Origin of the sequence: Propionigenium maris DSM 9537 (assembly GCF_027925155.1) — a bacterium.
Lineage (GTDB): Bacteria > Fusobacteriota > Fusobacteriia > Fusobacteriales > Fusobacteriaceae > Propionigenium > Propionigenium maris.
In genome coordinates this window covers 114,732-172,402 of sequence record NZ_BSDY01000001.1, presented here as the reverse complement: position 1 = coordinate 172,402, position 57,671 = coordinate 114,732, and the positions used below count along the sequence as shown (strand labels likewise).

Annotated in this window: 48 protein-coding genes and 3 riboswitches (1 of these 51 only partly in view); of the genes, 10 read left to right on the top strand and 38 right to left on the bottom strand. The window is 42.9% G+C overall.

What is annotated here, in order from left to right; genetic code table 11:
* The first annotated feature begins 53 nt into the window (after positions 1-53).
* Complete coding sequence (locus QMG11_RS00845; RefSeq protein ID WP_281832465.1) at positions 54-1,643, top strand: sensor domain-containing diguanylate cyclase; 1,590 nt, start codon at positions 54-56, stop codon at positions 1,641-1,643.
* 27 nt (positions 1,644-1,670) lie between these two features.
* Here QMG11_RS00845 and QMG11_RS00840 read toward each other — a convergent pair whose 3' ends face one another.
* From QMG11_RS00840 to QMG11_RS00735, 22 genes are all read right to left on the bottom strand, one after another.
* The gene (locus QMG11_RS00840) at positions 1,671-2,219 is read right to left on the bottom strand and encodes a hypothetical protein (RefSeq protein WP_281832462.1); all 549 of its coding nucleotides are present in this window, start codon (positions 2,217-2,219) and stop codon (positions 1,671-1,673) included.
* A 100-nt stretch (positions 2,220-2,319) separates the two neighbouring features.
* Positions 2,320-3,495, bottom strand: coding sequence for an iron-containing alcohol dehydrogenase (locus QMG11_RS00835; protein ID WP_281832460.1), 1,176 nt, complete (start codon positions 3,493-3,495; stop codon positions 2,320-2,322).
* A gap of 17 nt (positions 3,496-3,512) precedes the next feature.
* Positions 3,513-4,154, bottom strand: a complete 642-nt coding sequence (locus QMG11_RS00830) for a SanA/YdcF family protein (protein WP_281832458.1) — start codon at positions 4,152-4,154, stop codon at positions 3,513-3,515.
* Between the two features lie 101 nt (positions 4,155-4,255).
* A complete protein-coding gene (gene moaC, locus QMG11_RS00825; protein WP_281832456.1) occupies positions 4,256-4,717 on the bottom strand; it encodes a cyclic pyranopterin monophosphate synthase MoaC in 462 nt (153 codons plus the stop codon).
* 35 nt (positions 4,718-4,752) lie between these two features.
* Complete coding sequence (locus QMG11_RS00820; RefSeq protein WP_281832454.1) at positions 4,753-5,769, bottom strand: molybdopterin-binding protein; 1,017 nt, start codon at positions 5,767-5,769, stop codon at positions 4,753-4,755.
* 24 nt (positions 5,770-5,793) lie between these two features.
* The gene (locus QMG11_RS00815; RefSeq protein WP_281832452.1) at positions 5,794-6,603 is read right to left on the bottom strand and encodes an XdhC family protein; all 810 of its coding nucleotides are present in this window, start codon (positions 6,601-6,603) and stop codon (positions 5,794-5,796) included.
* A gap of 4 nt (positions 6,604-6,607) precedes the next feature.
* Positions 6,608-7,879, bottom strand: a complete 1,272-nt coding sequence (gene rpoN / locus QMG11_RS00810; RefSeq protein ID WP_281832449.1) for an RNA polymerase factor sigma-54 — start codon at positions 7,877-7,879, stop codon at positions 6,608-6,610.
* Positions 7,880-8,113: 234 nt separating this feature from the next.
* Entirely contained in the window at positions 8,114-8,497 is a 384-nt protein-coding gene (locus tag QMG11_RS00805) for a RidA family protein (RefSeq protein WP_281832447.1), read from the bottom strand.
* A gap of 22 nt (positions 8,498-8,519) precedes the next feature.
* Positions 8,520-11,075: a selenium-dependent xanthine dehydrogenase gene (gene xdh, locus QMG11_RS00800; protein ID WP_281832445.1), complete on the bottom strand. Its 2,556-nt coding sequence runs from the start codon at positions 11,073-11,075 to the stop codon at positions 8,520-8,522.
* 1 nt (position 11,076) lies between these two features.
* Positions 11,077-12,471, bottom strand: a complete 1,395-nt coding sequence (hydA, locus tag QMG11_RS00795) for a dihydropyrimidinase (protein WP_281832443.1) — start codon at positions 12,469-12,471, stop codon at positions 11,077-11,079.
* Between the two features lie 10 nt (positions 12,472-12,481).
* A complete protein-coding gene (locus QMG11_RS00790) occupies positions 12,482-13,582 on the bottom strand; it encodes a 4Fe-4S binding protein (RefSeq protein ID WP_281832441.1) in 1,101 nt (366 codons plus the stop codon).
* A gap of 52 nt (positions 13,583-13,634) precedes the next feature.
* Positions 13,635-14,969, bottom strand: a complete 1,335-nt coding sequence (locus QMG11_RS00785) for a uracil-xanthine permease family protein (RefSeq protein ID WP_281832439.1) — start codon at positions 14,967-14,969, stop codon at positions 13,635-13,637.
* Positions 14,970-15,046: 77 nt separating this feature from the next.
* Positions 15,047-16,381, bottom strand: coding sequence for a putative aminohydrolase SsnA (ssnA, locus tag QMG11_RS00780; RefSeq protein ID WP_281832437.1), 1,335 nt, complete (start codon positions 16,379-16,381; stop codon positions 15,047-15,049).
* Between the two features lie 9 nt (positions 16,382-16,390).
* On the bottom strand, positions 16,391-17,980 hold the full coding sequence (locus QMG11_RS00775; RefSeq protein WP_281832435.1) for an N-acyl-D-amino-acid deacylase family protein: 1,590 nt from the start codon (positions 17,978-17,980) through the stop codon (positions 16,391-16,393).
* A gap of 32 nt (positions 17,981-18,012) precedes the next feature.
* On the bottom strand, positions 18,013-19,203 hold the full coding sequence (locus tag QMG11_RS00770; RefSeq protein WP_281832434.1) for a YgeY family selenium metabolism-linked hydrolase: 1,191 nt from the start codon (positions 19,201-19,203) through the stop codon (positions 18,013-18,015).
* Between the two features lie 108 nt (positions 19,204-19,311).
* Positions 19,312-20,550: a diaminopropionate ammonia-lyase gene (dpaL, locus tag QMG11_RS00765; protein WP_281832431.1), complete on the bottom strand. Its 1,239-nt coding sequence runs from the start codon at positions 20,548-20,550 to the stop codon at positions 19,312-19,314.
* Positions 20,551-21,168: 618 nt separating this feature from the next.
* Positions 21,169-22,935 (bottom strand): sigma-54 interaction domain-containing protein, encoded by a 1,767-nt coding sequence (locus tag QMG11_RS00760; RefSeq protein WP_281832430.1) that lies wholly within the window; start codon positions 22,933-22,935, stop codon positions 21,169-21,171.
* Positions 22,936-22,988: 53 nt separating this feature from the next.
* Positions 22,989-23,672 (bottom strand): molybdate ABC transporter permease subunit, encoded by a 684-nt coding sequence (modB, locus tag QMG11_RS00755; protein ID WP_281832428.1) that lies wholly within the window; start codon positions 23,670-23,672, stop codon positions 22,989-22,991.
* Positions 23,662-24,381, bottom strand: coding sequence for a molybdate ABC transporter substrate-binding protein (gene modA / locus QMG11_RS00750; protein ID WP_281832426.1), 720 nt, complete (start codon positions 24,379-24,381; stop codon positions 23,662-23,664). Before modA ends, modB begins: the two co-directional genes overlap by 11 nt.
* The gene (gene yqeB, locus QMG11_RS00745; protein ID WP_281832424.1) at positions 24,381-25,178 is read right to left on the bottom strand and encodes a selenium-dependent molybdenum cofactor biosynthesis protein YqeB; all 798 of its coding nucleotides are present in this window, start codon (positions 25,176-25,178) and stop codon (positions 24,381-24,383) included. Before yqeB ends, modA begins: the two co-directional genes overlap by 1 nt.
* 29 nt (positions 25,179-25,207) lie before the next feature.
* Complete coding sequence (gene yqeC / locus QMG11_RS00740) at positions 25,208-26,509, bottom strand: selenium cofactor biosynthesis protein YqeC (RefSeq protein WP_281832422.1); 1,302 nt, start codon at positions 26,507-26,509, stop codon at positions 25,208-25,210.
* 149 nt (positions 26,510-26,658) lie between these two features.
* Positions 26,659-27,207, bottom strand: coding sequence for a molybdenum cofactor guanylyltransferase (locus QMG11_RS00735; protein WP_281832420.1), 549 nt, complete (start codon positions 27,205-27,207; stop codon positions 26,659-26,661).
* 419 nt (positions 27,208-27,626) lie between these two features.
* On the opposite strand from QMG11_RS00735, the gene QMG11_RS00730 reads away from it, so the two are divergent.
* Genes QMG11_RS00730 through QMG11_RS00720 form a run of 3 tightly spaced genes read left to right on the top strand, consistent with a single transcriptional unit; the run spans position 27,627 to position 31,679 of the window.
* Complete coding sequence (locus QMG11_RS00730) at positions 27,627-28,106, top strand: NADH-quinone oxidoreductase subunit NuoE family protein (RefSeq protein WP_281832418.1); 480 nt, start codon at positions 27,627-27,629, stop codon at positions 28,104-28,106.
* An 11-nt stretch (positions 28,107-28,117) separates the two neighbouring features.
* Complete coding sequence (locus QMG11_RS00725; protein WP_281832416.1) at positions 28,118-29,911, top strand: NADH-ubiquinone oxidoreductase-F iron-sulfur binding region domain-containing protein; 1,794 nt, start codon at positions 28,118-28,120, stop codon at positions 29,909-29,911.
* 10 nt (positions 29,912-29,921) lie between these two features.
* Complete coding sequence (locus QMG11_RS00720; RefSeq protein WP_281832414.1) at positions 29,922-31,679, top strand: NADH-dependent [FeFe] hydrogenase, group A6; 1,758 nt, start codon at positions 29,922-29,924, stop codon at positions 31,677-31,679.
* Between the two features lie 85 nt (positions 31,680-31,764).
* Here QMG11_RS00720 and QMG11_RS00715 read toward each other — a convergent pair whose 3' ends face one another.
* The 5 genes from QMG11_RS00715 to abc-f all read right to left on the bottom strand — a co-directional run bounded on the left by QMG11_RS00715 (position 31,765) and on the right by abc-f (position 38,708).
* Entirely contained in the window at positions 31,765-32,688 is a 924-nt protein-coding gene (locus QMG11_RS00715) for a sensor domain-containing diguanylate cyclase (RefSeq protein ID WP_281832413.1), read from the bottom strand.
* Between the two features lie 373 nt (positions 32,689-33,061).
* On the bottom strand, positions 33,062-35,317 hold the full coding sequence (locus tag QMG11_RS00710) for a xanthine dehydrogenase family protein molybdopterin-binding subunit (RefSeq protein WP_281832412.1): 2,256 nt from the start codon (positions 35,315-35,317) through the stop codon (positions 33,062-33,064).
* Position 35,318: 1 nt separating this feature from the next.
* The gene (locus tag QMG11_RS00705; protein WP_281832410.1) at positions 35,319-35,771 is read right to left on the bottom strand and encodes a (2Fe-2S)-binding protein; all 453 of its coding nucleotides are present in this window, start codon (positions 35,769-35,771) and stop codon (positions 35,319-35,321) included.
* On the bottom strand, positions 35,772-36,560 hold the full coding sequence (locus QMG11_RS00700; RefSeq protein WP_281832408.1) for an FAD binding domain-containing protein: 789 nt from the start codon (positions 36,558-36,560) through the stop codon (positions 35,772-35,774).
* Positions 36,561-36,640: 80 nt separating this feature from the next.
* A riboswitch (purine riboswitch) is annotated at positions 36,641-36,738 on the bottom strand.
* Between the two features lie 101 nt (positions 36,739-36,839).
* Positions 36,840-38,708, bottom strand: a complete 1,869-nt coding sequence (abc-f, locus tag QMG11_RS00695; protein WP_281832407.1) for a ribosomal protection-like ABC-F family protein — start codon at positions 38,706-38,708, stop codon at positions 36,840-36,842.
* Positions 38,709-39,002: 294 nt separating this feature from the next.
* Between abc-f and QMG11_RS00690 the strand changes: the two genes are divergently transcribed.
* A complete protein-coding gene (locus QMG11_RS00690) occupies positions 39,003-39,341 on the top strand; it encodes a zinc ribbon domain-containing protein YjdM (RefSeq protein WP_281832405.1) in 339 nt (112 codons plus the stop codon).
* A gap of 184 nt (positions 39,342-39,525) precedes the next feature.
* On the opposite strand, the gene QMG11_RS00685 is transcribed toward QMG11_RS00690, so the two are convergent.
* From QMG11_RS00685 to QMG11_RS00665, 5 genes are all read right to left on the bottom strand, one after another.
* Entirely contained in the window at positions 39,526-41,202 is a 1,677-nt protein-coding gene (locus QMG11_RS00685; RefSeq protein WP_281832404.1) for a SulP family inorganic anion transporter, read from the bottom strand.
* A gap of 179 nt (positions 41,203-41,381) precedes the next feature.
* A complete protein-coding gene (locus QMG11_RS00680; RefSeq protein ID WP_281832403.1) occupies positions 41,382-42,695 on the bottom strand; it encodes a Na+/H+ antiporter NhaC family protein in 1,314 nt (437 codons plus the stop codon).
* A 49-nt stretch (positions 42,696-42,744) separates the two neighbouring features.
* Positions 42,745-43,557 (bottom strand): MetQ/NlpA family ABC transporter substrate-binding protein, encoded by an 813-nt coding sequence (locus tag QMG11_RS00675; protein WP_281832401.1) that lies wholly within the window; start codon positions 43,555-43,557, stop codon positions 42,745-42,747.
* Between the two features lie 16 nt (positions 43,558-43,573).
* Positions 43,574-44,230 carry a methionine ABC transporter permease gene (locus tag QMG11_RS00670; RefSeq protein WP_281832399.1) on the bottom strand — a complete coding sequence of 219 codons (657 nt, stop codon included), beginning with the start codon at positions 44,228-44,230 and terminating at the stop codon, positions 43,574-43,576.
* Positions 44,223-45,230 carry a methionine ABC transporter ATP-binding protein gene (locus tag QMG11_RS00665; RefSeq protein WP_281832398.1) on the bottom strand — a complete coding sequence of 336 codons (1,008 nt, stop codon included), beginning with the start codon at positions 45,228-45,230 and terminating at the stop codon, positions 44,223-44,225. Before QMG11_RS00665 ends, QMG11_RS00670 begins: the two co-directional genes overlap by 8 nt.
* 72 nt (positions 45,231-45,302) lie before the next feature.
* Positions 45,303-45,389, bottom strand: a riboswitch (SAM riboswitch).
* Between the two features lie 73 nt (positions 45,390-45,462).
* A riboswitch (SAM riboswitch) is annotated at positions 45,463-45,562 on the bottom strand.
* 260 nt (positions 45,563-45,822) lie between these two features.
* On the opposite strand from QMG11_RS00665, the gene QMG11_RS00660 reads away from it, so the two are divergent.
* Together QMG11_RS00660 and QMG11_RS00655 are read left to right on the top strand one after the other, a co-directional pair.
* The gene (locus QMG11_RS00660; protein WP_281832396.1) at positions 45,823-47,613 is read left to right on the top strand and encodes a bifunctional glycosyltransferase family 4 protein/polysaccharide deacetylase; all 1,791 of its coding nucleotides are present in this window, start codon (positions 45,823-45,825) and stop codon (positions 47,611-47,613) included.
* 402 nt (positions 47,614-48,015) lie between these two features.
* Positions 48,016-48,615: a TetR/AcrR family transcriptional regulator gene (locus QMG11_RS00655; protein WP_281832393.1), complete on the top strand. Its 600-nt coding sequence runs from the start codon at positions 48,016-48,018 to the stop codon at positions 48,613-48,615.
* A 29-nt stretch (positions 48,616-48,644) separates the two neighbouring features.
* Here the strand turns inward: QMG11_RS00655 and QMG11_RS00650 are convergent, their stop codons facing one another.
* The 6 genes from QMG11_RS00650 to QMG11_RS00625 all read right to left on the bottom strand — a co-directional run bounded on the left by QMG11_RS00650 (position 48,645) and on the right by QMG11_RS00625 (position 54,111).
* Complete coding sequence (locus QMG11_RS00650; RefSeq protein WP_281832390.1) at positions 48,645-48,914, bottom strand: hypothetical protein; 270 nt, start codon at positions 48,912-48,914, stop codon at positions 48,645-48,647.
* Between the two features lie 11 nt (positions 48,915-48,925).
* Positions 48,926-49,888 (bottom strand): iron-containing alcohol dehydrogenase, encoded by a 963-nt coding sequence (locus tag QMG11_RS00645; RefSeq protein WP_281832386.1) that lies wholly within the window; start codon positions 49,886-49,888, stop codon positions 48,926-48,928.
* Positions 49,889-49,911: 23 nt separating this feature from the next.
* Entirely contained in the window at positions 49,912-50,181 is a 270-nt protein-coding gene (locus tag QMG11_RS00640) for an acylphosphatase (protein WP_281832380.1), read from the bottom strand.
* Between the two features lie 5 nt (positions 50,182-50,186).
* Positions 50,187-52,169, bottom strand: a complete 1,983-nt coding sequence (gene aroB / locus QMG11_RS00635; RefSeq protein WP_281832376.1) for a 3-dehydroquinate synthase — start codon at positions 52,167-52,169, stop codon at positions 50,187-50,189.
* A gap of 173 nt (positions 52,170-52,342) precedes the next feature.
* On the bottom strand, positions 52,343-53,272 hold the full coding sequence (locus tag QMG11_RS00630; RefSeq protein ID WP_281832373.1) for a transketolase family protein: 930 nt from the start codon (positions 53,270-53,272) through the stop codon (positions 52,343-52,345).
* Positions 53,273-53,307: 35 nt separating this feature from the next.
* Positions 53,308-54,111 (bottom strand): transketolase, encoded by an 804-nt coding sequence (locus QMG11_RS00625; RefSeq protein ID WP_281832370.1) that lies wholly within the window; start codon positions 54,109-54,111, stop codon positions 53,308-53,310.
* 464 nt (positions 54,112-54,575) lie between these two features.
* Here QMG11_RS00625 and QMG11_RS00620 point away from each other — a divergent pair, with 464 nt between their 5' ends.
* From QMG11_RS00620 to clpB, 3 genes are all read left to right on the top strand, one after another.
* Positions 54,576-54,863: a hypothetical protein gene (locus QMG11_RS00620; RefSeq protein ID WP_281832367.1), complete on the top strand. Its 288-nt coding sequence runs from the start codon at positions 54,576-54,578 to the stop codon at positions 54,861-54,863.
* Between the two features lie 74 nt (positions 54,864-54,937).
* Complete coding sequence (locus tag QMG11_RS00615; RefSeq protein ID WP_281832364.1) at positions 54,938-55,297, top strand: hypothetical protein; 360 nt, start codon at positions 54,938-54,940, stop codon at positions 55,295-55,297.
* A gap of 152 nt (positions 55,298-55,449) precedes the next feature.
* Positions 55,450-57,671, top strand: partial view of an ATP-dependent chaperone ClpB gene (clpB, locus tag QMG11_RS00610; protein ID WP_281832362.1) — the 5' portion only. The gene runs 346 nt beyond the window's last position; only the first 2,222 of its 2,568 coding nucleotides appear in the window; it begins with the start codon at positions 55,450-55,452; the stop codon falls past the right edge of the window.

Here is a 57,671-nt window from a genome sequence, read left to right as displayed (position 1 = left end):
CTTTAAGATAATTACAAGTGTTTTAAATAAATTTAGCGAGGTTTTTATTACTTATGAAAAAGAATATAGTTAATCATATAAAGTATCTTTTTTCAGGCTTTATATGTCTTATGCTGGCCTCCTATCTGGGTTCCCACATACTTCTTGTTGTTCCAGCCATAAATAGAGCACATATAGAAAGGCATAAGTCCAACGTAAAGAGACTTGTCTCATTAACTGCCCAGCAGTTTGACTACCATTTAATGAACTTACGGGACAATGCCCAATGGGATCTTCTCTATGAAATATTAGATCCTCCAACTCCTTCCAGGGAGGGACAACAAATCCTAGAGGATCTCTTTGATAAAAGCAGCTTAAGACACTACGGACTGGATTATATAGGTATATATAATAGAGATAAATCTGAACTTGCCAGCACCTCTACCTCAAAGGTAGATATAGAGAATATCTTCTTATCTAAGAATAAGAAGCACTTCTTTAGTATTCAGCCAAATGGGAAAAATCGTATTAAGATGGCTGCAGGCTACATTGAGCTCGATGGAAGGGCTTACACCTTTCTATCCCATATAATCTTAGATAATGCTGGAGAGGGCAAAGCCAATGGTTATCTCCTTTTCCTCAAAGCTATGGATACTGAATATATCTTTGATCTGGAGATAAAAAATAACCTTCTATTAAACCTCTACATCCCCCAGGGGGAGAGGGGAGAAAGGGTCAATGAAAAAATTCTGGAATCTACCAGAAAATCTGAGTATTACTCAGAATTACTGGGGGAACGAAAGAGGGCCTACTACGCCCCCTACTTTGAAAATCCCAAGAAACTTGCCTTTGCCATAGAGGTTATTGTAGAGGATGAGATCTCTCATGCCATAATGTTGAGTTTCTTCATTGGTATCCTTCCAATTCTTATCCTTGTTCTAATGATGGTCTTCATAAAGGATACGGTGGATAAAAAACTGGTAGATCCCATTATGGCTCTCCACAAGCATATTGAAGCCGTTAAGGATGAGAAGGCATATAAACTTTTAAAACATCCCAAGGTTGGAAATGAGGTGGATGAGGTTATCGGAGCTTTCAACAACCTCATGGTAGAGGTCAGTTTCCAGAGGGATGAGATAGAAAGTAAAAATGCTATTCTGGAAAACCTGGCATATGTAGATCACCTCACGGGCCTCTCCACAAGAAGGGTATTGGATGAAGAGTATGAGCTATTGTTTCAGAGGGCCATGGAGAAAAACGACACTCTCACCCTCATAATGATAGATGTGGACTACTTTAAGAGGTACAACGACTACTATGGTCACCTCAAGGGAGATACCATCCTTAAAAGTGTAGGTAGAATCCTTACCGATGTCTTCAGAAACCGTGCAGATCTTATAAGTAGATATGGAGGAGAGGAGTTTCTTCTAATCCTCTACGATATAAGTCTTACTAAAGCCATATCCCTCGTAGAAAGGTTCCAGGAGGAGCTCACTTGCAGAAATATTGAGCACAGTGCTTCTCCCCTTGGAAAAGTCACAACAAGTATTGGTATAAACAGCGGTAGGATATCTGGAGATATGAATTCCACAGCCTTCCTAGAGAAAGCTGATAGGCTTCTCTATAGAGCAAAGGAGGAGGGAAGAAATAGATTTAGTTATTAAAAGAGGTCAGGGATATTCTCTGACCTTTTATCTTATCTCTCTATAGGTTTCAAAAAACTCTTTTTCAGCTATCCTGTAAACTTCCGAGTAGTCCAGTGGAGAAACCAGATAGTCTCCTCTCTTAACTACCATCTTCTCCCCCCATGGGGCCATAAAGTAAAATTCATTCCCTGCCTCTAAGCTCTCTATAACTTCACCCTCTACTCTGACTCCTTTTATCCTTCCAACAGCTCTGTATACCTTCCACTCCCCGGCGATATCACCCTTGTACTCATACCTCTTGTGGAACTTATCTCTTTTTAATATATACATCTCCCTGGCACCTGTGGTATTTCTTACAATATAGTCTCCCTTCTTAGCTGTATTTCTTGTCTCCAGGCCATCTGAAGTTATAGTTTCTATTACCTCTCCCCCCTGAGCTTCCTTGGCCTCTACCTCCTTAAACTTTTCATAGGTCTTCCCCTCCTTCAAAAGGGGCATCATCCTCCCTAGGAGCTCCTCCTGGGAAAACTTGATATCCTCTGCAAAGACTAGAGCTGATACCATAACCATAATAACTAATAATAACTTTTTCATCTCTTCCTCCATAATCTACTTTAAATATTAATATATTTGAACCTTATCACCACTAACAATAACTCCATAAAAAAAGCAGGGATGACCCCTGCTCTCTCTGCTACTTCATACTTTCAAAGATAGCTCTTACATCCTTCTCTTCAAGCTTTACATAGTGCCCCAGGACACTATCCCTTGCAAAGGCCGCATGCATCACCTTATCTATATCCAGCTGATCGATTCCTTCATCCCTAGGAGTAAGAGGTGCCTCTATCCTCCTCAGGTACTTCCTGAACCTTTCTATCCCTTCCCTGGCTATAGCAAGGTCGCTCCCCTTATCCTCTACTTCAAAAATATTTACCGCCATCCGCTTTACCCTCTCTGGCTTCCTCTCCACCACATAATCCATCCAGTGGGGGAATACTATAGAGAGTCCCGCTCCGTGAGCTATATCATATACTGCACTGAGGGCATGCTCTATTCCGTGACTTGCCCAGTCTCCCCTCTTCACCTTACCTGCTATCTCCCCGTTAAGTCCCATATATGCATAGTACATATGTTCCTCCCGGTAGCTGTAGTTGTTTAGGTCTCCAAGAAGCTTAGGCCCCACTGCCATAGTATTTTTTATGAGTCTCTCTATCCGTTCCAGCATAAGGTCTGTAAGAACATCCTGGTCGCTCAGAGGGGTAAAGTACTGCTCCAGCAAATGGGCTATGGTATCCACAATACCATTTCTTGTATGGGACCGCGGCACACTCTTGGTATATCCAGGATCCATTATAGCAAACTTTGGATATACATTGGGATTTCCATGCCCCAGCTTCTCCTCCCTCTTCAGGTTGGTAAGTACAAATCCGCAGTTTGTTTCACTTCCAGTAGCTGCAAGGGTAAGAATAGTTCCTACACTTATGGCTCCCTCTAAATATCTAGGGTTTCTCATAAGGTCCCAGAAATCTATCTCCATATGACGGGATCTGAGGGCCACAGCTTTGGCAGCATCTATTACGCTACCTCCCCCTACAGCCAGGATGAGATCCACTCCCTCTGCTACGCATACCTCACTGGCAGCCAGCACACTTCTATATCTTGGGTTGGGTTCTATCCCTCCAAACTCCACAAAATCCTTCCCGGCTCCCTTTAAAACTTCAATTACTTCATCATAGAGACCGTTTCTTTTAATACTTCCCCCTCCGTAAAGGAGCATTACCTTTCTGTAATCCTTCAGCTCACCTTCCATATTTTTTATGGAACCCTGTCCGAAGTAAACCCTTGTTGGCAGATTAAGATTAAAATTCATAACTCCCCCCTATAACTCTAGTTGTCTTCTTCCTCTCCTATATATATCCTGTCACCCAGGAACTTAGGCTGTGTATTTAAGATACTTACATCCAAGCAGGCCTTTACCCTTGCCAGAACCTCTCTTCTTTTTATCCTGGTTTTATTTGGATTTTCAGCGTTGTAGGCCACTATATCTATACCAAATTTTTCACCTATATAGATAGCTCTTTCATTGTGAAACTTCTGAGAGATAACGGTAAACCTTTCCAGACCGAATACCTCCCTTGCTCTTACCACTGAATCCAGAGTTCTGAAACCTGCATAGTCCAGATATATCTTTTCCTCAGGCACCCCCAGTTTCACAAGGGATTTCTTCATCCTCATAGGCTCATTGTATTCAATAAGAGCATTGTCCCCACTGACTAGTAGGTAGTCCACCTTTCCTCTGAAGAAGAGGTCTCGGGCTGCCTTCATTCTGTTCTCATAGTACCTGTTTAGTCCTCCGCCCACTATATATTTACTGGTGCCAAGGACTACCCCCACTCTGTTATAGGGGAGGTTTTCAATATTATCATAGGTACGTCCCCTTGAGGCAGAGACAACCTCATAGTTGCAGTGCACTATAAACACTACTAAAGCAATAAATATACTGCTTAAAAACAAGATAATCTTCTTCATCCTTCCCCACTTTCAACACCTTTAATGTGTTTATCATCTTGTTTTATAATATCCTATTTTACACATCTATGCAATAAAAAATAGGTGTTGGGACCTCTCTGCTACAGGTTAAAGTCCGACTTTCCGCCAGTCTTTCTTATTAGCTTTATATCTCCTATTACCATCCTCTTATCGATAGCTTTACACATATCATATATAGTCAGACAGGCGATGGATACAGCTGTCAGGGCTTCCATCTCTATACCGGTCTTCCCTGTTGTTTTCACCTGAGCTTCCACCCATATCCTGTCCTCTCCCATCTCAAAACTTATATCTGCACCGTCTATAAGAATATTATGACACATAGGAATAAGGTCCCATGTCTTCTTAGATCCTATAATTCCTGCTACCTGAGCTACCGAAAGAACATCACCCTTCTTGATACCACCATTTTTTATGGTTTCCAAAGTAACCTCAGCCATCTGGATATATCCCCTGGCTACAGCTGTTCTCTTAGTTTCTCTCTTATCTCCCACATCTACCATACGGGCTCTTCCATTTTCATTAAAGTGTGTCAGTTCCATAATATTCTCCTCATCTCAGTACTACTTTTCTCGTTCTATTTTCCAAAACTACAGTTTGGATATCTGCATTCATCACAGCTCTGACACAGACCTCCGTGTCCATATGCTGCAATGTCCTCTGCTGTAAGCTTTTCCCCTGCAAGGATCCTTGGAAGGACAAGATCAAATACAGTTTTCTTACTGTACATAACACAGCCTGGTAATCCCATTACAGGAAGGTCCCCTATATATGAAAGTAGGAACATGGATCCTGGAAGTACCGGTGAACCGTAACCTACCAGATCTCCTCCCATCTCCATTATAGCCGTAGGGGTAAGATCATCTGGATCCACAGACATTCCTCCTGTAAATACCAGCATCTCTGCTCCCTTCTCCAGAAGTTTTCTTCCGGCCTCTGCTATCTTCTCCATATCATCAGGAACTATGATCTGCTCAACTACCTGGCACCCATACTCCTCTACCTTTCTCCTCACCACAGGTCCAAACTTATCAACTATCCTATTATAATATATTTCATTCCCTGTGGATACCACTCCAACCTTCATTTTTTTAAAGGGGAGTATATCTATTATCTTTTCTGGAGATATCCCCTGGGCCATCTCCATCTTCCTCTTCTTTATAATAAGAGGGATAACCCTTGCTCCTGCTACCATCTCTCCCCTCTTTACAGGAATGTTTTCAGGAAGGGTTGCAAAGGAAATCTCTCCCAGCATATTCAGCTTAAAGAGGTGTTCCCTGTCTATCTTCAAAAGTCCCTCTGCATCTGAGTAGAAGTTTATCTTCCCCTCCTTTATCTCGGTGCTCAGGGAAACATTTTCTCCCCTTCCAATATTTCCAAGGATATGAGCCGCATCATTTTCATGGAGTTCATCCTCCGTAATCTCAAATATATAGATGTGGTCCTTCCCCAGACTGAGGAGTTTTTCCACATCCTCCTCCCTTATTATATGCCCCTTTTTAAAGGCTCTTCCCTTAAACTTCCCTGGTACTATCTCTGTTATATCGTGACAAAGCACCTGTCCCACTGCATCAGCTGTATCTATCTTCTTCATTATTACGCTCCTAATGGTATTTTTTTATGCCTCTATTCCCTTTATCTCCCTCATGTGCTTACCGCTTCCCTCATTTTTCACCTTGAGAATCTCTGCCATTATTCCAAGGGCTATCTCCTTGGGTTCCCCTGTAGATATATCAAGACCAACAGGAGCATATACCCTATCAAGCTCCTCCCTCTGAACCCCCTTCTCCATGAGGATATCATAGCTCTTTCTTATCTTTCTGCTGCTTCCTATCATTCCCAGGTAGGCTATCTCTCTCCCTGCCACAGCCTCTATTGCTTCCCTGTCTCCGGCGTGGCCCTTAGTCACTACAACAACATAGGAGGACCTGTTTAACCTATATTTTTTTAGGTTTTCTCCTATATTTCCATGTATTATCTCATCTGCCAGGGGGAATCTTTCAGAGTTTGCATACTCCTCCCTGTCATCTAAAACTGCCACATGCATATTTAGAAACTTTCCCAGGGTATAGAGCTCTAGTCCAAGGTGTCCTCCACCTACAACAACAAGCTTCTCCCTCTCCTTAAAAACCTTTATATATGCTCTGACCTTCCCTCCGCACTCCATCTTAAGGGTTCCGTTTGGCCCCAGATCATACTCTATCTCCATGTTCCTGTTTTCATCCATGGCTTTTTTTGCTTCACAGATAAGCTGATACTCCAGGTTTCCTCCACCTACAGTCCCCATTATCTCTCCGCATTCAAGGACGGTCATCATATCTCCCGCCTTGCCGGGACTGGATCCCGATACCTCTACCAGGGTAACAAGGGCCACTCTTCTCCCCTCCTCTATATTCTGGGCCAGCTCCTTCATTAACTTCCCTTCCATCTAATCACTTCCTTATCCTTCGTTTTGTAGAGGGTGGTATCTCCATCTCCTCCCTGTATTTGGTTATGGTTCTTCTGGAGATCTTCACTCCAGCCTCTCCCATCACTCCTACCAGCTTCTCATCTGAATAGGGTTTATCCCTGTTTTCCTTTGCTATTATCTCCTGAAGCTTTTCCTTTATCTCCGACCTTGTAGCCCCTCCACCTAATCTTTCTTCCCCCTTAGGTGAAAATCTTTTAGCAAAGAGCTCCTTTACTCCAATGGTACTCCCCTCTATTCCTATATACCTCTCCTTTACAGCTCTTGACACTGTAGATGGGTGCAGCTCTAAGTTATAGGCTACTTCAGCCATGGTAAGGGGCTTTAACCTTCCCCCTAAGAAATAATTCCTCTGGAAATCAGCAACTTCCCTCACTACCCGTTCAAAGGTCTCTCTTCTTTTTTCTATACACTCTATTATTGCCTGAGCTCTCTCCCTGCACTTTTTAATATATCTTCCATAACGAGGATCATCTGATACCCTCTCAGCTTCCTCCATAAGCACCTTAGGGGTGGCATCTTCATTTATCTCTACCTCTATCCTATCCCCCTCTACCTTTATATAGGCATCTGGAGTTATCCCCCTTTCGCCTCTTTTCACACGGTATCCCCTTGAAGGAATAGGGTTTAACCCCCTTACTCTGGCAGCAGCTTCTTCAAGTTTTTTTATGGAGATACCCATTTGCCTGGCTATCTCTCCGGGGCTTCCATAGGCAAGCTCCTCCAGATAATCCTCCACAAGGGTCCTTTCATAGACCTCCTCCCCGTCAAGCTGCTGCAGGAGGCATTCCTTCAGGTTATCTGCCCCTACTCCTGAAGGTTCAAGGCTCCTTACAATTTCAAGGCCCCTGTCAAATTCCATCTGAATAAAGGGGTGCCTCACCCAGTGGCTCAGATACCCCCTGGAATCTACATTGTCTATAATATACTCACATATTCTTCTCATATGGGGAGTTATATCAAGCTCCCCCACCTGCTCATAGAGATAATCATAGAAGTCAGGCCCCTCATCTCTACATCCTTGATAGGGATCATATTCTTCATCTGAGTAACTTTTCCCCTTAGGGGTTCCTGTACCCCTCTCCACTCTGATAAAGATATTTTCCCTCTCCTCCCTTTTAAGGAGTTCAGCCAATTCTCCATTGGTCATCTGCAGTACCTTCAGCGAGAGTTTCATCCTCTGTGTGAGTATCAGCCGCTGTGATACATCTATCGATATGTCAAATCCTAATCCCATAAACTACCCCCTCTATATTCTAAACAAATCCGGGCTGTTTGTAAATTTTCATTTTTGAATAGGGGAGAAAAAATACAAGGATGGAGATAATAATTATTATCCCCACCCTCCTACCATTTCCATATATCAATATTTTTGTAGGGTGTTCCATATGAAACACCCTAAATTATAAGCGTAAATTAAAGTTTGATAAAAGTAACAATAACCAGAAATAACTGGAATTTGTTAAAAAAATTATTTACCCAGGTAGGCTATTACCTCGATCTCCACTCTTACATCCAATGGAAGTCTTGCCACTTCTACACATGCCCTTGCCGGTTTATTCTCTGAAAAATACTCTGAGTACACCTCATTGATCGCTCCAAACTCATTCATATCCTTTATGAATACCCCTGCTTTAACAACATCATTTAATGAAGCCCCTGCTTCCTCTAATATTGCCTTAACATTTTCCAACGACTGTCTTGTCTGCTCCTTGATGTCTTCAGATACAAGCTTCATTGTCGATGGTACATATGGAATCTGCCCTGAAACAAATAACATATCCCCCGCTCTCATTGCCTGGGAGTATGGTCCCACTGCTGCTGGTGCATTCTCAGTAAATATTGCTTTTTTCATCTTTTCTCTCCTCTGTCTATCCTTATTTTTTATAGGCTGTATTTTTTAATGGGAGTTCTGTTCTGAACTCTCCGTCAAATCTATAGTAAGCTCCCTGTACTGCCGGTGCTGTTGGAATAACAACTATCTCTCCCACACCCTTGGCTCCATATGCAAGGTCTTCTGTATTTTTCTCTACTATTACAGGCTTTATCTCAGGTACCTGAGTAGCTCTCAGAAGTCCTAATGTTCCAAACTTCACCTGTGGCATACCGTTTTCAAAGGGCATTACCTCTGTAAGGGCATATCCTAGTCCCATTACAACTCCTCCCTCTATCTGTCCCTCTACAGATTTTGGATTTATTGCTCTTCCCACATCGTGAGCTGCCACTACCTTCTCCAGTTTCCCCTTTTCATCCAGGACCACAAGCTGTGTTGCATACCCGTAGGCTATATGACTCTTTGGATTTTCCTTCTCAGATCCCATTTTGTCAGTAACACCTGAGTACTCCCCGGTGTAGTCAAAGCCATTTAACTGAGGCAGGCTCCTTCCTTCCAGGGCTCTTTTCAGTTCAAGGGATGCCACCCTTACTGCCTCTCCTGTAAATACTGTCTGCCTTGATGCCGTTGTTGTTCCTGTATTTGGAGTTACATGGGTATCTGGTGCCTCTACAACCACATCCACAGGATCTATTCCTGTCGTCTGACACAGCACCTGTAGGTTTACTGTCCCAACTCCCTGGCCTATGCACGCTGCTGATGTTCTTAGATGTACCTTCCCGTCGATCACAGTAAGTCTGCACTTACCTATGTCCGGAAGTCCCACCCCTATTCCTGCATTTTTAAATGCACAGGATATTCCTGCATACCTATTATTTTCAAACTCCTCCTTAACTGCTTCAAGGGTTTCCACAAGTCCTGTTCCCTCATCTGCTACCTGACCGTTTGGCAGTACCTCTCCCGGCCTGATTGCATTCCTGTGCCTTATCTCCCAGGCACTTATACCAACCATCTCCGCCAGTTGGTTTATATTTGATTCAGTGGCAAAGGCTGACTGGGTAACACCAAAACCTCTAAAGGCTCCTCCTGGTGAGTTATTTGTGTAGTAGGCCTTTCCGTCTACCTGAATGTTGTGATAGTTGTATGGCCCTGCTGCGTGGGTACAGGCCCTCTGAAGTACAGGTCCTCCAAGGGATGAATAAGCTCCAGTATCTGATAGCAGGGTAGCTTTCATTGCTGTAAGCTTACCGTCTTCATCGCAGGCTGTGGTCATCTCTATCTCCATTGCATGCCTCTTGGTACTCACATAGATACTCTCCTGCCTGGAAAGGGTTACCTGTACAGGTTTTTTCAGGACATATGCCAGCAGTCCGGCGTGGTGCTGTACCGACATATCCTCCTTTCCTCCAAATCCCCCCCCTACAAGAGCTGAGCTTACCCTTACCTTCTCAGGCTCAAGACCAAGGAGCCTGCTTACTTCCCTTTGTTCATCGTATACCGACTGAGAAGAGGTGTAAAGCTGGACTCCATCTTCAGTTGGTACAGCAGTGGCACTTTCCGGCTCTAAGTAGGCATGCTCCGTTGCCGGAGTTCTGTAGGTGTTTGTTACTACATACTTAGACTCAGCTATAGCCCTGTCCACATCTCCCCTTTCAAGGGTCTGGTGGAAGAGCAGGTTTCCCTTTTCATGGATCTTTGGTGCTCCCTCTGCCATTGCTTCCTTCACTGTAAGTATAGGTATCAGCTCCTCATACTCTACCTTAACTAATTTCTTAGCTGCCTCTAATACTTCCTTATCCTTAGCTGCTACAAGAGCCACTGCATCTCCCCTGTACCTTGTAACTCCACCTACAGGAATCAGTGTATCCCAGTCTGAGATAAAGGACAGGTGCCCGATATTGTTTAACCCCGGGATATCTTCAGCTGTTAGTACTCCCAGTACTCCCTCAAGGGCTTCTGCTTCCTTTGTATCTATAGAAACTACTCTTGCTCTCGGGTAAGCTGATCTCACAGCTCCTCCATAGTACATCCCCTCTATCTTAATATCTTCAGCGTACTTTCCCTCTCCAATGGCTTTCTCCGGTCCGTCCACTCTGTGTACATGGGCTCCTACCATTCCCTTGCACTCCCTCTTTGGGATCTCTCTTTCCCTTCTCAGGATTTCAGCAGACATCATAATGGCTTCCTCTATCTTCACATAACCTGTACACCTGCAGATATTTCCCACAAGTGCTTTCTTTACCTCCTCCTTGGTAAGTTCCAGGGTTTTCAGAAAAAGCCCCTTAGCACTCATAACCATCCCCGGAATACAGAACCCGCACTGAACTGCTCCAGTTTCAGTAAAGGCATATGCAAATACATCTCTCTCCCTTTCAGAAAGCCCTTCCAGGGTTGTTACCTTCTTTCCATCCACCTTATCTGTCTTAAGGACACAGGCCTTAACAGCCCTTCCGTCTACAAGGACCATACATGTCCCGCATGCCCCCTCTCTGCATCCGTTCTTTGCAGAGGTAAGATCCAGATCATCCCTCAGGTATTCCAGCAGATTCTTGCTTTTATCAGCTTCTACGATACTTCCGTTTATCTCTATCCTATACATTTTAGCCCCCTTTTATCTGTTTAAAGACAGGTTTTCTCTTAAGGAACCTTCCCCGTCCCCTTTGACCCGTGAAGACTCCCTCTTCTACGATTACCTCTCCCCTGGAGATGGTCATTACAGGATATCCTTTGACCTTCATCCCTTCATAGGGAGTGTAATCTACATTTTCATGGAGGTTTTTGTGACTTATAGTTACCTCTCTTTCAGAATCTATCACCATAAGGTCAGCATCTGCCCCCACAGATATACTCCCCTTTCCCGGATATAATCCAAATAGCTTAGCAGGTGCAGTGCTGACCACATCTACAAACCTGTTGATACCTATCCTGCCCTTCTCTACTCCCTCTGAGTACATGAGAGCTATTCTTGCCTCTACTCCCGGTGCTCCATTGGGACACCTTGTAAAGTCCTTTTCCCCCATCTCCTTTTTGAGCTTAAGATCAAAGGGACAGTGATCTGTGGCTACAGTCTGAATGGTGCCGTCGGCGATCCCCTTCCACAGTCTCTCATTGTTACCTCTCTCCCTCAGGGGAGGACTCATAACATACTTCAGACCGTTACCATCCTCCTCCATATACCTGCTTTCATCCAAGAAGAGGTACTGGGGACAGGTTTCAGCATAGATATTTCTTCCTGCCTTTCTGGCCCTTCTTATTGTATCTAGGCCGTCTCCAGATGAAAGGTGAACCACATAAAGGGGTGCATCCCCTGCTTTCCTTGAGATCTCTATCATCCTCTCTATAGCCTCTACCTCGGTCTTAACAGGCCTTGACTTTGCGTGATAGATAGGCTGAGTCTTCCCCTCAGCCACATATCTGGCTCTCAGCTCATGGATCTCCTCGTGGGTTTCTGCATGAACTGTAGTTATTGCTCCAAGAGACCCCAGCCTCTCCATTACAGCCTTCATCTCATGGTCCTGAAGCTTATAATCATAGGTCATATACCCTTTAAAGGAGGATACTCCATCCTCTACCATAGACCTCATCTCATCAAGTATCCCGTCATTAATATGCTGGATAACTCCGTGAAAACCATAATCTATTACTGCATCTCTTCCGGCATCCTCCATATATTTATCCAGCTGGTGGTGCAGGGAACACCCTCTTGGACCAAAGCCCATGTGATCTACTATAGTAGTGGTCCCCCCTGCTGCTGCTGCCACACTCCCTGTATAAAAGTCATCTGCGGCCACTGCAGTTCCAACGTCTAAATTAAAGTGAGTGTGAACATCTACTCCCCCTGGCATAACATACTTACCCTTAAGGTCTATTACCCTGTCAGCTTCAGACTGAATCTTTCCCCCTACTCTGGAAATAAGCCCCTCCTCTATTAGCAGATCACCGTTAAAGGTTTCCTCAGCTGTAACTATAACCCCGTTTTTCAGTAGTAATCTCATATCTTCACCCCTATCTTGCGATGGTCATTGCTCCCTTAGGACACTTAGATACACATACTCCGCATCCAAAACATGTTTTTTCATCTACCACTGCCACCTTGTTTTCATTGACCTCTATAGCATGATATGGACATAGCTTTTCACAGACGTTGCACCCAACACACTGCTCTGCTGCTACCACAGGTGCACTTGTCACATAGTTTGGTGCCGTTCTTCCTCTGAGATTTTCAATAGCCATCCCCCTGATATCCTCAAGACTCTCATATCCGTGGGCATCCAGCCATGCTTCCGTTTCCTTAACTATTCTTCCAAAGGCCTTAGGCCCCTCAATGATAGCCTGTGTACAGACCTGTACTGCTGTAGCTCCTGCCATTACAAACTCTATTACATCCTCTCCCTTTGTGATTCCTCCAACTGCAAAAACAGGAATGTTAACAGCTGAAGCCAGCTCATAAACAACTCTCATTGCAATAGGCTTAATTGCTGCCCCGGACATCCATCCGTAACCATTTTTAGATCCCATGTGTGGTTTTCCGCTCTCAAGATCGATGGATAGGCATGGTCCCACAGAGTTAATCGCAACAAGTCCGTCTGCACCATTTTCTTCCAGTTTTCTTGCCACCTCAGGAAGATTTTCCACTCCTGGTGACACCTTCATAAATACAGGTTTTTCAGATAACTCCTTTGCTGCTCTAAGGGTATTAAGCATAGGTGTCAGATCTCTTCCAACATAGTGGCTTGAAATCTCATAGGCATCAGCAAACTTATCTACCATAGGAATAAGTTTTCTGATATCCTCCTCTACATATCCCAGTCCAATAATGAGAGGTTCATTTGCTGCCTTACACCTTGCATACTCATTTTCCACCCCGTGTTCTGGAGACTCCTCCGACCAAAGCTCGGTATTTAAGAAGTGCTTCCCCTTAAAGTCGTGCATACATGGCTTTGGAATATCAGCTGCCACAGATGATATCGTCTTTGCTACAACTCCTGCTGCTCCGTTATTTACTGCTGCCACACAAGCTTCAGCGTCCTTTGACGGAGGTCCCGCTGCCACGATTACCGGATTTTCATACTCTAGTCCTGCGAAGTTTACTTTTATATTTGCCATTTTTTCTTTTCCCCCTGAATTTTATAATTTATAATTTCAATTCCTTTACCCTTTACTTTGCTGCTTCTTCTGCTACCTCTTGACTTACCACCTTATGCTTATCGATAGCTCCGAATATTCCCTGTAGGATGAGAGCTATGATTACCCCTGAGATAAGGGATGATTTACCGATGAGTGTCTGGATAGTCGGTGAGAACTTTGCAAACATCGTCGGATTATAAGTGATTCCTATACTGATTGCTATGGATATACCTGCAATAAACTTTGCATGCTGGTCATCTCCGGTCCTGTTTAGAAGACCCATTCCGGAGATGGTTATCATTCCAAATATCACAAGCGTTCCTCCCCCTATTACCGAAGGTGGTATAGAGATTAGACATGAAGCTATCTTTGGAGAAATACTTGTCACCAGAACCATAAGAGATGCCAGCACGAATATGATCTTCTCCGTCTTCTTATTTATAGATACGATAGATGCATTCTGAGTCAGCCCCGCCATAGGTATCGATCCAAAAATAGAAGCTATTGCAGTTCCAAGCCCCATCCCGATACTACTGTTGGCGATCTCTTCTCCGGTAAGAGGTCTTCCGTATGCACCAAAGGTTGTTACCGTTCCACATCCGAGTAAGGAGATTATAGATATAGCATAGGCTATGGTGAAGGTGATGATAGTCCCTGTATCAAACTCCAGTCCGTAAGCCATAGGTTTAGGTATCGCAAACCAGCTCGCTGCACCAATGTTAGAAAAATCAACCATTCCAAGGGGAATAGCCACAATGTATCCCACTATCATTCCTATTACGATGGCAGCGTTTTTTACCATTCCCTTTCCTACCTTGTTTAATATGGCTATTACAAATACCACCAGAAGTCCTACGAATATATTCTTAGGATCCCCGTAGTTTTCAGGCTTTATTCCAGATGCCAGGTTTCTTACAGCAGATGGGTAAAGCCCTATGCCCATACAGATTACAAGCACCCCTGATATAAGCGGAGTGAATATCTTCTTTATCTTATCCACAAAGAATCCCATGAGAATTCCGAATATAGATGCCACCAGAAGGCTTCCAAACAGCACTGGCAGCCCCCTGTCCTTTGCTACTGCCACAGTTAGCCCTAAGAACACATAACTCATTCCCATCATCATAGGAAGACCCGATCCTAGCTTATACTTCCCGAATAATGGTAGTGGAAACAGCTGGATGAAGGTTGCTATAGCCGATACGAAAAGCGCTGCCTGGATAAGTGTTATCCGCTGCTCCATAGATGCCCCTATAGCCCCTGCTATTAGAATGGGTGGTACGATGGTTCCCACAAACATTGCTAACAGATGCTGAAAACTTAGTGGCAATGCCTCTCCTATCGATAACTTACTCTCCTTACTCATTTTAAATTTCCCCCCTAAATATTTTTATTGTGATTTTTAGCTATCCACATTGTTACTCCTTTGCCCTATTCATTCTTTTAACCATTTAACCTCTGCCACATCTTGCTGGCATGCTCTCTTGATTCCTTCATTACCCTTTCTTCATCTATACCTACTAACTTTCTATCCTTCATCACTATCTTTCCGTCGATTATAGTTGTGTTGACGCTTCTACCCATAAGTCCAAATAGGATGTGTCCATTGTAGTTTGTCTCATCCATAGGTGTAAGAGGATCATAATCAGCCACTATAATATCCGCTACAGCTCCCTCCTTCAGTACTCCTATATTCCCCTCAAAGTACTTGGCAACTATCCTTCTGTTATTTTCAAATACCATCTGCGGTGTTTCTCCCCACGCCACAGCCGGATCCTTCTTTACATGTTTATGGATTATATTTGCCACCTTCATAGATTCAAACATGTCGCTTGTATAACCGTCTGTTCCAAGTCCTACATTTATTCCCTTAGAAATCAGTTCAAGTGCCGGCGAACATCCCACGGCATTTCCCATATTTGATTCCGGATTATGAACCACCTGTGTCCCGTTTCTCTTAAGGATTCCCATCTCTACTTCATCCACATGGATACAGTGAACTGCTATACTCTTCTCTCCTAAGAGTCCATACTCATCCAGTCTCTCTACAACTCTCTTGCTGTATTTCTCCTGGGAGTCATAAAGATCGTCTATAGCCTCAGCTGTATGAATGTGATATCCTGCATCCAGTCCCTCCATAGCCTTTACACACTTGTCCAAAGATTCACTTGATAGGGTAAAGGAAGCGTGCATTCCAAACATCCCCTTTATCATATTCTGATCCCCGGTGTTGTAATGCCTTATAAAATCTGTATTCTCCTTAATCCCCTCTTCTAAGATCTCTATTCCGTCTCTGTCGGATACCTCATAGCATAGACAGGTTCTTATCCCTATCTCCTTTGCTGCCTCTGCTATTGTAAAGAGACTGTCCTTAGCTGCCATTGGGCTTGCATGGTGATCAAACACAGTTGTAACCCCGTTTTTAACTGAGTCTATATATGTAGTAAGTGCACTGTATTTCACATCCTCCAACTCCAGGTTCTTATCCACCTTCCACCACATATTCTCCAGTATGTCCACAAAGTTTTTAGGGGCAGGCCCTGTTGAGGTCATCCCCCTTGCAAATGCACTGTATATATGGTGGTGGGTATTTATCATTCCGGGCATAATGAGCTGTCCCCTGGCATCTATAAACTCATCTTCTGGATACTTCTTCCTTATACTCTCTGTTTCCCCCACTTCTATAACCTTATTCCCCTCTACAACTACTGCACCGTTATGAAAAAAAGGATTTAATTCATCGTGGGTAATTAATCTTCCGTTTCCGATGATAAACATATTTCCCCCCTATCTTCTTTTTACTACTTCTCCTGCCAGTATTTTGTTGTACTGACCCTCCTCTATTACATGGTGGCCATTTATAAATACATTGTCTATTCCCACCGGGAACTGCACAGGGTCTATAAATGTTCCCCTATCCTCTACACTCTCCATGTCTATAATAAGGATATCTGCATAATTTCCCACTTCCAGACTTCCCCTGTTTTTTATTCCTATGGCATCTGCAGCTTTCTTGGTCATCTTATGGATCGCCTGCTCCAGCTCTAATACCTTCATCTCCCTTACATATCTTCCAAGAATCTTAGGAAAGGATCCATATGCCCTGGGATGCGGTTTCCCTTTAGCCATGAGTCCGTCTGTACACACATTGTGCTCAGGTCTTTGCATAAACTTAACTATATGCTCCTCCCTACCATAGAAATCAACCATTCCCACAGCATTTTCCTCATCCCTTAAAAGATCAAAGGTAGCATCTAGCGGCTCCTTTCCCCTGAACCTTCCAAGTTCTTCTAAACTCATCCCTACAACTTCCTGATTATCTTCGCTCTTTACAGAGGTCACAAAGATCTGGTCTATTCCTGCAAAATCCACAAAGTTATCCCAACCAGGGATCCCCCTTGCAATATCTTCCTTCATCCTTCTTCTGTCTTCAGGGTTATTAAGCCTTTTTATAAGCTCATCTGTTCCCCCGTCGTGAGCCCATGGAGGAAGGATTACCCCAAGCATAGTGCTTCCTGCTGCATAGGGATACTGATCAAAAGACACCTCTATTCCCTCCTTTTTAGCCTCTTCCAGGAGCTCTATCACCTCATCTATATACTTCCAGTTCTGCTTTCCACACACCTTAAAGTGTGAGAAGTGCACCTTTACACCAGATTCCTTTCCTATTCTTATTATCTCCCTCATTGAATCTAAGATTGTATCTGCTTCACTTCTCTGATGCACCACAAATACCCCGTTATACTCTGCCACTACTTTACACATCTCTATTACTTCCCTTGTCTCTGAATAGGCACACGGCATATAGATAAGACCTGTGGAGAGGCCGTATGCTCCGGCTTCCATCTCTCTTCTTGTAATATCACACATCTTAGCTATCTGCTCATCTGTAGCCACTTCACCAGCAAGGCCCATAGCTTCCATTCTTATATTTCCATGGGGCACAAGGTAGGTCTCATTTAACCCTACACCCTTTTTAGCCATCATATTCAGGTAGTTCTCTGTAGTTTCATACTTCCAGTCTATCTCGTCTGAGTCGCCGTCCAGCCCGGCCAGATTCTTTCTCCAGGGACTAATAAACTCAACGGGAAGAGGGGCCATGGATATTCCATCCTGACCCAATACTTCCGTTGTTATCCCCTGTCTGATCTTTACCTCATTGTAAGGATTTAAGAGCATTACAAGATCTGAGTGGCTGTGGGTATCAATAAATCCTGGAGCTACTACACGTCCCCTGGCATCTACAGTTTTTATACCTGCCACCTGTAGCTCCCTCCCTATGGCGTCTATCTTTCCGTTCTTTACATAGATATCACCTGTAAAGGATTTTGCCAGAGTACCGTCAACTATATTTCCATTTTTTATCAAGACATCCATTCTATACACCCTCTTATTTTCTATTTTTCTCTCTACTTGTTATAAACTGATTTTAAGATTCCATAGTATCCCTTGGCTCCAAGACAAAGCTGCTCTATCTCTATATGCTCATCTATAGTATGAGCAAGGTTCTCCTTAGATGGTCCAAATCCTATAGTCTGGATTCCAGCTTCCCCTGCATAGTGAGATCCGTTTGTACAGAATGAATACTGAGTGATCTCTGAATTGATTCCTGCCTCTCTAAGCCCCTTATATGCTGCCTGTACAAAGTCATCCTCTTCAGAATACAGCCATCCTGGGAAGAATCTCTCTCCCTCGATAATATTTCCTGTGTAGCACATCTCTCTTCCTATAGCATAGGATACCTTTGCTTTAAGCTCAGGATCTTCAGCCATCATCTCTTTAAGAAGTTCCTCGATTGGTGCAAGTACAGATTCCTTCGACTCTCCCACAAGCAGTCTTCTGTCAAAGGTAGCCTTACAGTACTCAGGCACTACAGATGCTCCCGGATATGGTGATGATTTAATATCTGTGAGGCAAAGAATCCCCTTCCCAAGTTCAGGGTGCTCTGTTGGCACAAGCTTTTCTATTCTCTCGATTACCCTTGCCATCTTAACTACTGAGTTGATTCCCTTGTGTGGGTTAGCTGAGTGAGCTGGTTTTCCAAATACCTCTACTACTATCTCTCCTCTTCCTCTCTGTCCTATCTTTAGGTTCAGCTCAGAGGACTCTCCGATTACAACGTAGTCTGGCTTGATATTCTTAGAGATCTCCCTTGCTGCAATTCCCTCGAAGATCTCTTCGTGTACCACACCTGCCACATAGATATCTCCCTCAAAATCCTTCTTTGTATCCTCTGCAAAGTATGAAGCTGCTGCGATCATAGCAGAAGTCTGCCCCTTCATATCTGAAGCCCCTCTTCCATAGATCTTCCCCTCTACAATCTCTCCTCCAAATGGAGCATACTTCCATACAGAGTCATCTGTTACAGGTACAGTATCGATGTGCCCGTCAAAGAGGATAGCCTTTCCTGGCTTACTTCCCTTGATTCTTCCAATTACGTTACCATATCTGTCGATCTGCACATCATCAAATCCAAACTCATCTAACATAGCCTTCTTTATAGCTTCTACTACCTTCTCCTCCTCACCTGAAACAGATGGGTTTCTAAGTAGCTCCTGACATAATGCGATTAACTTTTCCTCTCTAGCCTGACTTAACATTATCTTCCTCCTGAAATTTAAATTTTTAGGGTTGTTTATTCTCAGGGAAAGCCCTGAGAATAAACGGGGTATTATATCTAAAATTAGTTGTTCGATTTTTTATATTGCCTATTTTGTATGAGCTCCCTGCCACACTATCTTCTTATAGATATCAGGGTCTGTATCTCCCTCTGTTGAGAATAGAAGTACTCTTGAGTTCTCATCCAGCTTCAAGTCCTCCTTCAGCTGAGCATACTCAGGGTTTGTCATTATCTCAAAGAGAAGTCCTGTAGTTACTGCTCCAGACTCACCGGAAACTACGTGGTCATCATCTTTTAGGGGATTTCCAAGGATTCTCATTCCGTTAGCTGCCACCCAGTCCGGGCACGATACAAAGGCTGCTGAGTGGTTCTTTAGTACCTCCCATCCAATTGTATTTGGTTCACCGCAGGCAAGTCCTGCCATGATAGTCTGCATATCTCCCCCTACAAACTCCATATCTCCATTCCCCAGTTTAGCTGATTTATAGAGACAGTCTGCCAGGTTAGCTTCTACAATTACAGTTGTAGGACACTCCTCTCCATAGATAGATGCGAATACTCCCTGTACTGCTCCTGCAAGAGATCCTACCCCAGCCTGTAGGAAGATGTGAGTAGGTTTCTCTATCTCCTTTGACTTCAGCTGATCTATTGCTTCAAGGGCCATCGTTCCATATCCCTGCATGATCCACGCAGGTATCTCTTCATAACCCTCCCACGCTGTATCCTGAACTACCACACCATTGTTTGCATTAGCATAGTCAGTTGCGATTCTAACTGCATCATCGTAGTTTACATCTGTAATGCTCGCTTCTGCTCCCTCTGCTCTTATGTTTTCAAGTCTTGTAAGGGATGATCCCTTTGGCATATATACCACTGATTTCTGCTTCAGCTTATTGGCTGTCCACGCTACTCCCCTACCGTGGTTTCCGTCTGTTGCTGTGGCAAAGGTAATATCTCCTAATTCCTCTCTTACCTTATCAGATGTAAGCTCCCTATACCCCAGCTCAGATATATCTCTTCCCAGCTTAGATGCCAGATATTTTCCCATTGCAAAGGATCCTCCAAGGACCTTAAAGGCATTTAATCCAAATCTGTAGGATTCATCCTTTAGGTAGACCCCCTTTACACCAATATGATCAGCAAGATTTTCAAGGTCTGCCAGAGGAGTCACTGTATACTGGTCAAAGCTCTCATGGAACTTTCTTGCCTTTCCAACCTCCTCTCTGCTTAAAAATTCGATACACTCCTTAGAATTTCTCTTAGGAATATTATTTTTCGTCCATTTAATATGCTTATCCATGTCACTCTCCTTATAAATTAAATCCATTTTTATGGTCTCCACCTATCTATATAGCAATTTTTATGCCAACTTTAAAATTGATTTTTTTACCACTTTTACTATCTACCCCTTTAATTTAAAGCTATCCATAAGTTTCCGAAAAAGAACTTTAACTTCTTCTTTAAAACATAAATTTAATCCATCAACTTTTTTTATCAAAATGATAAATTTTATTATCAATTTGATAACCCTTATTTTTCACAGGCCCTATTAAAAATTTCACATAAAACAAGAGAAACTTTTAACTTTTTTATCATTTTGATAATCAACTATTTAAATCCATGGAATCTATAAAATTTTTATTATTTTTTAAGTAGAAGCATTGTAATTTTTTTCCACAACAGCCAGATAAAACCATTGATATTTCATTCTTTTGTATTTTAATGTCTTCTAAAATAATAAAAAGGTGGCTGACGCAACAATCCTGATACCTCCTTGGAAGACTCATCATTTCACCTAGTTTTTTTATAAATTCTAGATTCCCCTAATATAAAAAGGAGCGTAACGCTCCCACTCTTTAAGCTCATGTAAGAATTTTTATAATGGAATCGGTCTAAAATTCTATACTTTCATAGATAATAAAAAACGGGCAGAGGTGCCCGTTTTCTAATCTATCCTGTATTTTTCTATCTTTCTGTATAGTGTGGCTATTCCAATCCCCAGCATCTTTGCCGCCTCGTTTTTCCCTTTAGTATCACGGCCACAGAGATTTAGTGCATCTATTATAAGCCTCTCCTCTACCTGGGCTATAGTCTGAATACCTTCCCTGCTTTCTAAGTTACCTCTGCATTCCCTGCTTTCTTCATTTAGTATATTGTCTGGAAGCATCTCCTTTGTTATTACTCCCCTTTCATCTGAAAGGTTTATCATAAACTCCACAGTATTCTCCAGCTCCCTTACATTTCCAGGCCATGAGTAGTTTAAGAGAAGACCCTTAGCCTCTTCATCTACTGTATGAACATATTTATTTAGAGCTTCATTATACTTGTCTATGAGCTTATCCATTATAAGAAGGATATCTCCCTCCCTCTCCTTTAGCCCTGGAATCTCTATAGGTATTACATTAAGCCTGTAGTAGAGATCCTCTCTGAATTTTTTCTTATCTATCCTCTCCTTGAGGTCAATATTGGTTGCTGCTATCACCCTTATATCAAGATCCATAAGCTTATTAGAACCGATCCTTACAAGCTTTCTCTCCTGGAGAACCCTCAGTAGCTTCACCTGAAGGTAGAGGGGCATATCTCCTATCTCATCTAGAAATATAACCCCTCCATTGGCCAGCTCAAACTTTCCCATCCTACCATTGGGGTTAGCTCCGGAGAAGGCTCCCTTTACATATCCAAAGAGCTCACTTTCTAAAAGGGCATCTGGTATGGCAGCACAGTTTATGGCTATAAAGGGTTTATCCCGTCTGTCTGAATGAGCATGAATAGCTCTTGCCACCAGCTCCTTACCAGTCCCGCTTTCCCCGGTAATAAGCACGGTGGACTTTGTAGGAGCCACCTTTTTGATCTTGGTCTTAAGCCTTTCCATGGGATAGGAATCCCCTATTATGCTCTCTATATTTATAGCTCTTTCAGAGGATATCTGCTGATACTCTGCATTCAGCTTCTTTATACTGTCAAATATAAATGCCCTGTAGGATTCCTTGGCTATAGAGGATATCGCTAGAAGCTTTCCTGCAAGAAGGTACTCCTTCTTGTCTATAACAACCTCATATATCTCCTTACCATAGATGTGCTCCTCCTTAGTTTTTAAAGAGATCTCATAGTTCAGATAATCCGGTGAAAGTTTCAGCTCCTTCATAGCTGAATTATTTATACTTATAATTTTGTCTTCAACATTTACTACTATAACTCCCTTATCCATACTGTTTAATATCTGGTTAAGTATATCTTTTCTTTCCTTGCTTATTACGTTTTCATCATACTCATAAAGTTTTATTGCTATAAATTCACTGATCTGCTTTACAAACTTCAGGTGGGAATCTAAGTTTTCCAGAACTTTTCTCCTCTGGGAGTCCGTTGCACAAACCAGACCTATTACTCCCACTATCTCCCCCCTGTAGAATATCGGAGTGGATATTTCAAGCTTTTCCAAACATCTCCCCTTATCTGCGCACCCCATACATAGAGCATCCTTCCCTGGTTCCTTTATAATATGAGAATCTCCTGTAGCCAGCACATCTCTGTATACACTTCCCTTAGCCGGTACCCCCACAGCCTTTTTATATATCCCTGTCCCGGCTATCCTGGTCATCTTGCTGTCAACTATCTCTACCTCTACCTTCATAACAGAGGATATTACCTCTGCATACTTCCTTACATGCCCCCTGACCCTGTTAAGAGTCGTTTCATTGATATCTATCTCCATATATCGACCACCTGTTTATTCATTTTTATAGCTTCATCAGACTCACCTGTCTTCTATAGGGATCCCCTTCCGACAAAGATTCCTTCTCTTTTCCCTGCAAGATAATGGTTGTATCCCCACATTACCGTTACAGTTACTGCTACAACTATCAGCAGTAGTTTATTAGCTGTTCCGTAGTCTCCCCTCTCTACCGAGGAGTATATTGCCATGGGGATAGTCTGGGTCCTTCCGGGAATATTTCCTGCTATCATAAGGGTAGCTCCAAACTCACCAAAGGCCCTCCCAAAGGAAAGTACTCCCGCTGCACCTATATTCTTTCTGATAAGGGGAAGGATCACATACCTGCACCTCTCCCACCTGTTTGCCCCCATCTCATAGGCTGCCTCTATATACTCCCTCTCTATGGTGAGGAGCCCCGCCTTTATGCACTGGTATGCCATAGGCAGAGATACTATAACCCCTGCCACCACCCCTGCTCTCCAGGTAAATACTATCTGGATTCCAAAATCTCCCAGCCAGGCTCCCAGCCAACCCCTTCTCCCCACTACCATGAGGATAAGATATCCCAAGACCGAGGGGGGGAAGAAGAGGGGGAAGGAGATTACAGCCTCCAATATCTTCTCCCTCTTCCTCTCTCCCTTATGGAGGTAGAGGGCCATTATAAAAGCCATTCCTACACTTATAACCATAGATATCCCTGCTATCTTTAAGGATAGTTTAACTGCATCAATTAACATTCCTTCTCACCTTAAATCCGTATTTTTCAAAAACTTCAAGTTTACTCAGAAGGTAGTTATAAAAATCCTCTCCCTCCCGACTGGCATCCTTTAAGGTCCCACCAGAGTAGACTATCTCCGAATAGAGATCTTCTGGTATCTCATAGACCCTAAGCTCCTTCCCCAGAAGGGAATCTGTTTTATATACCACAGAATAATCCACCTCTCCCATATTGGCATAGGCAAGAGCCGACCTCACATCCTTTGTAAGTAGGATTTCCTCCTCCAACCTCTCCCAGACTCCGCCCTTAATAAGAGCTTCCCTTGCATATCTTCCTGCAGGAACAAAACCGGGATCCCCGATGGATATGGTTCCCTCCAGCTGATCAAGGCTCTCTATTCCTCTCCTTCCAACAACTGTAAGGGTGTTTCCCAGGAGGTCTCCTCCCTCCTCTATGTATCCCTTCCTATCCAGTTCATCATAATAGGCCTTAGATGCAAGGAGTATCACATCCACTGGGGCTCCCTCTTCTACCTGTTTTTTCAGGCTCCCAGATCCCCCGAGATTAATACTTACCTCTACTCCTGTATCCCTCTCATACTCTTTTGCTATCTCCTTTATCCCTTCCTCTAAACTTGCAGCAGCACTTACAATAACCTCTTTTTTTTCATCTCTTCCACAGGCCATAAGAGCAATACCTATCAAACCTGCTGCTATACCCTTCTTCATCAGTAGCCTCCCCTGAGGATAAGGATTCCTTCCAGTACTGCTCCTCCTATATTTCTTGCCTTATCTGAGATGGTAAAGCAGTTTTCTACCTGCTCCCTTCTGGGATCTATATCCCCTATTTTGAGTCCCTTCTTCACATTGTAGGAGTTACGTATAAGCCCTCTTATAACTCCTCCGAGAGGAGCCCTTACCTCTACATCACCGATGTTGGCTACAACCTCCCCCTTCTCAACTATATCCCCTATCTTTCTTTTATTTACAATAATTCCTTCCCCTTCACTGTAGATGACTCTCTCCCTTCCATAGCCTCCTACAACTCCAGGAACTCCCGTGTTTTCCCTGGGTTTCCCCTGGAATATCAGTCTTCCCAGATCATGACCCCTCATGGTTTCCACTGCTATATCCACATCTTTTCCTGCCTCAAACCCAGGCCCAAGACCTATTGTTATAGGAGCCATAGCTCTCCTGGTTCCATAGTTTTTCTTAGCCAGTATAGCATCTACAACAGCCATGGGCCTTAACCTCTCTATACTTTCCCCTTGGGGATCTACAAGAATTGCTATCTCCCCTCCTTTACATATCTCCATTGCTTCCTCTGGATCCTGAGTATATCTTGCCCTGCTTCCCTCTATCTCCATGGTACCGTCATATATAGCCTCTCCAAAACACACCTTTCTCCTTATAAAGGAGGGATTTTCCACCTCTAAGGCCACCACAGGAAAGCCGCATCTGTGAAGTTTTTGTATCACTCCCGATGCTATATCTCCTGCTCCCCTTACCACTACTAAATTTTTCATAGCTGCTCCTCCTAAAATCTGACTATATCTTAACTTTTAGCAATTTTTATGCCAAGATTAGTTTTTTCTCTTTCTGCCATAATTTTTTCTGCTCTCAGGAGGTCCTCAACAGTATCTATATCCATAAACTCATCTTTATCTGAAAACTCTACCTCTGTTATCCTTCCAGCTTCCCTGATAACCTTTCGCCCTCCCATGTCTCCTGTGAGATTCATGAGATCCTTCCTGTACTTTCCAGGAAAGATTACAGGAGAGGAGGGAACGCCTTCAGATACAGACCTTGTAATAAGGTTATTCCTTTGGAAAGCCAGAAGAAGTTTTAGCAGGCTCTCCTCTTTAATCAGAGGCTGGTCCCCTGTAAGAAAGATTGTCCCCTCCCCGTAAGTAGCTTTTAACCCGGCTTTTATACTCTCGGTCTGTCCCAGGTGGGCTCTAGTGTTTTCTATATATGTATACCCATACTTTTGACAAAGTTTCTCTAACTCTAAGTTTCTTCCTACCACTACTGCACTTTCCAAGGGAAGCTTTTCAAGGGTTTTAAAGAGGTGTTCCACTACAGGCACTCCTCCTATCTTTTTCAGGAGCTTGTCCTCCTCTCCAAATCTTTTAGAAAATCCAGAGGCCATAACCACAGCATCCACCCTCTTATATCTGGATATGCTCTTCTCTTTTATGCTTCCAAAAAAGAGGTTTTCCACATATTTCCCTAATCTTAAGGCTGCTATTTTTTCAAAATCTTCTTCCACTCCGTTTAGAAAAAGAATCTTCTCTCCGTTGCACCCTTTAAAGAAATCTCCCCTCTGAAGGTATCTCCCAAAAACCTCCAGGTTAATCTCTTCTCCCACCTTCATATTAACCATCTGAAGAAAGGTATCCAGCCTGTGGACATTCTCCTGAGTAGCTTTTTTCCCCAGGGATTTTATGTTAGCTACCCCTATAACCTTGGTGGCACAGGGAGGTATAACCGGCTCATCTGCCCTCCAGCCCTTCATCTGCTTCATCTTAGCTCCGTCGGCCTCCACGAGAACATACTCATACTCAGGAAGAAATTCTTCCAGCTCCTGGCAGGTAAAGCCGTGGAGTTTTCCTCCTACCACCTCTCTGGCAGCTACGGATATATTCTTCCTTCCCCCAGAGAACACCTCATCTCCAACTATTAACTTTTCATACTCCTCTTCAGAGGGTTTATATATCTTGGTAGTGGTGGTCACAAGAACCCTCCCAAACCGAGAGAGCTCCTCAGCCAGGTGAAACATGAGGCTGGTTTTTCCTCCTCCCCCTGTTATAGCCACTACATCTCCTCTTTTTATCTTAAAGGTATCCTTAAACATCCCCTTCCTCCAATCCTCTCTATTACAGAAGTTATTATAGCACTATTCCTTTACCTCCTTCTAGCCCTTTTGATTGGGTAAGCCCTCCTTTCATTGCTCCCATCGCTAGATAAAGTAAAAGTAAAAAAATAAGCTGCCTCAAGAGCAGCCTATTTGGATAACTTTCTATAATCCTCTGGAGAGTTGATGTTTATAAAGTGTTGTAACTTCTCCCTCGGGAGCTCTATATACTTTACCCTTACTTCCTTTAAAATCAGGGATAACTTGTACTTCTTCTCCCCTATGAGCCTCTCTATCACAGGGATACACTCCTTACTATACATGGCACAAAGCATCTCTACCCTTCCGTCTATTCTGGGAACTACCACATCATACCCCTTCTGGGAATCTATTATCTCTATGATCTCTCTGTTTATAAGGGGCATATCGCACCCCACCATTATACACCTCTCATGGGTGCTCACCTTAAGAGCTGTATATACTCCTCCCATGGGACCTATATCCTTAACTAGGTCTGGATACATAGGTAGATCGGTATCCCTGAATACTTCAGGGGTATTTGTAACTATAAACTTATCTGCATCTCCCAGAGCTGCAATAATTCTCTCTAAAAAGGTCGCCCCCTCATATTCAAGGAGAGCCTTCACCCTGTAATTCATCCTGGAATTTCTTCCCCCTGCCATTATGCAGCCATTCATCTTTTCTCTTCCTCCTAAACTACCGAACACTTCTCTGGAAATATTACACCTCTTTAAGTGACTCCTATAACTCCTCCATTAAAGAATAACATGATCCCCTCTCCCTCCCTAGAAAAAATTGTTCTGTGAACTTTATAATTTAATTCCCCTCTATATAAATAAAATCCTATGTACATTAAAGGAAATTCAATCTTCCTTCTAACTACTTTAGTAACAACTTTCCTACACAAGAGTATTTAAATATTAATCCTTCTACCGCTTATAAACTACTAATTTAAAAGCACTTATGGCATTAATTTTGATTACTTTTGGAAAATAAAAAAATAACTATTAGTGACAAGGAAATATTCTAATGGTAATAAGTAAAAATATTAATGACATGGAAAAATAGTGAAAATTTTAAATAAGGAGGTATTATTTTGAGTTGTAAAAACGTACTGAGAGAAGAGATGTTTGAAAGGTTAGAGGAGTACATTCAATCTCTCGACACAAAAAAGGGAGCTCTTATATCTGTTCTTCATAAGGGTCAGGAAATCTTTGGATATCTGCCAATAGAAGTTCAGAAGTTCGTAGCCTTAAAGTTGGACCTTCCCCTTGCTGAGGTCTATGGGGTAATCACATTTTACTCCTTCTTCACTACAAAACCCAGGGGGAAACACCCTATATCTATCTGTATGGGAACTGCTTGCTACGTCAATGGTTCCCAGAGTATTCTCCATGAGCTGGAGACGGAGCTGGAGATAGGTGTGGGAGAAACCACTCCCGACGGTAACTTTTCCATAGATGTCCTTCGATGTGTAGGAGCCTGTGGTATGGCACCAGTTGTAACCATAGGAAGCAAGGTTTACGGTAAGGTGGAAAACGGACAGATGAAAACAATCTTAAAGGAATATAATTAGGGGAGTGGGATATGATTAGGAGTATAGAACAGCTGAATGAGATAAAAAATAACTTTGTCGCTGCCAGAAAGAACAGGGTACAGATTAAGGTTTCCATGTCTACCTGTAGCATCTCTGCTGGAGCAGATGCCCTCTACAAGTATTTTAAGGAGGAAAACTACATAAACGACCTGGACTTTTTAATTTCTCCGGTGGGCTGTATGGGTCTCTGCCACTCGGAACCCACCATCGAGGTAATTACCCCTGGAAGAAAGGGAGTTATTCTGACTAACGTTGACCTTGAAAAGGGAGAGAAGATATTAAAGGAGATCATCCATGAGAAGGAGATCCTAGAGGATATCGGCCCAGACAGCAAGCAGATGAAGATAGCCCTTAAAAACTGTGGGTTTATCGATTCTGAAAATATAAATGAGGTTATTGCAAACGACGGATACTTTGCTTTAGGAAAGGTGGTTACCTCCATGACTCCAGACCAGGTAATCGACGAGGTAAAGCTTTCTGGACTTAGGGGAAGAGGAGGGGGAGGTTATCCTACCGGACTTAAGTGGAAAAACACCCAGTCCTCCGAGGCTACACAAAAATATGTAGTCTGTAATGCCGATGAGGGGGATCCGGGAGCCTTTATGGACAGATCTATCCTGGAGGGGGATCCCCACTCAATCATAGAAGCTATGACTATCTGTGGTTACGCCATAGGGGCATCCAAGGGAATTGTATATATAAGAGCTGAATATCCTCTGGCTATCGAAAAACTGAAGAAGGCCATTACCGATGCCAGAAGCAACGGAGTTTTGGGAGAAAATATCTTTGGAAGGGATTTCTCCTTTGATATAGATATAAAGTATGGAGCCGGTGCCTTTGTCTGTGGAGAGGAAACAGCCCTCATCCACTCTATGGAGGGGAAGAGGGGAGAACCTACAATCAAACCTCCCTATCCGTCTGTTGAGGGGTACTGGGGTAAACCTACCAATGTAAATAACGTAGAAACCCTGGCAAACATACCTGCCATTATAAATAATGGAGGAGGGTGGTTCAGAGAAATAGGTACTGAAAAATCTCCAGGTACCAAGGTATTCGCCCTTGCAGGAAAGGTTAGAAATGTGGGACTTATCGAGGTTCCAATGGGTACAACTCTTGAAGAAGTTATATTTGATATTGGTGGAGGAATAAAAGGAAATAAACAATTTAAAGCTGTACAGACTGGGGGACCTTCCGGTGGATGTTTAACTCAGGAGGATCTCAAGACCAAGATAGAGTTTGAAACCCTTATAGAAAAGGGATCTATGATGGGATCGGGAGGAATGATCGTTATGGACGAGGATGACTGTATGGTTGCAGTATCTAAGTTCTATTTAGGGTTCTCTCTTGATGAATCTTGCGGTAGGTGTACTCCCTGCAGGATCGGTACCAAGAGACTTCACGAGATCCTTACCCGTATCACAAACGGTCAGGGAACAAAGGAGGATATCCCTCTCATGAAGGACCTCTCTAACACCATAAAGAGGTCTGCTCTCTGCGGTCTGGGAAAAACTGCTCCCAATCCAGTCCTCTCAACCATTGAAAAGTTCCCCGATGAGTATAAGAAGCACGTCGTAGACAAGAAGTGTCCTGCTAAGATCTGTATCGACCTTGTGCAGTTCACCATAACAGATGCCTGCATTGGGTGTACAGCCTGTGCCAAGGTATGTCCGTCGGAAGCTATCCTTGGTAGGGTAAAGGAGAAACACTTCATCTATCAAGAGAGGTGTGTAAAGTGCGGTGCTTGTTATACTACATGTAGATTTAAAGCTATCAAGAAGATATAGAGGAGGAACAATGGATAAAGTTAAGTTGACTATAGATGGAATAGAGGTAGAGGCCAGCAGGGATTCTACAATACTGGAGGCAGCCAAGGAAGTTGGAATAAATATTCCCTCCCTGTGTCATCTGAAGATGGAGGGGATAGACTATGTAAACGATTGTGCCTCCTGCAGGATATGTGTGGTAGAGGTAGATGGTAGAGAAGCACTCTACCCCTCATGCTCAACCAAGGTAACTGAGGGAATAGATGTAGTAACAAACTCTCCAGAGATCATTCACGTGAGAAAATCTGTACTGGAGCTAATCTTGTCAAACCACCCCAAGGACTGCCTCGTTTGCTCAAAGTCCGGCGAGTGTGAGCTCCAGGATCTGGCCAACCACTTTAAGGTACAGGAGATAAAGTACAGTGGTGATATCTCCACCTTTGAGCCCGAGTTCTCCCCCTCTATAATAAGGGATATGAATAAGTGTATCATGTGCCGGAGATGTGAGACCATGTGTAATAAGATCCAGACATGTGGAGTTCTTTCAGCAATAAACAGGGGATTTGAAGCTGTTGTAGCCACAGCCCATGAGTCGGATCTGGCTGAAACTGTATGTACATACTGCGGTCAGTGTGTTGCCGTATGTCCAGTGGGAGCTCTCCACGAAAGGGATTATACCTGGGACGTAGTCAAGGCCCTCCAAGATAAAAGTAAAAAGGTTATCGTTCAGATAGCCCCTGCTGTTAGGGTAGCCATTGGGGAGGAGTTTGGTTTTGCTCCTGGAACAAATGTAGAGAAGAAGGTTGCCACAGCTCTCAGACGTCTGGGATTTGACGGTATCTTCGATACAAACTGGGCTGCAGACCTCACCATTATGGAGGAAGCTTCAGAGTTCAAGGAAAGAATAGAGAGGCACTTAGGGGGAGACACCTCGGTACCCCTTCCCCTGCTCACCTCCTGCTGCCCTGCATGGGTGAAGTTTATCGAGCACAACTACCCGGATATGCTGGATATCCCTTCCACAGCTAAATCCCCCCAGCAGATGTTCTCAGCAGTTGCTAAGAATATCTGGACAAAGGAGATGGGAATATCCCGGGAGGATCTTGTTGTGGTATCTATAATGCCATGTCTTGCCAAGAAGTATGAGGCAGCCAGAGAGGAGTTTTCCGTAGACAGCAACAGGGATACCGATATCTCCATCTCCACAAGGGAACTGGTTCATATGATTAGAGAGGCCAACCTGGACCTTCAGAGTCTTCCAGAGAGCGATTTCGACAAACCCTACGGGGACTATACAGGGGCTGCAGTTATCTTTGGACGGACTGGAGGGGTTATAGAGGCTGCCACAAGGACAGCCTACGAATGGATCACAGGAGATACCCTTAAGAAGGTAGACTTTGAAGACCTTAGAGGATATGAAGGATTTAGAGCTGCTACCGTTAAGGTAGGGGATCTCAATGTTAGAATCGGTATAGCCCATGGGCTGGGAGAAGCCAGAAAAATGCTGGACAAGATAAGAGCAGGAGAGGAGCACTTCCACGCCATCGAGATCATGGCATGTAAGGGAGGATGTGTGGGAGGAGGGGGGCAACCCTACCACCACGGTGAATTAAGTATAATCAGAAAGAGAGCTGAGGGACTGAACTCTATTGATACCAGTATGGAGATCAGAAAATCCCACGAGAACCCTTATATAAAAGCCCTCTATGAAAAACACCTGGATAAACCCTACAGCGAAAAAGCACATAAACTTCTACATACCCACTACTATTCTAGAGAAAAAGTGTAGAACTTTTGAAGAAAAGCAGCAGAGATTGCCTCTGCTGCTTTTTTCTTGAAAAGACAAAAATATCAAAAAGAAAAACATAAAATTTTTAAGATCCCTCTAAACTACCATCAGAAGGGGTAATTATGCAGTTCTTTCCACACTTTTTGGCTCTATACATGAGGTTATCAATTAACTTTATAACATTTTTACAACTATACTCTTCTTCTCCATGATCAACCTCAAATAAACCAGCACTAAATGTAACTGAAAGCTTCTCTTTTTCCCAGAAGATTGAATTCATTTTTTCTTTTACTCTGAAAAGTATATTATATCCATCATCCAAAACTGCATTTGAAAAAATAATTATAAACTCCTCTCCTCCTATCCTTCCAAGGTAGTCTGTTTTTCTGAGGTTTTTTCTAATTACATTTGAAAACCTTATAAGAACTTCATCTCCGAAAAGGTGACCAAAAGTATCGTTTACCTTTTTAAAGTTGTCGATATCAAGCAGTGCGATGGAAAGGGGACAGTTCTCCAGTTTTGATCTAATAATTTCATCTTCTAACTTTTTCATTATATACCTTCTGTTATAAACTTTTGTGAGCTCATCCCTTCGAGACATCTCCTTGAGCTCATCCTCCATCTTCTTTCTTGTACTTATATCCCTTACAAATACAATAAGTCTTTTTTTACCATCTATGTAAATATACTTTGAATTAATCTCCGTAGGGAAAATCTCACCATCTTTTTTCCGATTGACCCTTTCTACATATACGTCCCCTGTAGCCATATTATCTGGAATTATCTCTGGAAGTTCTTTAGCAAACTCTTCTGGAACAAGATCCCTTATGGTAAGATTCAGCATCTCCTCTTTGGTATATCCAAACATCTCATGTCCACTTGGGTTACACTCTAGTATCTCTCCCCGGTTATTTTCAATATATATCCCGTCAAGAGACAGATCTAACAGGGTTGGGGAGACATCTTCAGAGGTAGACCCTTCATTTGATCTCTTAATATACTTTATCATTAAACTACCACTTACAATGATAAAAATAGAGTTTAACAGATATAAAATATATAAAGCATCCTTTGGGAGAAGCCACAGTAGGCTGCACACAAATATTTGTAGCACTACTACCAGTCTCAGAAATAATTTGATTATATTCATAGATAATCTTCCTTTTTTATTTTATACGAAAGTTCATTAAATAATCCGCAGATCGATTAAGATATCGAAAAATATTAACAATGAACTTTTTCGATAAAAATCAAATGACAATATCAGCATTATCCTTATATTATTCTATAAATAACTTATCTCCCCTTCTTTAGAATGATAGTAATAACAGTCAGATTTTTTATTTATACAAAAAAACAGGAGAATTTTCTCCTGCTTTTTCCTATCTATCCAACATCCCCAGTAACACCTTTTCCGCTGTTACCGGAAGATTTCTTACCCTTACTCCAGTGGCATTTTCCACAGCCTCCGCTATTGCAGGAGCTGGTGTATTTATTACAACCTCCCCTATGGATTTAGCACCAAAGGGACCTGTAGGTTCATTGGAGTGTACAAACTCCACTCTGATACTTCCAATATCCCTTCTGCAAGGAATCTTATACTGCATAAGTGTGTCTGTTTTAACTCTTCCATCCTTATTGTACTGAATATCCTCATAGAGAGCCAGACCAAATCCCTGGGCTGTTCCTCCCTCTACCTGAACCCTTGCAAGGTTAGGGTTTATTACCTGACCACAGTCTACCACAGAAAGGAAGTCCACTACCTCTACCTCACCAGTATCTGTATCTACCTCTACCTCTGCAAAACCAGCTATAAATGGAGGTGGTGAGGTTTCTCCTCCCCATGTAGCTGTAGTTATGAGCTGATTTCTTCCCTCAAAGGATACAGATTTCAGTGCTATCTCCTCTAGGCTCAGCTTATTGCCTGCCTCATCCTCCATATACTTTCCGTCAAAGTGAAGGGTATCTCTATCTATATTCATAAACTTAGCTGCAGCCTCATAGAGTTCATTTCTCATCTTCTTAGCTGCCAGTATTACTGCATTACCAGTTACATAGGTACCACTTGAAGCGTAGGCACCAGGATCATATGGAGATCCATCTGTGTCCGCAGTGTGGATTATTACATCCTCCATCTCACATTCTAGTACCTCAGCTGCCATCTGGGTCAGTACCGTATCGGATCCCTGTCCCATGTCTGTTACTCCGGTAAAGAGTACATAGTTTCCGTCATCCCCAAGTTTTATTGTAGCTGTAGCTGTATCTATACCTCCAATTCCAGATCCCTGCATAGTTACTGCCATACCAGCTGCTCTTACCTTTCCGTTTTCCATTATCCTGGGAGTCCTTCTCTCCTCCCAGTTGAATAGCTCCTTACCCTTGGCCATACAGTCCTTTATGCTTCCGCTCACTACATAGGAGTCCCCTCCTGGTTCCACAAGGTTTTTATTTCTTACCTCTGTGGGATCCATCTCTATCCTTCTGGCAAGCTCATTTATAGCTGATTCCAGAGCAAAGGTTCCCTGGGTAGCCCCGTAGCCTCTAAAGGCTCCTGCAGGCATTGTGTTGGTATACACTACCTTGGCCTCAAACCTCATAGGCACCTTCTCATATAGCGGGAAGGTTTTAAATGCCACCAGTGGAGTTACTGTAGGAGCGTGCTCCCCGTAAGCGCCCTTATCGGAAAGACCCTTGATATCTATTGCCTTGATATTTCCCTCTCTGTCTGCTCCAAGCTTTACCGTCAGCTTCATTGCATGACGGGTAGTGGTACAGGTATGGGTCTCTCTTCTGTCATATATTATCTTAGCTGGTTTACCAGTTATCTTTGTCACTATTGCCGGGAAGATCTCAGCAGCAGCAGTCTGCTTTCCGCCAAAACCTCCTCCCACTCTCGGCTTTATCACCCTTATCTTGCTCTTAGGCATCTCCAGAGCCCTTGCCAGGTGTCTCTTTACGTGAAATGGTATCTGAGTTGAGCTCACTACACAAAGTCTGCTGTTGGCATCCAGGTAGGTAAAGGCTCTGTAGGTCTCCATCATGGCGTGGATCTGTGGCTGCATATAGTAACTCTCCTCCACTATTAAATCACTGGCTGCCATGGCCTCATCCACTCCCACCTTCTCCTGGAAGTAGCTAGCTGCAATATTTCTCTCCCTCTCCATTCCAATTGGAAAGTTGGTGTGGAGCTCCTCCTTATGTACCACAGCTTTATTGTCTATAGCTTCTTCAAAGTTAATTACAGCATCCAGTACCTCATACTTCACCTTAATGAGCCTCATAGCCTTTACAGCTGTCTTCTCATCCACAGCAGCTACAATTGCTACCTCATCCCCCACATATCTTACATACTCATCTAGTATTCTTCTGTCATATGCAGAGGGCTCAGGATAGGACTGCCCAGCCAGGCTAAACCTTGTCTTAGGCACATCGTGGTGGGTAAGGATACACTCTACTCCTGGCACCTTTGATGCGATACTTGTATCTATCTCTATAATCTTGGCACTGGCATGGGGTGACCTTAAGATCTTAATTACCAGGGCATTGTTATTTATATTCAGATCGTCTGTATATACTGGTCTTCCAGTTACTACAGCCAGGGCATCTACTTTTTTTACACCTCTATTTACTACTCTCATCTTAAACCTCTACCCCCATATACTTTTTAATGGCTCTAAGCTGTGACACATAACCTGTACACCTGCACAGATTACCATTGAGGTAGTGCTTTATCTCCTCTTCAGTGGGGTTTGTAAGCTCTCTCTTCATTGCAAGAACTGTCATAGTGAACCCTGGAGCACAGAAACCACACTGCTCTGCTCCCTCATCAGCCATAAACCTTGCAAACTCAAGGGCCTCATCCTGAAGGGCCTCTATAGTTGTAATCTTCTTCCCGCTCATTCTTACAGCCAGGGTTGAACAAGAGAGAACTGGTTTCCCCTCTACCCACACAGTACAAAGTCCGCATGAACCTGTATCGCATCCTCTCTTTACACTGAGAAATCCAGCCTTTCTTAGGGTATCCACAAGATACTCGTCGGGATCGATGGCAAGGGCCATCCTCCTGTTATTGATAGTAGTCTCTATAAGCATCTACATTACCTCCCCTAATGATCTCTTTACCATAACCTTGCATATTGCCTCTCTATACTTTCCAGAAGCCCTCATATTATCTGTAAACTCAAGCTCCTCACTTGCTATCCTTCCAGCTTCCTCTATACTCTCAGCCGATAGGCCCTTTTCCTCTATATACTTCATAGCCTCCTTAGCAAGAACAGCCCTTCCAGGTCTTGCTCCCACTACAATCCTTACATCTCCATCTAGATTACTGGTTACAACATTCAGCAGGGCATAGTCGCTGTTGCTTCTTCTTATAGTCTGATAGTTTCCGGTTCTCTTATTTTTTTCAATACGAATAGCCACAAGGATATCTCTTTTTACATCCGACTCTAGGAACTTCTCCAGAGTCATCTCCCCTGCTCCCTGAAGTACTACCACAGTATTCAGAGCCAGCAGAGCCGGGATAAAGTCTGAAAACCCATACCTTGAAAACACAGTAGCTCCAACAGTTACCACATTCCTCAGCTGAACTCCAACAATGTCCATTACCGACCTGGCAACTACTCCTCCAAAGTTATTTAGCAGAAGTTCAGAGGTCTCTATACTTCTGAAGTTAGTCATAGCTCCTATCTCGATATACCCTTCCTCTTCCCTTATATAATCCAAGTTTAAAGCCGACAGATCCACAGCTGTAGCCAGGTTCCTATTCCCCATCCTCAGATATGCTGTTCCTCCTAGAATTGCATTATTTCTGTTTTTCAGTAAAACTTCATAAGCGTCATCTAGAGATGTAGCCAGGTGATACTTTGAAAACGTAAACATCCTATTCCTCCTAAAACCTTATACAAAAAAACACCTATTCCCATAAGTGAAGGGAACAGGTGTTATAACTCCTAATAACACGTGTTTATGCCTTCACCCATAGTGAGTCCTTTCCGGGGACTCGTAGAGACGCCTAACCATATTATAGGCATATATGAGTGCTTTTTATCTAACTAGAATTATAGCATATTTCGCTCCTTTTTCCAAAAAGTATCGGTAATTTAAGGATTTTTTAAAGGAGCGCTCTCTTCATCGTATTAATCCACTAGAAGTAGGTGTTCAGGCCTCATCGGTCAGCTGATAGAGCCTTTCTAGGACCTTCTCATACTCCCCCTCTGCCTCTACTCTCTCCCCATGTATCTTCGAAAGCTCCATATAGTCATTCTCCGCTGACCTCTCCCTTGCCTCTATATCTTCAAGAATTTTGAGTAAAGTCTCCTCCTCTCTCTTCAGCTTCTTCAGTTTCCTCTCCCTTTCCTTCTCCTCCCAGTTATCACGTACCCTGGTATTCTCCTTCCTTTGAGGTTTTACCTCTGGCTCTGCCTCTCCGGTATTTTTCTCCAGATAATAATCGAAGTTACCGGGATACTCAATTAGAGTCCCGCCTTTCAGCTCCACTATCCTCTGAGAGACCTTGTTGAGAAAGTATCTGTCGTGAGATATGAATAGCACTGTTCCTTCAAAATCCAGAAGAGCCTCCTCCAGGGTCTCCTTAAACTGCAGATCCAGATGGTTGGTAGGCTCATCCAGGATCAGCAGATTAAAGCCGTTATCTATCATAATGGCTAGCTTCACCCTGGCCTTCTCCCCGCCGCTCAGGGAACCTATCTTCTTATTCAGATCCTCCTCATAGAAGTGAAATTTGGCAAGGTTCCTGTGGATCTCCCCCTCCTGAGCAACAGCTTCCCTCCTGTACACATCCTTCAGGGTCATGCTGTAATCTTCAAAGGTGAGGTTTTGATCCAGGTAGGCTATTCTCAGATTGCTTCCAAGGGTCACCCCCTCCTCCTGAGCCAGGATCATATTTAACAGGGTGGTTTTACCGCTGCCATTTTCTCCTATTATTCCCACTCTCTCACCCAAGTAGAGGTTAAGGTTTATCCCCTGGAAGAGGAGTTTTCCACCAAGGGTTTTACTCACATCCTCCACCTTGAGGACCCTCCTGCCGCTTCTTCTCTTCATCTCCAGATCCAGCTTAATCTCCCTTTCACTCCTTGGACGTTCCACCCTCTCCATCCTCTCTATACGCTTTCTCATATTCTCAGCCTTAATGAACATAGACTTGTTGTCGGCTATACTTCCCCAGTGCCTGAACCTCCTTATGGCGTCCTCCATACGTTTTATCTCCTTCTCCTGAGCCAGATAGGCTTCCAGAGCCTTCAGGTAACGCCTCTCCCTCTCCACTACATAGTAGCTGTAGTTTCCAGAGTAGGTCTCTACACCACTCTCATCCAGTTCATATATCTTTTTTACAGTTCTATCCAGAAAGTATCTGTCGTGGGAGATGAGAAATACAGTCTTTCTATACTCCCCTATAAACTCCTCCAGCCACTTTATGGACTTTAGATCCAGGTGGTTTGTGGGCTCATCTAAGAGCAGTACTTCTGGTTCATCCACAAGGGCTTTGGCCAGAAAGATCCTATTCTTCTCTCCGCCGCTGAGCTCCCCTATCCTCTTTTCTAAAAAGTCCTCTGGGATATTCAGACCAAGCCTTACCCTCTTTACCTTCTCCTCTATCTCATATCCTCCCGCTACTTCAAACTCCTCCTGAAGCTTTCCGTAGTGGGATAACCTCTCCTCATAATCATCACTCTCATAGTCCTCCAGCTCCATAAGAGCCTCCCTGAGTTTTCTCTCCAGCTCCAACAAACTCTCAAAGCTGCTGTAGAGCACCTCCCTCACAGTCTTCTCCAGATAGGGGGTAAAGTCCTGTATCAGGTATCCCACCCTTAAATCTTTCTTTAAGACACAGCTCCCCTCCTCATATCCCTCAACTCCTGCAATTATCTTAAAGATAGTGGACTTCCCGCTCCCATTCTTTCCTATAAGCCCTACCTTCTCCCCCTCTATAAGCTCCAAGCTTGTATTATCCAAGATCAAGTTTGCTCCATAGTATTTCTTTAATTTATTTATAGCGACCTGTAACACCTTGCCCTCCCTCTGTAACTCCATCTATTTCTTCTTTTTTATCAATATTCATTATATCCCCTAAACACTCCCGGGTAAACACTCTCCTACCTTTTCTTCCTCCTTGAAGATTCCTCTCCTTAACAACAGCTAACTTCCTTAAAAAAGTTTCATCCATATAAGATATAATAGGAAATATATTGATTTTTAGGACAAATTAGTGTAAAATATATCCAGACATTTTTTGCGGTATTTTTTGTAAAAATACCATAGAAATATTTACCGCTATTAATTAATAAGAATGGAGAAAATATAATGACTAATTTACCAAATTGCCCTAAATGTAATTCTGAATATACGTATGAAGATGGAAACCTTTTAGTATGTCCTATGTGTGCCTATGAGTGGAACCCTGAGCTTGAAGGTGCTGAAGAGGGAGAGAGAGTATTCAAGGACTGTAACGGAAATGTTCTTGTAGACGGAGATACTGTTTCAGTTATCAAGGATCTTAAAGTTAAGGGAAGTTCTCTAGTTGTAAAGAAGGGAACTAAGGTTAAAAATATAAGACTGGTAGATGCAGACCACGATATCAAGTGTAAGATCGACGGAGTCGGAGCTATGGAGCTTAAGACTGAATTCGTTAAGAAGATATAGTCTTAGCCACAATATATATAATTCAGAGAGCTGTTTAGCTCTCTTTTTTTATGTTTAACTCTACTATCCCATAACTCTCCTCTAAATAATATCGATTTAATAAAAAAGCCACAGTAGTATTAAATAATTCCAATACTATTGTGGCCTGATATACCCTATAAAGATCTAAGGTCAAAATTTTAAACTACGATACCTGAGAAGCTATCTCCCCCTGCTTTCCCTCTTCCAGGTGTCCCCTTACTCTATGAGTGGCCTCAGCAAGGTCTCTGCAGAAGTTTTCCTCTCCCGCCATCTCTATGAAACCAAATTTTTTAAGGATCTTGAATAACTTATCATCTAAGTTTACAAATATTGCTCTTGTTCCCGATCTTTCACACACCTTGTAGAAGGTTTCCAGTGCATGAAAACCTGTGGAATCCACTGTGGGAACCTCTCTCAGATCTATCATCAGTACCCGGGGCATTACATTTATAGACTTAATGGCCTGAATGAACTTATCTGCCGCCCCAAAGAAGAATGGTCCGGAGATCTCATAGTACATGATGTCCCCCTCACCTACCTTCAGATTATTTCTCAGCTCATCGCTGTCCAGCCTCTCCTCTAGATTCACCAGGTTGGTGCCAGATATCTCAGCCATCCTCCTCATAAAGAGGAAGGCTGCCATTACTATTCCCACCTCTATTGCCACTGTGAGATCAAATACAATGGTCATTATAAAGGTAGTAAGAAATACAAGGGCATCACTCTTAGGACACTTATTCAGGGTTTTAAACTCCTCCCAGTCTCCCATATTATATGACACCACAAGGAGTATCCCTGCAAGGGATGCCATAGGTACAAACTTGAAGTATTCCATGAGAAGCAGCATGGTAGCCAGTAGAAATACCGAGTGAACTAGCCCTGCCACAGGGGTCCTTCCACCGTTCTTTACATTTGCCGCTGTTCTAGCTATAGCCCCTGTCACAGGTATTCCCCCAAATAGCGATGAAAACATATTGGCAACTCCCTGACCTATAAGCTCTGTATTTGACCTGTGATTTCCCCCTATCATTCCGTCAGCTACAACAGCTGAAAGAAGGGACTCGATACTTCCCAGGAGAGCTATTGTAAAGGCAGGAACAACCAGGGTTTTTATGAGGTTCAGATCTACCGTTACAAGATTTAATGTGGGCAGTCCTCCCTTGATCTCTCCAAATTGGGAACCTATAGTTGTCACATCCAGATTGAACCCCTGACCTATAAGAGTTGCAACTATAAGAGCCACAAGAGGAGAGGGTATCCTTTCATTTATCTTAGGAAGCACAACTATAATAAATACCGTTAACACTCCTAAAAATAAAGAGGTCGGATTGATCTTATCCAGGTTTGAAAGGTAGACTCCCCACTTTTCAATGAACTCAGATGGTATGCTCCCCAGCTCAAATCCAAAGAAATCCTTTATCTGGGTTGAGAAGATCACCACTGCTATCCCGTTGGTAAACCCTGTGGTAATGGGATAGGGGATAAATTTTATCAGGTTCCCTATCTTAAATACCCCCATTAGTACTAAAATAATCCCTGCCATAAATGTGGCCACAGTGAGGCCTGTTATCCCATACTCATTTATAATCCCCAATACAATGATTATAAAGGCTCCCGTTGGTCCACCTATCTGGACCCTGCTCCCCCCTAGAAGGGACACAAAGAATCCTCCCACTATGGCTGTGGTGAGACCTACCTGAGGAGAAACTCCCGATGCTATACCCAGGGCTATAGAAAGGGGCAGTGCAATTATGCCCACTATAATACCCGATGTAACATCAACTAAAAATTGCTCAACTGAATAATCTTTTAAACATGTAAGTAACTTTGGTTTGTACACTATTACTTCCCCCTTTTAATTTTTATCAAACAATTAATTATACTCCTCCCACACCTTTTTTTAAAGCTTTTTCTTCCCTTTCTGTTGATATATCGTCGTAACAGGCATCCGGCATATCATCCTCTTCCCACTTTTATTAATATTTACCAATAAAAAAAGACCCCTGAAGGGTCTTAATATTATGCTGTTACTGCTTCCTTTACCTCTCTGTCCCTTGCAATGGATACCAGAGCAAACACCGCTAGAAGCTGCTGATACCAAAGTAGAGGTATCACCTGAAATGGTGTCACTGCTCCATTGGTAAAGCTCAGAAGGATAAGCATCTGTGCTCCATATGGAATTATTCCCTGAACGATACATGAGAATATATCCAGAAGGGCTGCATTTCTTTTCCCATCTACCCCATACTTCTCACCTAGGGTTTTAGCCAGAGAGCCGTTTATTATAATGGCAACTGTATTGTTGGCAACTGCTGCATCTGTAAGGGATACCAGAGAGGCTACTCCCAGCTGGGCACTTCTCCTTCCAGTTACCCTCTTCTCCACCATATCTAGAAGCCACTGGATTCCTCCGGCCTTTGTCACCATGTGAGCAAGACCTCCAGTAAGAAGAGAGAGAAGGAAGATCTCCTGCATCTTGCTGAAACCGTTGTATACTTCGGTTCCAAGTCCCAGTAGTGTAAAGTCACCATAAGCTATCCCTATTACACCAGAAAGAACTATTCCACCAGTAAGAACAGCAAACACATTCATTCCTGCCACTGCAAGGATCAGTACCATGAGGTATGGTAGAACCTTTACAAGGCTGTAGCTATAGCTCTCAACTTCAGCTATAGTCTCAGGTCTTCCCATTACAAGAAGTAATCCCAATGTAATAATGGCAGCTGGTGCAGCCAGCTTGATATTAGCCTTAAACTTGTCCTTCATCTCTACACCCTGGGTTCTTGTAGCAGCAATTGTTGTGTCGGATATTATAGAGAGATTATCTCCAAACATAGCTCCCCCCATTACTGCAGCAAGGGTGATAGGAAGGGACAGCCCTCCCTTTTCAGCCAGTCCTACAGCTACAGGTCCTAAAGCTACTATGGAACCTACAGATGTTCCAGTGGCTGTAGCTATAAATGCCCCTATTAAAAATAGTCCTGCTGGGATAAACTGTGGCGGTATGAAGGTTAGCCCTGCATTAACAACTGAATCCACTCCTCCCATTGCTGAGGAAACTCCTCCAAAGGCTCCTGCCAGGAGATAGATTATACACATTACTATAATATCAGCATGTCCGCATCCCTCGACAAATGTTTTAAACTTCTCCTCTATACTCCCCTTGAATAGGAGAAATGCACATATTATCCCTATTAGTGCCGCTACTGGTGCCGGCAGCTGATAGAAAGCCATCTCCACTCCCCTGGCATTTAACAGAATACCACTCCCCAGATATATTCCTACAAATACCAGAAATGGAACTAGCCCTACAAAATTTCCCTTGTTTTTCATTACCTTCTCCTCATTACTCTTTAAATTATTTTCTTGCATACTTCTTTAATTAAAATGCCGGCACTACTCCGCCACTATACTTACCTAGGATGAATTCCTTTACCTCTTGGCTTTGAAGAGCCTCTATTAATGCAGCTATCTTAGGATTATTTTGATCTCCCGCCTTCACTGCCACTATATTGGAGTATGGCGAATCTGCACCCTCAAGAAGGATCGAATCCTCCACAGGGTTAAGGTCGCTCTCCAGTGCGTAGTTTCCATTGATGATTGCAGCATCTACATCCCTTAATACCCTTGGAAGCTGAGCGGCCTCCAGCGCTTTAAACTTTAGCCCCTTTGGGTTGTCTGTAATGTCAAACTCCGTTGCCTTTAAACCTGCCTCTGGATTTATAGATATAAGCCCTGCTTTCTCTAATAGAATAAGTGCTCTTGCTCCATTGGACGGATCGTTTGGGATAGCAATGGTTGCTCCTGCTGGAAGCTCCTCTATATTCTTGATCTTTTCAGAATAAAGCCCTAGAGGCTCCACATGTACCTTCCCGGCCACAGCCAGATCAAGACCTCTGTCTGCTGAAAAAGCTTCTAGATATGGTTTGTGCTGAAAGAAGTTGGCATCCAGTGCCCCGTCATTTAATGAGATATTGGGTGTTACATAGTCGGTAAATTCCACGATATCCAGATCATATCCCTCTTTTGCAAGCTGTTCCTTTACTACCTCTAAAATCTCTGCATGAGGTACCGGTGTTGCCCCTACTCTTATTGTGTTCTCACTGGCTTTCTTTCTCCCAAAGAATGCTGATGCTTCATTTCTTACCCCAAGAAATACTACCGCCAGTGTTAATAGTGTAAAAATCCTCTTCATATTCTCTCCTCCTCAATTATCCTCTTTTTCTGTTTATATTATAGACCAACTTATTACCTGCAAACTGTATCCCCTGTACCACAAGTATTATACTCGCTACAGAAGCTATCATTATATCCACTCTGAACCTCTGGTAACCATATCTGATGGCCAGATCCCCAAGACCTCCGCCACCAATGGCCCCTGCCATGGCTGAATACCCAACCAGGCTGATCACTGTGATAATCAGACCGTGGATAAGGGAGGGCATCGCCTCTGGGAGGAGCACCTTAAAGATAATCTCCCTCTTAGAAGCCCCCAGAGATTTAGAAGCCTCCAGTAGTCCCCTGTCCACTTCCTTAATTGCTCCCTCCACTATCCTTGCTACAAAGGGGGCTGCTGATATGGACAGGGGCACAATACTCGCTGTGGACCCTATAGTTGTTCCCACTACTACCCTTGAAAGGGGAAGTACCAGTATCATAAGGATGATAAAGGGGAAGGATCTGAATATATTTATGAGCATATCCAAAACCTTATTTACCTTGGGCATCTCCATAATATGCCCTCTTCCTGTGATCACAGCCAGCAGTCCCAGGGGAAGCCCCATCACCACAGAAAATATTGTGGCAAAGAAAACCATGTATAGAGTCTCCATAAATGCCGGTATCAGTAGTGCCAGAATTTTATCCATTGTATATCACCTCTACTCCCACTTCATGATCTCTGATCCACTCTATAGCCAGATCCTGCTTCTCTCCGCTAAGCTCAAGGATCAGATGCCCCACACTCTCAGTCACAAGCTTATCTATACTTCCCGCTACAATGCTGGCATCTATATCAAACCTTCTGATCATCTGGGATATAAGGGGCTTCTCAACACTCCTTCCCATATAGGACAGCTTTACTATCTTTCTTCCGGGAACCTTCACAAGCTCCACCTCATCCTTTTCATCTGGGGCAAGATGGCTTACAAACTCCCTGGCAATATCTGTCTTAGGGTTGGCAAATACCTCCTCTACCTTCCCCACTTCCACTACCTCTCCCCTGTCCATTATTGCAGCCCTGTTACATGCACTTCTGATTACCTCCATCTGATGGGTAATGAGTACTATTGTCAATCCCAGCTTTTCCTGGAGGTTTTTCAGCAGTTCCAGGATGGATTTTGTTGTCTTAGGATCCAGGGCACTTGTGGCCTCATCTGAGAGAAGTATCTTTGGATTATTAGCCAGAGCCCTTGCTATGGCCACCCTCTGCTTTTGTCCTCCGCTCAGCTGAGCGGGATATGATCTTGCTTTATCTCCTAGTTCCACAAGGTTCAGAAGCTCCTCCACTCTTTCTGGTATCTTCTTTTTGTCCCACCCTGCAACCTCCAGAGCAAAGGCCACATTCCCCTCTACTGTTCTTGACTGAAGCAGGTTAAAGTGCTGAAATATCATCCCTGTCTTCTTTCTGAACTCCCTGAGCTTTCCCTCGCTGTACTCAAGGATGTTTTCACCATTTACTACTATCTCCCCACTTGTAGGCTCCTCCAGCCTATTGATCATCCTTATGAGAGTGGATTTCCCTGCTCCGCTGAGACCCATTATTCCGTAGAAGTCGTCCTCTCTAATATCAAGGTTTAAGTCCTTTACTGCATGAAACTCCCCCTGTGCACCTTTATATACCTTGTTTAAGTTCCTTAGCTGTATCACATCTAACCTCCCACCCTTACAATTCTTTACCATTTTAATAAAAAAAGTCTCTCCATTCCAGGAGAGACTTTGCCTTCATCTCTCTGGAATTAGCACCACACCCTAGGGTAGGTTGCTGAGGTATCAAAGGGCCAGTCCCTCCACCTCTCTCGATGATTTTATGAGTTTCTATCTATTTTTATAAAAAAAACCTTCTCTCTCGAGAAGGCTTGCTTACAAATAGTAATTTTCCCACTCATCTGTCTGGAATTAGCACCACACCTTATTTCTGGGAAATAAGATAGGTTGCTGAAGCTTCAACGGGCCAGTCCCTTCACTTCTCTGGATAAGAATATGTTGTTTTTTTAGTATCTTCATACTGCTTAAAGAGAGTATATTCTCTTTACCTGAAAAAGTCAATACTTTTTCCCGAAATTTTAAAGTTTTATTTCCAAACACTTAACCCTCCCTTATTATACCGATAGTGTACAAAGTTTATTTTTTTTATTTTTTTTACACCTTTCGGAAAAAAAACTGTTATAATTGTAGTAAATCATAAAATTTTGAAGGGAGGTACTGCAGCACTGTAAACAACCCAGTGTTGCAGGAATAAATGAATATATTAATGGCCTTGTCACAGCTTGAGGTAACCGGAGCAGAGGTTTATGCTGCTACACTTACAGACAGGTTTGTAAAAAAGGGGCACAAGGTATACATCGTATCGGATACACTTACCAAAAAAACCTTGGGAGAATACCACAAGCTGGAGTTCAATAAGAGAAATATTCCAGGAAGAGTAAAGCAGGTAAAATTTTTAGTAGACTTTATCAGAAGGAATGATATTCAGATAGCCCATGCCCACTCCAGAGCATCTGCATGGAGTACTGCCATCGCCTGCAGGATTACAGGTATCCCACTGGTTACTACAGTTCACGGGAGACAGCCGGTACATGCCAGCAGGAAGATCTTTAAGGGATTCGGAGATTACTCCTTTGCTGTATGTGAAAATATAATGAACCACCTGGTTGAGGATCTTGGAGTCGAGGAGGAGAGGATCGAGGTCCTTAGAAATGGTATCGACATCACCACATATATCGAGTCTCCCCTTCCTGAAAATGAGAGGAAGATTATCTCCATCATTGGAAGACTTTCAGGACCAAAGGGAGATGTGGCATTTAACCTGCTGAACAACTGTCTTGACCTGGATAAGTATAGGGTACGTATTATCGGGGGGAAGGATATTCCTGAAAAGTTTAAGAAGTTCCAGGACAAAGTGGAGTTCATGGGATATGTTGCTGATGTTCCAGCTAAGATAGAGGAATCCGATCTTGTTATCGGAGCTGGAAGGGTAGCTGTAGAGGGGATCCTCTCTGGAAGGCCTGTTATTGCCATTGGAGAGGCTAAGTCCATTGGCCTTGTAGACAGAAATAAGCTCGCCGATGCTCTTGCCTCAAACTTTGGGGATATTGGATTAAAGTTGGAGGATGGCTTTGACTGGAGTGCTGTTGCCGAGGATGTAGAGGAAGCTCTGGATATGACCAGTGATGAACTCCATGAGATCAGACAGAGGGTTAAGTCGGAGTTTGATCTGAAAAATATAGTAAGAAAATTGGAGATCGCCTATCAGAAGCAGATCGTTTTAAAGAGAAAGGCAGATATACCGATCCTCATGTATCACAGAGTAGTCCCCGATGAGAGTCAGGGAGGAGTTCACGGTACCTATGTTACCACAGCCCAGTTTGACGATCACATGAAGATCCTTAAAGAAAAGGGATATGAAGTTATCACCTTCAGGGACTATGCAAAAAACAAGTTCAAGCAGCGTTTCGATAAAAATAAAAAACAGATAATGATCACCTTTGACGACGGATATGAGGACAACTACACCTACGCCTTCCCTATCCTTAAGAAATATGGCTTTAGAGCTGTTATCTACCTTGTTTCCCACCTTACATACAACAAGTGGGATGTGGACAACATCCACAACCCAGAGAGGGAGTTCTATATGATGAACAGGGGACAGATAAAGGAGATGCAGGAGTATGGTATAGAGTTTGGTGGACACACTAAAACCCATGTAAAGCTCTCTAGAGTAGAGCCAGAGGAGGCCAGAACGGAGATAATAGAATCCACTGAGATCCTGGAGGAGCTCCTTGGGGAAAAGATGCTTTCCTTTGCCTATCCTTACGGGGATCTCAACGACAGGGTTAAGCAGATTGTAGAGGAAGCTGGCTATAAGTTTGGAGTAGCTACCGACTCTGGTTCAGTATGCTTTTCCGATGATCTCTTCCAGATAAGAAGAATTGGAATCTTCCCAAACATCACAAACTTGGGATTCAAAAGAAAGATAAAGGGAAACTATAACTTCATCAAGGTTAAAAGAGAGGAAAAGTTAAAAAAATAACAAAATTAGCAGGCTTTTAGCCTGCTTTTGTTTATTTTATAAAAATAAACAAATACTTTATTAATTTTTTTTAATCATTTTTAAATAGAGATTTTTTAAAGTTACAGTAATTTATTATTAAATATATTTCTTAGAAAAATTTAATTTTAAACACTTCTCAAAAATATTTTTTTTTGCCCACTAAATAAACAAATAGTTGCTTTTAACAAGTATTCACTTTTAAAGCTATTCTTTACTGAATCAATTAAGTATTAATTAGTTTTTTTTACTTCTTGTAAAATATTCAGTTGTATTTTTTTTCTTAAATATTGATTAAAGTCACGACAAAAATTTAATATCTTGTTTTTTTTTGAGAATTTTATGATAAAATTAATTTAGTATTATTTAGATGAGGTGGTTTTAATGCAAGTAAAAAAGGAATCGGTATACAATAACATTTACAATTCTGCTTTAAATGAATTCTGGGTAAATGGGTATGACAAGGCTACTATGAGAAACATTGCCAAAAATGCAAATATTACCCTTGGAAACATCTATCGTTATTTCCCAAATAAAGCTTCACTTTTTGAGGAGATTGTGGGATCTACCTACTACAACTTTTTGTCATTCATAGAGGATCACAAAAACATGATCCTAAACATTCATCAAGATGACAGAAATGCATATATTGCAAACCTATTGAACAACTACTTGGCTCTGGACAGAAAAAAAGTTTCTATCCTTTTAAATGGTAGTGCTGGTACTAAATTTGAAAACTTTGAGAAGAAGAACATCGAGCTTCTTGCAGCTTTCTCAGCTGATGTGGCAGATGTGATGGAAGAAAAGGAAGGAATCGTCATCGTAGACCCTGAGATCCACTTCTTCATTGCTGAAACTATGTTCTCTTCAATCAAAAGAATGACTCTTCTCTTTAACGACGAAAAAAAGATAAAAACTTACATTGAGAAACTATTTGTGGGATACCACACAGAACTCATTAAGAGACTTGGATATAGAAAGTAAAAAAGAGCTGACTTCGGTCAGCTCTTTTGCTATATTTTTTCCAGATAGAGAAGAGTATCCAGGAGAAAATCCTTACCCCTGCTCTCCCCACCGTGGCTTCTCTCTATCTTTTTCAACAGATCCATTATGTATATAATATCTTCTCTTACCTCTCCTCTTTCCACTCCTCTATAGAGCTCCTCTATCTCCATCCTGTGCTCCATCCTGATGGTGTTCTCCACATCTGTAGAGTTAGTTTCCATAGGCGATATATTGTAGCTCTTGGCTATCTCAACTACCCTCTTTATCCTCTCATTCATAGGCTCACCCCCTAGATGTTATAGATGACCTTCTCATTTTTCCTCATATCCGGGGTCACCTTAATAAGCTGTGAGATCCTCTTTATCTCATCTGCTATTCCCAGCTTAACCTCATCCCCCTCTATGGAGATCCCCATAGTCTCAGCAACCTTTATCATCTTTACATCTATATTTTCTATATCAAAAGCTGGAGATGAGAACCCATCCTTCCTCATCCTGGATTTTTCATTGACCCTGATATTGGAAAAGGCCATATTAGCCAGGTAGTTTGCATAGGTTATCTGCTCCCTTATCTCAAAGGAATTTTCCCCCTTTATAAACTTCTCCAGATGATCCGATAGAAGCTTTATAGCATGAAATGCACAGGCATCACTTACATTGTTGGCTCCCACAGATACCACTGCTTCCACTGAATGGGTAAGGGAATCTATCCCCACTGCTGCCATGGCATTTCTAGGAAGGTCTCTTATAAGCTCAGAGTCTATTATTACCATGAAAGGGTTTATACTTCTGCTGAGCTTAATCTTGTGATCTCCGTAGTTGTATACGCCATTGTCATCATTGATCCAGGAGTTTATAACTACACTGGCAAAGGGAACCTCACCATTTGTATAACACCTTACCTGGTTCTCCTCCTGATAACACTTAAGGGACATGGCTATTCCCCTAGCACACATTGTAGTGTCCCTCCCGCCAAATGACAGAATGAGATCACAGTCATTTTCCAAAACTGCATCTATACCCTTCTCTATTATACTCAGGTCCGCTTTTATATTGGACCTTGAAAAGATGAAATAATCTATCCCCTGCTTTTCCAGTTCCGACTTCAGTATCCCTATACTCTTTCTTTTAGAAAGGGTTTCCGATATTACAATTAATACCTTCTTAAATCCATGCTTTTTTAGTTCCTTCACCCCTTCTCCCAGAGCTCCTGAACCAATTAAACTTATAGGTAAATCCTTCTTATCAACCATACCAGCCACCTCTTTTCTGTAGTCTAATATCTTATCTCAAAGCTGGAAAATTCCTCTACCTCCAAGGTCTTCTCCTGTATCTTCCCTACCTTTATAAACATGTTACCCCTTAAAAGATATTTTCTCAGGTTTTCGATCCTTCCTTCCTCTCCCTGGATCATCACTTCTACACTTCCGTCGGAGAGGTTCCGGACCCAGCCTCTGAGCCCATACTTATTGGCAATGCTGTATGTAAAATATCTGAACCCTACTCCCTGAACTCTTCCTGTGACTATCCAGTTATGTGTATGCATCCTCTCTACTCTTCCTCCATCATTCCCTCTAAGATATCGTCCTCGGAAACAAGAATTTTATCCCTCTTCAATACCTTCATAATAGTCAGAAGTACCAGACTTCCTCCTATTATTACATTAGCTCTTTTTTCGTGTAATCCTTTTATTTTTTTCCTCTCCTCTAAATTCACAGAGAGAAATAGTTTCAGGTTTTCAAGGATCTGCTCCCTTGTAAGAAGGTAGTGGTGCACCCTTTCACTGTCATATCTTCTCATCTTTTCAGCAACACTTACATGGGTTGTCACAGTTCCCGCTACCCCTGTAAAGACAAACTCCTCATCTGAGAAGTGCCTTATCTCCCCTATTACCTCCTCTATCCAGAGGTTTGCTGCATCTAGTCCATCCTGGGTATACCTGTCACCATGGAAGAACTTCTCCGTTACCCTTACAGCTCCCACATCGAAGCTCTTCATAAAGTCTATGCTATCTCTGTCTCCCTTTACTATCTCTGTGCTTCCTCCACCTATGTCTATAAGAACCACTTTATCCTCTATTCCCTCTATGGCTCCGCTGAAGCTCAGCTTGGCTTCCCTGTCTCCGCTGATACACTCTATGATGAGTCCTGTTTCCCTTTTTACAAGGTCTATAAACTCATCCCTGTTGGCTGAATCCCTTGTAGCAGAGGTAGCATAGACTAAAACCTCAGTTGCTCCGTAGCCACTTAACTTTTTCCTGTACTCCTTCAGCACCTTGACCGTTCTTTCTATTGCCTCTGGAAGAAGGTAGCCATTTTTATCAACATCCTCCCCCAGTCTGCATATCTCCAGGTACTTCTCATACTTTCTGATAATAGTTCTGACTTCTCCCTTTCTCTCAACCTCAGCTGTAAAGAGCCTGCAGGAGTTTGTCCCAAGGTCGATTACTCCCCTAATATACCTCTCCTCTATAGCTGCGTTTATCTCCTTTATGAGGGACTCTGGAACATCCTCTATGACATTTTCTCCCAGTCCCTTGGGAAGAACAAACCTTATCCTTCCTCCCACATTCTTCTTATCCTTTCTCATGAGCTCTATGAGCCTATTCTCCTCCATCTTCAGAGGCTTACAGTCCATATCATACCTTCTAAAGATCTCTCTTCCCATCTCAAGGTACTCCCTGTCTATATATCCCAGCTTCTCAGATATCATCATCTCAAAAATTATCCCCTTGGCTACTCCCTCACCATGGGAATATCCCCTGTAGTTTGTGGCTGTTTCAAGGGCGTGCCCCCAGGTGTGTCCTAGGTTTAGAAGGGCTCTCTGCCCCACCTCCCTTTCATCTGCTTCCACCAGTTCCTTCTTTACAAGACAGGACCTCTTTATCACCTCAGTCATTACCTGGCTCTCAAGGGCTCTTACTCCCTCTACATTGGCCTTCAAATACTCATAGTAGCCGTTATCCCTTAGGAAGGAGTGCTTTATTACCTCTCCCATCCCCGCCTTGATTTCCTTTTCCGGCAGGGTGTGTAAAAACTCCGTGTCCACAAGAACCAGCTTAGGCTGATGGAAGGTTCCAATAAGGTTTTTAGCCTTACTGTGGTTCACAGCCACCTTTCCTCCTACGCTGGCATCCACCTGAGCCAGGAGGGATGTAGGCACCTGAATAAAGTCTATTCCCCTCATATATGTTGAGGCTATATATCCTCCAAGGTCACAGATTACTCCCCCTCCCAGGGTTATTATCAGGGACTTTCTGTCAAAGTCATTTTCCAGCATATAGTCGTATATTCCAAAGGCACTCTCTATATTTTTGTGCTCCTCACCATCATTTACCTCAAAGTAGAATACTTCCTTTCCTGCCATCTCCAGTATATCCAGAAGCTTTTCCGAGTAGAGAGCACCCACCGTGGTATTTGAGAGAACCATTATCTTCTGATACCCCTCAATATAGTCGGTTATCCTCCCCAGAGTATCTCCACCTATTAAAATATCATAGGACTTATCCTTTAAATCTACCAGTATTCTTTCCATGCTTCACCCCTATAATGAATTTTTTCTAATTATACATTAATTTCTATCATTAAAAAACCCTACAAAATATTTTATAGGAGTATCTCCTCACTGCCTCTATCTCTAACCCTTTGCAGATTAAAGATAATTTCTGCCTTCCATTAAAAGAAGAGGCTTAAAGCCTCTTCATAAGTCTACGCTCTTCCTATAAACTCCCTTATCTTTTCCAGTATGCTCTCATTGTCAAGACCATACTCCTTGAACAGCTCCTCAGGCTTACCAGACTGTCCAAAACGGTCCTCCACCCCTATTATCTTTATCGGTACCCCTGTTTCAGCCAGAGCCTCACATACGGCACTTCCCAAGCCTCCGCTCTCCTGGTGCTCCTCCAGGGTAACAATTCTTCCAGTCTTTGCTGCACACTTTTTCAGCATGTGCTTGTCTATGGGCTTTATACTGGACATATTTATAACCTTTGACTCTATCCCCTCCTTGGATAGGGTCTCTGCAACCTCAAGAGCCTTAGATACCATATATCCCGCTGCTACGATAGTGAGATCTCTTCCCCTTCTCATAACCGTCCCCCTTCCTGGGATAAAGGGTTCATTTGGATCGGTGATTACAGGATACTTGGCTCTGGCAAGCCTTATATAGATTGGTCCCTTCTCCCTAGCTGCTACCCTTACTATCTTCTCTGTTTCTATGGCGTCAGCTGGACAGTATACCTGCATATTGGGCAAAGCTCTCATAAGGGCTATATCCTCTAGCATCTGAGCACTTCCTCCGTCCTCTCCCACTGTAAGCCCCGAGTGGGTGGCCACGATCTTTATATTTAGGTCGTTGTAGCAGGCAAGGATCCTCAGCATATCAAAGGGTCTTGTAGTTAGAAAAGCTGCAAAAGATGAGATAAAAGGGATGAACCCCTCCAGCGCATAACCTGCTGCTATTCCTACAAGATCCTGCTCTGCTATTCCTACATTTACAAATCTTTCTGGATATTTTTTTTCAAAGTGTATAGCCTTAGTTGAGTCCTGGAGGTCTGCTGACAGGGCAACTATCCTCTCATCCTCTCCCCCCAGTGCTACCAGCACCTCACCAAAGGCATCTCTTGTGGCTTTTTCCAATATGATCAACTCCTTCTTTTTTTTGTATGTAAAGCTTAAAGGTTCGCTACTGCATCCTCCAGCTGCTCCAGGTTAGGGGCTTTTCCATGCCATTTATGATCATACTCCATAAACTCCACACCCTTTCCCTTTATGGTGTTAGCAATTATTACTGTAGGCTTATCCTTTTCTTTCTTAAACTCTTCAAGAGCCCCCAAAATCTCCTTGAAGTTGTGCCCGTCTATTACCACTACATTCCACCTAAAGGATCTCCACCTTTCATCTAGGGGTTCCATATTTTTAATGTCATTTACAAAACCATTTTCCTGTACCTTGTTGTAGTCCACAATTGCACAGAGATTTGGAAGCTTATGATGGCCGCCGCTCATAGCCGCCTCCCATATATTGCCCTCCTGTATCTCCCCGTCTCCCAGCATAACATAGACATTGTAGTCTGCCCTCTTCAGCCTTCCTGCAAGGGCCATTCCTATCCCCACAGAGAGCCCCATCCCCAGGGAACCTGTGGATAACTCCACCCCTGGTACATCTCTGTAGGCATGTCCCTGAAGAAGCCTTCCATAGCCTCTGAATCCCTCTAACTCATCCTTAGGAAAGAACCCTGCCTCTGCAAGGACGGTATAGAGACCTGGAGTAGCATGTCCCTTAGACATAATAAACCTGTCCCTCTCCTCCCACTGGGGATTTTTTGCATCTATCTTCAGCTCATGAAGGTAGAGGGTCATAAGGAGCTCCAGACAGGAAAGGGATCCCCCTGGATGCCCCGATTTGGCATTATATATAGTTTTTAATATCTCACTTCTCAGCTTCTTTGCTCTCTCTTCCATCTTCAATATGTCCATAAATACACCTCCACTATACTTATTAGAAGCTTGGAGGCACTTCCTTTTTTAAAACTCCCTCTATTTTCATTCCTCCTCCAAAATAAAACCTGTTAAAACAAAAAGAGCTGTTTTCACAGCTCTTTTCCTATATCAGAGGGGGGTTAGAAAATACTACTAAGTCCTGTTTTACAAGGAGTTAGAGATTTATATACCAACAGTAAAATCTTACTTTTCCAACATTAAAAATGGATTATCTGATCATTAACTTCTTCTCTTCTACCAGCCCCTCTTGGGGCAACTATCCCATAAAAGCTCTTCCGTTTAAATCCTCTACCCTATAAAAGTATTCTTAATTTTTTAAAGGTTTTTTGCTCCCTTTCTAGAAGATATTTAATAGCATTACTTTTAGATCTTCTCTCTAGAGATCTAAACCAATAACTTTTAAGGGGGTTAAAAAGTCTAAAGGGTGTAGGGAGGTATTGATGAAGAGGGAAGTTATGGACATAATAATAAAAAAGAATTCCTTTCCCTGTAAGCTTCAAAAACAGGAGGGTGAAACGCTAAAAAAATTTTTTGAGCTGGACGAAAAGTTTCTTCTTTCAAGACAGGAGAGGGATCACTTAGATGACCTGGAGTTCAAATATACCTTTGAGGAGGAGGGTGTAAAATATATCCTGCTAGAGGAGTACCTTTTCAAGGAAAACTCCCCTGTACTGGATGTAAAGAGTGCCATTGGGGTAAACTACTACCTCAATAGGAAGATCTGTTGAGTAATGGCTATATAGATGCCATGAAATAACTCCTAGTTGTTTCTATTGGTCTTTTAATATAAAAGGAGGTATGTATGAGTACAAGACTATCTTATTGCGCTGTTGAAAAAAAATTATGGCCAAAATATCGTGAGGAGATAAGCCACTCTAGAAATACTGTGGAAGTTGAGGGAACCTTTACCATGACGGTAGCAGATCTTTTAACCAATGTCCTAGAGGAAAAGATTTACTCTGAGGATATTATCTTTCTTCCAGATGAAGAGTGCCACTATAGATTCAGGGATAACTTATTGAACAATGAAAAATTTAAGACTACCTTTGATAGCTCCGACCTTGGGGCAATTATAGATAGATATGTTCACACTGCTAACAGCAGATATATCCACCTTAGTAAGCTTCCAGAAAAAACTAATTCAAAGATAAAGAGACACTAGTAGACTCTTAAAAGACAGCTTTAAAAGCTGTCTTTTTTTATTTGAATTCTCTGAAAAAACCCCTTTACAGAGAGAAAAAAAAGGTGTATATTATTATCAAAGAAAGTTTTAGCACTCACTGCGAAAGAGTGCTAACAAAAGGAGGCAGAACTATGATGGATAAGTTGACGGAAAAGTCTATGCTGGCGTTAAATGACGCTCATAAATATGCACTGGAATATAAACATTCCTCTATACTGCCGCTGCACCTGGCACTGGCTCTTATTGAACAGAGGGAGGGGCTCATCCCCAACCTCCTAAAGAAGATAGGGGCAGATACTGGAAACCTCAAGGGAGATCTCCAGAGCGAGCTCTCAAAACTTCCAAGGGTAGAGGTAGCGTCTGGTGGTCAGATCGGCCTAAACAACGACTCCCACAGGGTATTAATAGAAGCTGAGAAGATAATGAAGTCCATGGAGGATCACTATATCTCAGTGGAGCATATCTTTCTGGCACTCATGGGTAAATTAAAGGTCCTCTCTCAGAGGCTAGATATCAACACCTTCAAAAAGGCACTGGAGGAGATCAGAGGGGCTCAGAGGGTAGATTCTCAGAGTCCAGAGGATAGCTATGATGCTCTCTCTAAATATGGAAAGGATCTTGTTGAACTTGCCCGTGAGGGAAAGATAGACCCCATTATAGGAAGAGACAGTGAGATACGTAGGGCTGTTCAGATAATCTCAAGAAGAACTAAAAATAACCCCATCCTTATAGGGGACCCCGGAGTAGGTAAAACAGCCATAGTAGAGGGCTTGGCCCAGAGGATATTAAATGGAGATGTCCCAGACTCCCTCAAGGACAAGACCATCTTCTCCCTTGATATGGGAGCTCTTATAGCAGGAGCCAAGTTTAGAGGGGAGTTCGAGGAAAGGCTTAAGGCTGTCTTGAAGGAGGTAGAGGAATCCGATGGAAGGATCATCCTCTTTATAGATGAGATCCATACTATAGTAGGTGCCGGAAAGACAGATGGAGCCATGGATGCAGGTAACCTTTTGAAGCCTATGCTTGCAAGGGGCGAAGTCAGAGTTGTAGGGGCTACAACTATTGACGAGCACAGAAAGTATATCGAAAAGGATGCAGCCCTTGAGAGACGTTTTCAGACTATCATGGCGGATGAACCCTCTATAGAGGACTCTATCTCAATCTTAAGAGGTCTAAAGGAGAAGTACGAGGTCTTCCATGGGATTAGAATTACCGATGGGGCCATCGTAGCTGCTACGACACTCAGTGACAGATATATATCGGACAGACGGCTCCCAGATAAGGCCATCGACCTCATCGATGAGGCTGCTGCAATGATCAGAACAGAGATAGATTCCATGCCAGAGGAGCTGGATGAGCTTACAAGGCGTAGTATGCAGCTTGAGATCGAAAGGGAAGCCCTAAAGAAGGAGAAAGATAGAGCTTCCAAGGAGAGGCTTGAAACCCTGAATAAGGAGCTGGCTGAGATCAAGGATAAAAAATCCCATCTACAGTCTCAGTGGGAGCTGGAAAAAGAAGAGATAACAAAGATCAAGGATATTAAGAGCGAGATCGAAAGGACTCAGCTGGAGATTGAAAAGGCTGAAAGGGAGTATGATCTCAATAAGTTAGCTGAGCTGAAGTACGGTGTTATGGCTAACCTGGAAAAGGAGCTAGCTGCCCAGGAGCAGAAGGTTGAAGATTCCAAGGGAAACAGGGAAGCCCTCTTAAAGCAGGAGCTTACCTCCACAGAGATTGCAGATATAGTATCCAGATGGACTGGTATACCAGTGTCCAAACTGTTGGAAGGGGAGAGGGAAAAGATCCTTCACCTGGAAGATTCCCTTAAAGAAAGGGTCATCGGTCAAGATGATGCCATCAAGATTATATCGGACACAATATTGAGGGCAAGAGCAGGACTTAAGGATCCCAACAAGCCCATAGGTTCCTTTATCTTTATGGGGCCTACTGGAGTGGGTAAGACATACCTTACTAAGTCCCTAGCCTACAACCTCTTTGATGATGAGGATAATGTAGTCAGAATAGATATGAGTGAGTATATGGATAAGTTTTCAGTTACAAGGCTTATAGGAGCTCCTCCAGGTTATGTCGGATATGAGGAGGGAGGCCAGCTTACAGAAGCTATCCGGAGAAAACCCTACTCTGTAATCCTTTTTGATGAGATAGAAAAAGCTCATCCAGATGTATTTAATATTCTTCTTCAGCTTCTAGATGATGGTAGGCTTACAGATGGTAAGGGAAAGGTGGTAGACTTTAAAAACACCCTTATTATTATGACCTCCAATATAGGTAGTGACCTCATTCTAGAGGACCCTGAAGTCAGTGAGATTACTAAAAATAATGTCCTTGCCAG

Coding starts and splice junctions, on each gene's coding strand:
- QMG11_RS00845 (WP_281832465.1), top strand. CDS start 54: ATGAAAAAGAATATAGTTAATCATATAAAGTATCTTTTTTCAGGCTTT.
- QMG11_RS00840 (WP_281832462.1), bottom strand. CDS start 2,219: ATGAAAAAGTTATTATTAGTTATTATGGTTATGGTATCAGCTCTAGTC.
- QMG11_RS00835 (WP_281832460.1), bottom strand. CDS start 3,495: ATGAATTTTAATCTTAATCTGCCAACAAGGGTTTACTTCGGACAGGGT.
- QMG11_RS00830 (WP_281832458.1), bottom strand. CDS start 4,154: ATGAAGAAGATTATCTTGTTTTTAAGCAGTATATTTATTGCTTTAGTA.
- moaC (WP_281832456.1), bottom strand. CDS start 4,717: ATGGAACTGACACACTTTAATGAAAATGGAAGAGCCCGTATGGTAGAT.
- QMG11_RS00820 (WP_281832454.1), bottom strand. CDS start 5,769: ATGAAGAAGATAGATACAGCTGATGCAGTGGGACAGGTGCTTTGTCAC.
- QMG11_RS00815 (WP_281832452.1), bottom strand. CDS start 6,603: ATGGAAGGGAAGTTAATGAAGGAGCTGGCCCAGAATATAGAGGAGGGG.
- rpoN (WP_281832449.1), bottom strand. CDS start 7,879: ATGGGATTAGGATTTGACATATCGATAGATGTATCACAGCGGCTGATA.
- QMG11_RS00805 (WP_281832447.1), bottom strand. CDS start 8,497: ATGAAAAAAGCAATATTTACTGAGAATGCACCAGCAGCAGTGGGACCA.
- xdh (WP_281832445.1), bottom strand. CDS start 11,075: ATGTATAGGATAGAGATAAACGGAAGTATCGTAGAAGCTGATAAAAGC.
- hydA (WP_281832443.1), bottom strand. CDS start 12,471: ATGAGATTACTACTGAAAAACGGGGTTATAGTTACAGCTGAGGAAACC.
- QMG11_RS00790 (WP_281832441.1), bottom strand. CDS start 13,582: ATGGCAAATATAAAAGTAAACTTCGCAGGACTAGAGTATGAAAATCCG.
- QMG11_RS00785 (WP_281832439.1), bottom strand. CDS start 14,969: ATGAGTAAGGAGAGTAAGTTATCGATAGGAGAGGCATTGCCACTAAGT.
- ssnA (WP_281832437.1), bottom strand. CDS start 16,381: ATGTTTATCATCGGAAACGGAAGATTAATTACCCACGATGAATTAAAT.
- QMG11_RS00775 (WP_281832435.1), bottom strand. CDS start 17,980: ATGGATGTCTTGATAAAAAATGGAAATATAGTTGACGGTACTCTGGCA.
- QMG11_RS00770 (WP_281832434.1), bottom strand. CDS start 19,203: ATGTTAAGTCAGGCTAGAGAGGAAAAGTTAATCGCATTATGTCAGGAG.
- dpaL (WP_281832431.1), bottom strand. CDS start 20,550: ATGGATTTAATTTATAAGGAGAGTGACATGGATAAGCATATTAAATGG.
- QMG11_RS00760 (WP_281832430.1), bottom strand. CDS start 22,935: ATGGAGATAGATATCAATGAAACGACTCTTAACAGGGTCAGGGGGCAT.
- modB (WP_281832428.1), bottom strand. CDS start 23,672: ATGTTAATTGATGCAGTTAAACTATCCTTAAAGATAGCAGGGATATCT.
- modA (WP_281832426.1), bottom strand. CDS start 24,381: ATGAAGAAGGGTATAGCAGCAGGTTTGATAGGTATTGCTCTTATGGCC.
- yqeB (WP_281832424.1), bottom strand. CDS start 25,178: ATGAAAAATTTAGTAGTGGTAAGGGGAGCAGGAGATATAGCATCGGGA.
- yqeC (WP_281832422.1), bottom strand. CDS start 26,509: ATGTTTAAGGATACCTTTAAGATAAAAAGAGGAGATGTAGTGGCTATA.
- QMG11_RS00735 (WP_281832420.1), bottom strand. CDS start 27,207: ATGAATGGCTGCATAATGGCAGGGGGAAGAAATTCCAGGATGAATTAC.
- QMG11_RS00725 (WP_281832416.1), top strand. CDS start 28,118: ATGATTAGGAGTATAGAACAGCTGAATGAGATAAAAAATAACTTTGTC.
- QMG11_RS00720 (WP_281832414.1), top strand. CDS start 29,922: ATGGATAAAGTTAAGTTGACTATAGATGGAATAGAGGTAGAGGCCAGC.
- QMG11_RS00715 (WP_281832413.1), bottom strand. CDS start 32,688: ATGATAAAGTATATTAAGAGATCAAATGAAGGGTCTACCTCTGAAGAT.
- QMG11_RS00710 (WP_281832412.1), bottom strand. CDS start 35,317: ATGAGAGTAGTAAATAGAGGTGTAAAAAAAGTAGATGCCCTGGCTGTA.
- QMG11_RS00705 (WP_281832410.1), bottom strand. CDS start 35,771: ATGCTTATAGAGACTACTATCAATAACAGGAGGATGGCCCTTGCCATC.
- QMG11_RS00700 (WP_281832408.1), bottom strand. CDS start 36,560: ATGTTTACGTTTTCAAAGTATCACCTGGCTACATCTCTAGATGACGCT.
- QMG11_RS00690 (WP_281832405.1), top strand. CDS start 39,003: ATGACTAATTTACCAAATTGCCCTAAATGTAATTCTGAATATACGTAT.
- QMG11_RS00680 (WP_281832403.1), bottom strand. CDS start 42,695: ATGAAAAACAAGGGAAATTTTGTAGGGCTAGTTCCATTTCTGGTATTT.
- QMG11_RS00675 (WP_281832401.1), bottom strand. CDS start 43,557: ATGAAGAGGATTTTTACACTATTAACACTGGCGGTAGTATTTCTTGGG.
- QMG11_RS00670 (WP_281832399.1), bottom strand. CDS start 44,230: ATGGATAAAATTCTGGCACTACTGATACCGGCATTTATGGAGACTCTA.
- QMG11_RS00660 (WP_281832396.1), top strand. CDS start 45,823: ATGAATATATTAATGGCCTTGTCACAGCTTGAGGTAACCGGAGCAGAG.
- QMG11_RS00655 (WP_281832393.1), top strand. CDS start 48,016: ATGCAAGTAAAAAAGGAATCGGTATACAATAACATTTACAATTCTGCT.
- QMG11_RS00650 (WP_281832390.1), bottom strand. CDS start 48,914: ATGAATGAGAGGATAAAGAGGGTAGTTGAGATAGCCAAGAGCTACAAT.
- QMG11_RS00645 (WP_281832386.1), bottom strand. CDS start 49,888: ATGGTTGATAAGAAGGATTTACCTATAAGTTTAATTGGTTCAGGAGCT.
- QMG11_RS00640 (WP_281832380.1), bottom strand. CDS start 50,181: ATGCATACACATAACTGGATAGTCACAGGAAGAGTTCAGGGAGTAGGG.
- aroB (WP_281832376.1), bottom strand. CDS start 52,169: ATGGAAAGAATACTGGTAGATTTAAAGGATAAGTCCTATGATATTTTA.
- QMG11_RS00625 (WP_281832370.1), bottom strand. CDS start 54,111: ATGGACATATTGAAGATGGAAGAGAGAGCAAAGAAGCTGAGAAGTGAG.
- QMG11_RS00620 (WP_281832367.1), top strand. CDS start 54,576: ATGAAGAGGGAAGTTATGGACATAATAATAAAAAAGAATTCCTTTCCC.
- QMG11_RS00615 (WP_281832364.1), top strand. CDS start 54,938: ATGAGTACAAGACTATCTTATTGCGCTGTTGAAAAAAAATTATGGCCA.